This window comes from Gordonia sp. NPDC003425 (genome assembly GCF_053588635.1).
The window spans coordinates 1-56797 of record NZ_JBSFQI010000020.1 but is presented as its reverse complement, the minus strand read 5'-3'; the positions used below and the strand labels follow the sequence as shown (position 1 = coordinate 56797).

Here is a 56797-nt window from a genome sequence, read left to right as displayed (position 1 = left end):
GGAATTCGAGGAGAGCGTCCGATTCCGCCAAGAGGTCGCCGACACCATGGTCGTCGACCTGGTCGACAAGATCATCGCGCATCGCGGTGAGCCCATCCTGCTCGTCGGACTGACCCCGCAGTTGTACCGGGTGGTGGAGGTCGCGCGGGAACGTGGAATAGCCGACGGCTCTTTCCATCCCGACACACAGGTGATCAGCGGCGGCGGCATCAAGGGGCAGCGTGAGATCCCCGCCGACCATGTCCAGCAGATCATGACGTTCTTCGGAATCGGACTCGACAAGTTCACCCAGGGATACGGGATGCAGGAGGCGAGCAGCGGGGCACGCATGAACGAGTGGGGGCGTTACGAATTCCCCGGATGGATCGTGCCGCTGCTCCTCGACGACTCGGGCGAGAAACTCCAGCGCACAAGGGAAGGGCGCGCGACCGGGCGGATGGCACTGTTCGATGTGTCGATCGACGGTCGCTGGGGTGGGATCACCAGCGGAGACCGCGTGGTGATCGACTACGACCCCAGCCCTGCGGGGCGCTCGGTACCCGCGGTCGTCGACATCGCCCGCTACTCCGAACTCGAGGGCGGCGACGACAAACTGACCTGCGCCGGAACGATCGACTCCTTCGTCCGAGGCGCGGTCGGCGAGTCCTAGAAGCCAAGTCCCAGAAGACGAGTCCAGAAGCAAAGTCCCAGAAGCCGAGTCCGAGAAACGGGGACGACGATGACGGATACCGCGACGGCGGGCGCACCGGACAAGGTGCAGATCCCGCACGTGATCAAAGGCCGAACGGTCACCGGAGGACAGTACGATCACGGTCTGTTCGCGACACCCGAACTCGCCATCGACGAACTCGTCTGGGAACGAGCCGAACCCGGACCTGCTTTCGACACACCCATTCGCGACATCGTCGACTTCCTCGTCGAGGTGGGACACCGACTCGATCTGGACTCCAACGGGTATCTGGCTGAGGCACTGGAGCATTCACTCGAGTTCAACACTCTCGAACGACGAATACTCGAGAACACCTATCGGGCGATACCGTTCTTCTTCGACCGGGATGTCCTCGAGTTCCAGATCGCCAACGACGTGGGGTGGGACGCGATCGACGGGTGGGCGCCCATCGAACGTCCGCATTCCTTGCCACCGGCCCGTGTGCGGGCCTTTCCGCCCCGCCTGGCCCACATCATGGCCGGCAACACCCCGGCCGTCGCGGTCACCACCATCGCCCGTGGCGCACTGACCAAAGGCGTACACCTGCTGAAGGTCCCCGCCAACGATCCACTCACCGCCGGTGCGATCCTACGGACGATGGCCGACGTGGATCCCGACCATCCGACCACCCGGTCGTTCTCGGCCGTCTATTGGCGCGGCGGGGATGCCCGCGTCGAAAGTGCGGTGTTCCGCCCACAGTTCTTCGACAAGCTGGTCGTCTGGGGTGGCGGTTCGGCGATCGAGAATGCCTATCGATACGCCGGACCGGGTTTCGAGATCGTGGCGTTCGATCCCAAGGTCTCCATCTCGTTCCTGGGTGTCGAGGCCTACCGGTCGGAAGAGACGATACGCACCGCGGCCCGGCATGCGGCCGCCGACATCTCTCTGTTCAACCAAGATGCTTGTGCTGCCAGCCGTTTCGTCTACGCCGAAGGCGACACCGACGACATCGACCGGTTCTGTGAGGCCTTGGCCGACGAACTCAAGGCCGAACGGCCGCTGTCGTCGGCGAAGGCTGCACCCATCGGTGGTGAGGTACGCGACGAGGTGGAGGTACTGCGGGGACTTGAGCCGTGGTATCGGGTGTGGGGCGACTACTCGGGGGCCGGACTCGTCATCCGCTCCGAGGACCCGGTCGATTTCTACCCGACGTCGAAGACCGTCAACGTGGTCGCGGTGCCCTCGCTCGACGCCGCGATCAAGCATGCCAACATCGCGACCCAGACTGTCGGGGTGTATCCGGCAGAGCGGATCGCCGGGCTTCGAGATCGACTCGCTTCCATGGGTGTTCAGCGGGTGGTGGATCTCGGTGGGGTGGCGAGTGCGATCGAGGGGCTGCCCCACGACGGGTTCTATCCGTTACGCCGAGTGATGCGGTGGGTGCTCGATGACTCGCCGGAATCCCGCTGAACCAAGCCAAATCCGATGAACAGGAGATAGTTCCATGAAGTTCGGCCTCTTCTACGAGATGTTCGTCCCACCGACCGACCCGACCGCCGAAGCCAAGGTGGTGCGGCAGACCGTCGACCAGATCGTGCACGCCGACCGGCACGGCTTCGACTACGTCTGGCTGTCCGAACACCATTTCCTGAAGGGGTTCTCGCACATGTCGGCCCCCGAGGTGATCTTCGGCGCCGCGGCCTACCAGACCGAGAGAATCCGCTTCGGATTCGGCCTCGCCCTGACACCACCTGCCTACAATCACCCGGTGCGAGTGGCCGAGCGCGTGAACATGCTCGACTGTCTCAGTGGTGGCCGCGTCGACCTGGGTTCAGGCCGCTCGACCACACCGACGGAACTCTACGGGTTCGGACTCGACCCGGACGAGTCACGCAGCCAGTGGAGTGAGGGTCTCGACGCCGTGGTCCGATGCATCGCAGACGAGACCGTGAGCTTCGACGGCGAGTACGTGAACATACCGCCTCGTTCGGTGGTGCCGCGCTCGGTGCAGCGCCCGCACCCGCCGCTGTGGGTCGGCGGTGTCGGCCCGGGCAATGCCGAGCGTGCCGCCAAGAAGGGTCTGGGAATGCTGTTCTTTGCCCAGAAGGCCGACTACGAGATGCTTTCGGCGTCCACCGAGGCCTACTACGCCAACATCGACAAGGCGGAACCGATGGCCGGCGTGGTGAACCGGGCGACCGCGGGATTCGTCAACGGTCTGTGCGGTCAGGATCGCGACGAGGTTCGTCGGCTCGCCGTCGAGCGGACCGTGGAGCACACGTTGCACGGATCGGACTACATGCTTCACGGGTGGCCGGGCGGAACTCCGCCCAAGAGCTACGCGCACCTGACCCAGGGTGAGACGAAGATGGTCAACGACCTGATCAAGAGCGATCGGAAGATGGTGGAGGACTTGATGACCGAGGGCGGCTTCGTCATGGCCGGCACGCCCGAGGATTGTCAGCCGTTCCTCGACGCTTTCCAGAAGAGCGGCGTGGACCAGGTGATCATCCACATGCAGATGGGCGATATGCCACACGACCGCATCATGGAGTCGATAGAGATCATGGGGTCCGAGCTGATCCCCGCATACCACTAGGTGGGGGCGATGTCATCCGACACCGTCGCCGTGATCACCGGCGGCGCAAGCGGTATCGGTTTCGCTCTCGCCAAGGCGCTGCGTGAACGATGCACCGACGTGGTGATCGCCGACGTCGATGACGATGCGCTGGCGAGGGCGGCCGACCGACTTGCCGGGCCGTCGGCGCGAATCCACACGTGCAAGACCGACGTGTGTGATGAGGACGCGCTGGCCGACCTGGCGCGCTTGTCCGCCTCGCTGGGAACCATCTCGGTGGTGTGCCTGAATGCGGGTGTCACCAGCGCCGGCTCTCTGCTGTGGGAGACACCCACGGCCACTTATGATTTTGTCACTTCGATCAACCTCGGAGGGTTGTTCTCGTCGATCCGTGCGTTTGTGCCCGCCTTGATCGCACAGGGCACGCCCGCCGCCGTCGAGATCACCGCATCGATGGCCGGCCTGGTGGCCGGTGGTTACAGCGCCGCATATGCGGCCGGCAAGGCGGGTGCGATCTCACTGGCGAAATCGCTGCGCGCCGAGCTTGCCGGTGTCGCACCGTTCATCACCGTCAGCGTGCTCAACCCCGGCATGGTCAAGACGAATCTGATGCGAACCTCGGCCGCCCGGGTTCCCTCCGGAGTTGTCGCCGATGCGGCGATCGTGGAGGGTGCACACGCTGCACTCAATGAGGCGGGTGTGGATCCTGACGTGGTGGCCCGCTGGGTTCTCGACGCCTTCGACAACAAGCGGTTCTGGGTCCTTCCGCCGACCAGTGACCCCTTCATCGGAATGCTGCTCGCCGAGAACGCCGAACTGGGTGAAGCCCTCAACGGCTGATCGGACCCGTCAGGTCCACTGACTAGCCTTGTCGTGAAACTCCTCGAGCTTGATCAGAAAACGTTGGTAGGCAGCCACTTCCGCCGGGTCGCCGCCGAACACCTCGGCGACGAGCATCTTCGAGTACTCGTTGGCAACCGACGCGGCCTTTACCCCGCGATCGGTCAGATACAGTCTGCGGCGCTTGGCATCTCCGGGATGGGTGACATCGATGACGAAGCCCTTCTGCTTGAGCTTCGTGATCACCTGAGACGTCGCCGATCTGGTCACACCGAGCAACGCCGACAGTTCCGCGCCGGTGGTTCCCGGGTCACGGTCGATCATGGCGCACATCTCGGCTTCGACCAGCGTCATCGGCACGTCGCCCTCGACGAAGGTGTGCGATGTGCGACGTCCCTGCTGAATCTTGTTGAGTACGCGAAGCAGCGAGATGATGACGTTTTGGGTCAGTTCGCCCGGTGCCGGATCGACGGATGCGTCAGCATCGAGGTGACTGTGCGAACCGTCCATGAACATCGACTATACCCCCGGGTGAGTGGTCGCGGAGTTGACGGAGTGCCCAGTGCGGAACCGTAATTCGCACTGTCGGCGTGATGTCGGCGTTCCGATGTCACACAGGCTGCAGGCTGTCGATCAGCCAGCGATCGCCCGACTTGATGGCGGTCACGATCACCCTGCTTCCCGCTGTCGAGGGATTCTTCTCCGCCGCGCTCGACGTCGTCTGGTTGAGCAGGAGCAGTAGTTGGGCGCGGTCGGCGGTCAGGGAGACCACCGAGTTGCCGGCGACCGTCACCTTGGTGTCGACCTGCTTCTCCTTGGCGCCGGGAATCACCACCTGGTCGGCAAGTTTCGTGAAGTCGCTGCGGAAGGTGGGTGTGAGCCCCTCGGCGGCGGTGGACATCTGCTTGTCGATGGTCGCGTGGTCATAGGAGAGCATGTTCACCACCTGACGCGTCACCGCCGACTTCATGCCGTCCTCGGAATCGCGCACCTCGGCACGTCCGTGGTTGGACACACCGAGGACCACGCCGCCGGCCACCGCCGCGATCGTGAGGACCGCGGCGCCGGCGATCGCGGGCTTACGCCACCGTGAGCCGCCCTCTTCTGCGTCGAGCGTGCCCACTTCGGCGTCGGGCGTGCCCACTTCCGTGTCGAGCGTGCCCGCTTCGGCGTCGAGCGTGCCCACTTCGGTGTCGAGCGTGCCCGCTTCGGTGTCGAGCGTGCCCACATCCGCGTCGAGCGTGCCCGGTTCGGTGTCGAGCGTGCCCACTTCGGCGTCGGGCGTGCCCACTTCCGTGTCGAGCGTGTCCACATCGGCGTCCGCGGTGGGGCGGGTGAAGGTGATGCGGCCGAAACGGCCGAGATTCAGTGAGCTCACAGTACGAAGTCCACCTTCGAGATCGTCATCGGTTCGCCATTGGTGACCACCACCCGGAAGCGGTAGTCGCGGCCCTCGGGGTCGGTCGCATTCTCGTTGGTCACTTCCGCGTGCGCAGCAACGAGAATGGTGGCCGACGACGAGTCGATCTTCTCGATCCCGGCCGACAGGATCGTGCCCTTCGAACTGACCTGGGCCTCCTTGACGATCTGCGTGTAAGACCCCGACCTACTGGAGAAATCGGTCTTGAAGGTGCCGCTCGACTTGCTCAGTAGCCGCTTGATGTCGGCGTCCGCGGTCTTGGAGTTCACGGTGGTCAGCGACACCACGCCGTCTTTCGCCGTCTGCAGGTACTCGGCACGCATGCTGTCGTACGAGTCCATCTGGTGTCGCTCCCAGAGTTCGTGGCCGACGAAGGCCAACGAACCCGCGACGCAGACAGCCATCACGATCGCCGGCCACCGCGACGCCGCGCCGCGCGCCAGGCGAGCGACTCTCCCCGACCGTGAGGTGTCCGGAGCGCCGGCTGTGTCGGCTGTGTCGGTGTCGGTTGTTTCGACCTCCGACGCGGCGGCGCCGGTTGCGTCGACATCCGATGAGGTGTCGTTCTCCGGTTCGGCCGAGTCGGGGTCGGTCAGTTGATCGGGTTCGAGAGTAGCTCGTGCCATGAGGCTCCTCCTTGGATGGTGCGATGGTGATATGTGCTTCCGTCGGGTGCCGCGTAGTCGCCGGTGGCCGGGTCGTAAGCCGAGGGTTGTACGCCGGTGGTCAGTCCTTGGCGGTCCGGGCTACCCGATCCGTCGATGCTCGATGGCCACTGGCCCTTGGGCTGATAGCCGCGCGGGTCGCGGCACTGCTCGGGTGTGGGCGCCCGCTTTCCCGGCACCTCCATGCACGGCAGATTCCTTGCACCGCGCACGTTCATCGGCGCGTTCTGCGGAATCGAGCAATACTGGCCGACCGGAGAAGCGAGTTTGGTGAGATCCGCGGGGCTCCGGCGTTGGTCGGCGGGTAGAAATCCTGTGGTACACAACGGCGACGCCATCGTGTGGAACTGGGCGATCACCGACTCGTCGGGCATCCCGCGATTCACCATCGACTGGATACCGGCGATCAGCGGCGGCATCAGCACGAAGATTTGCTCGATCCCCGCGTTGTAGATTGCGGCCACCTGACCGAGACTGACCAGATTCGACAGCAGAATCGGCACCGTGGGGCGCACATCCTCGATGAGCCGTTGCGCACCGGCCGCTGCGACCGGACTGTTGTCGATGATGGCGCGCACGTGCAGATCCTGATCCTTCAGCACCGACGTGAACCGTGCGAGCTCATCCGACCAGGTGGCGATCGCCTCCCTCGACTCGCCGTGCGGCTCGAGGAACGGGCCGAGTTCGCGGATGAGTTCGTCTGTGCTGTCGGCATTGTGGTCCGCGATGTCGGCGACCTGTGTGAGCGACGCGACGAGTTTGATCAGGTCGTCACGGGTGCCGACGAAACTGCGGAAGGACGCGTCGATCAGGGTGTGGAGTTTGCCCGGCGGGATCGAGGCGAGCAGATCGTTGGCCTGTTGCAGAACAGGGCCGATCTGCGCGGGCAATGTGACCGTGTCGGCAGGCAGGACGTCACCGTCACCGAGGTCGGGTCCGGTGGCGCCCGGGGCGGGCACGAGGTCGATGTACTGTTCGCCGATCGCCGACATGCTGTGCACATTGACGCGCAGCCCTTCGCGCGGTATCCGGTATCCGTCGTCGATCTGCATCGTGGCCTTCACTCCGTCACGCTGCACCGCAACCGATTTCACGGTGCCGACGGTCACGCCGCGGTACGTCACGTTGGATTGCTCGTAGAGGCCGCCGCCGGCAGGGAGTTCGGCGGTGACCGTCATGCGGTTGACACCGACGAGCGCTGGGATCTGTAGGTATCCCACCACCATGACAGTCACCGCGATCACCGTGACCAGCGCGAGCACGACGAGTTGGAGTCGGATCACCGGGCGCATGTCAGTTACCCCCCACCGGGTGCCGCGGGTCGCCCGACACCGGCCCCCGCATCGGATCGGTCGCCTGGGCGCCGAGTCCGGGGTTCTTCGCGAGTGCGCCGGAAGGACCCGACACCGTGCGGCCCAATGGAGTGCCGCGTAGGAGATCCGACCGTAGGCGCGGAACCGAGAAGTCGAGCAGTGCAAACAGATTGGCGTAATCGCCGCGAACGATGCGATCGAGCCTGCTGAGCGGGAGCGGCAATGTGAACGCCATGTCGAGTGAGGCGGTGAGCGACTTCCCCGAATCGGCGAGTGACTTCAGGAACGGATGAATGTTGGCGACGTTCGCCTCGATGTCCGACGCACTCGTCGTGATGAGTTTCCGCGCGGTGTCACCGAACTGGTCGAGCGCGGTCAAGGCGTCGGTGAGCTTGAAGCGCCGGGCCGCCAGCGCTTCCAGTGCCGGTTGGATGCGCCGGATGGCGTCGTCGAGCATCGGTGCGTCACCGGCGAAGACGGTGGCGAGGTGGTCGAGTCCGTTCAGTGCCGTGACGATCGCGACTCGCCGCTGGTCGAGCGTGTTCTGCACGGTGGTCAGTTGACGAACGAGGTCGCGAACGGTGACCTCGCGGCCGGACAGAGCGTTGTCTGCGCCCTGGACGATGTCACCGAGCTGACCGAGCCCACCCCCGTTGACCACCGCCGACACCGCCGACAAGGTCTGCTCGGTGGTGGGATAGGCACTGGCACGTTCGATCGGGATCACCGCTCCGTCGGCCAGCCGTCCGGTGGGCGCAGTTTCGGTGGGCGCCGACAACTCGATGTGCTGTGAGCCCAGCAGGCTGGTCTGACCAATCGCGGCAACGGCATTGGCGGGCAGAACCACGTCGCCGTCGATGGCGAGATTCACTTGTGCATGCCATCCGACGAGGGAGATCGCAGTGATCCGGCCTACTTCGACGTCGTTGACCAGGACCGGCGAGTTGGGCGTGATGTTGGTGACATTCGGCATGTCGACGGTGACGTGGTAGGCGTCGTCGCCGCGTCCATGGCCGCCGGGTAGCCGTACCGACTCGATGCCGTGCCAGCCGCACGCGCTGACCGTCAGCGCGACCACCATCAGCATCACGGCACCCACGGTGCTCGACATGGAATGGCTGCGGGCCAAGATCACGCGAGTCACTGGCCACCCCTGGGTAACAGCAGCGCGGACAGGCTGCGGGGAGTCTTTCGTGGCTCCGACCCCGGCCCGGTCAGTCCCGGAACGGTCTGGGCGAGACCGGGTTCGGAGTACACCAATTGGCCGGGGTCGACGAATCCGGACCTGGTGGGCATTGTGAGGAAATTCGGGTAAGAGGTCTTGAGCATGCTGAGGTAGGCCCCCAGGTATTGCACGCACAGGTCCGCGGCGCGTCCGCTGTCCGGTTTGCCCACGGCCGCGAAACCGCCGCACACGGCCTGTACGGGGTTCTCGAAGTTCGCCGCCGAGAACACCCCGTTCATCCCGCCCACACCCGGCTTGTAGATGTTGAAGAAGTTCGAGAGCTGGGTGGGGGATTGGTGGAGGAGCCCTTCGATGTTGGCGCGCTGCAGGGCCAGCGTCGTCGTGACGTCGGTCGCCGAGACCATGTCGGAGGTGATGGCATCACGGTTCTGCGACACGAAGGTCTGCACGTCACCCATCAGTGTGTCGAGTGTGGCGAGCGCGTCGCGGGTGTCACCGCTGGTGTCGCCGAGGACCTGCGCAACCGTCGACAACCTCTGCTGCAGCGCGGCGACCTGATCGTTGCTGCCCGACATCGCATTGACGAAGACCTGGAGATTGCGCACCACCGCGAACAGATCGTCGCGGCCGTCGGAGATCACCGACATCGCACGGCTCAGCCCGGTGATCGTGTTGTTGACGTCGTCTGCGTTCGGCGACAACGTATCCGCCGCGCTGGACACGAGCTGCGCGGCCGAGCCGGGATCGTCGGGGCCCTTGCTCCCCACGGCCCGGGTGACGTCGTTGAGCGCGTTCTTGATGTCGTCCCACTCCATCGGGACCGTGGTGCGGGCGAGGGGGATGACGGCGCCGTCGGCGAGTGTTGCTCCGCCGGTGTATCCCGGCGTGAGCTGGATGGTGCGCCCTGCCACCAGACTTTGTGACACCACCGCGGCGCCCGCATTCGACGGCACCTCGACATCGTTGTTCACCGACAACCGGGCGATCACGTATCCGGGAGTGGGAGTGAGTGATTCCACTTTGCCCACCGGCACACCGAGAACCGTGACCTCATCACCGGGATAGAGTCCGGTTGCCGAGGCGAGCTGGACCGAGATCGTCTTGGAGTCCGGCCCGCGGGTGGTGAACCAGGCGACGGCGCCGACGACGGCGACCAGCACAACCGCCACCAGTGCGAGGAGACGTTTCATCGGGTCCCCTCCTTCGGAGGTTGTGCCGACGGTGGCGAATCGCGCACGATGGCGTCCACCAGTGGTTGTAGGTAGGCGACCGGAACCAGATTGCCGACGTAGGCGGTGAAAAACGGCCCGGTGGCGACGCTCTCGCCCAGGCCCATGGAGAAGTTGCGCAGCCCGGGGATCGCCTTCGAGATCGCGTCGCGGTTCTTCTCGAGCACCCCCAATACTGTGTGCAGCTTGGTGAGCGCGGGTGTGAGCCGGGCCTGGTTCTCCTGCAGAAGACCCGACAACTGCTGTGCCAGGAACCTGGTGCCGATGATCAGGCGCTCCAATTCCTGGCTGCGTGACTGCAATTGGCCCAGCAGGATGGCGGCGTCATTGACGAGTGTGTTGAGCTGGCCACTGCGTTGTGCGAGAAGTCCGGTCAGATCCCGGCTGCGGCTCAGCAGCGTACGGAGTTGATCATCGCGGGATCCGATTGTGGTCGACAGACGTTGAACCCCGGTCATGGCCGCCGACAACGACGGTGCGACCGCGTCGAGGGTGTCACTCGTCGCACGCAGGGCGCTGTCGAGTTGGGAGTCGTCGGTCCCCGACAGGGTGCCACCGGCGTCGTCGAGGGCGTTGCTCAGTGAGTAGGGCGCAACGGTCCGTTCGAGGGGGATCGGATCGTCGTGGGACATCTCGCCGATTCCGGCGGGCATCACACGAAGGGCGCGTTTACCCAGTGCCGACGTCGTCACGATTGCCACTCGCGTCGAATCACCTAGTCGTACCGGCGATTTGACGTCGAACGACACCAGAACCTTGTTACCCGACAACGTGATGTCGCCGACCTTGCCGACGTCCACGCCGGACAGTTCCACCCTGTCGCCCGAGCGTAGGTTACCCACCTCGGCGAAGTAGGCACGGTAACCGCCGTGCGCGAAGAGCGCCGGAATCCGGTCGAAACTCAGCGACAGCACGACGATCGCCACGGTCAGCGAGATACCGATCACCGCGACCCTCCGGCGCGGCATCTCCCGGAAGGTGGGCAGCGCACGTTTACGGCTCATCGACATCTCCCTTGCTGCACCGGCCCTCGGTTTGATCGAGCAGTGGGATATCAAGGTTCTTGCCGTCGGTTCCGGTCAGCCGCAGAATGCCTTGGCAGGCATACAGCTGGAAGCCGGCACCGTAGGCGCCCATCCGGCCGAGTCGGCGGTAGGCCTCCGGCAACGCGGCGAGCGTCCGATCGAGCATGTCCTGTCCGGCGACGAGCTGGCCTGCGGTTCGATCGAGCTGGACGACGGTGGCGAACGCGTCGGGCCGGACGTGATCGAGCAGGCCGCCGGCGGCCAGGGTCGCGGCCGAGAGGCGTTCGGTGATCTGATCCATCGGGTCCTGCTGGTGGGCGAATTGTGTTACCAGAAGCTGCAATTGGGAGACGGAGTCGGACACCTGTTGTCGCCGGTCGGCCGCGACCTTCAGGACGACGTTGAGGTTGTCGACCACTTCGCCGATCACCGCATCCTGGTCGGCGAGCATCCCGGTGGTCGAGGCGGTGGTGTCGAGCAAGGTCTGGATGTTTTCTCCCTGGCCCTGCATGATCCCCACCAGCGCCCCGGTCAGTTTGTTGAGATCTTCGGCCCGCACGGTTCGGAAAACGGGTTTCAGACCGCCGACCAGCGCGTCGATGTCGAGTGCTGGGGCGGTTCTGGCCGCCGGGATGGTGCCGCCGTCCGACAGCGGGCCGGGCGTCGATCCCGGCAGCATCTGTCCCTGTGCGATCTCCAGATACCTGTCGCCGGTGAGATTCTCGTACTTGACCTGTGCGTGCGTGGACGAGTCGAGCGAGCGGGCGCGGGTCACCGAGAAGGTGACCACCACACGGGAGTCGGGTTGCAGGTCGACCGCGGAGACCTTCCCCACCAGCACTCCGGCGATGCGCACGTTCTGGCCCGCCCGTAGCCCGGAGGCGTCGGTGAACACGGCGCGATAGGTGTTGGCCGAGTCCGAGCGGAAGTTCCCGAAGACGATGATCAATCCGCCGAGGATGGTGAGCATGACGGCGGTGTAGACGCCCACCTTGAGGAGCGTGGAGTGCTTGTGCAATTTGCGTGTCATCGGCCCCCCTTGACGGGTTGGCCCACAAGACTCGTGAGCAGGTCCTCGGGGTGCAGTTCGAGAGAACCCGGTTCGTTGCGGTACGGGTTGACGCCGGTATTGGTCACCACATATGGGGAGACGGTGCCGGGTGCGAGGACGGGCAGTCCGTAGCAGTGGGGTCCGCCGCTCGCCCCGACAACCGGCAGATTGGCGGGGTAACCGTAGAGCGGGACACCGGGAACGAAGCCGATGTTCAGGTGTATTCCGGGGTACTTCGCCGATCCGAGAGCGGGAAGTCCGCGCTCGAGCAACTTGTCCATTCCTTTGATGAGACAGGTGAATTGGGGTGAATACTCGCGCATGAGTCCGGTTGTGGGGGTGAACAGGCGCAGCGATTCGGTGAGCGTGGGTGTGTTGGTCTTGAGGAAGTCGGTGGCCGTCCCACTCAGTCCCATCACGGAGGTCAGCATCAGGTCGATCCCGTCGGTCTTGTCGGTGATCGTGGAGGCGGTGGTGCGTACCTGCGAGGCGATTGCCGCGAGCTGTGGTGCACTGGGCGCGTAGGCCATGATCGCATCGGCGGCGGCGTCGAGGGTGGTGCCCAGTCGGATGCCGGGCGAATTGATCTGCCGCAGCAGCGAGGTCGCCTTGTCGATGGTGTCGCCCAGGTCGGCGCCGCGGCCTTGACCGAGTGCGCCGTCGAGTGCGGCGAGTGTCGCGTTGAGCTTTTGCGGTTCGATCTGCCGCAGTACGTCGGTGAGGTTCTGGAAGGTGGTGTTGATCTCGACTTGCACGTCGTCGGTGTTGATGACCGAATGCGGCTGTAGGCCAGGGCCGTCCGTCGACTCCGGTGCGACGAAATTGACGTATTTGGCGCCGAACACGGTGGTGGAGGAGATCTCGACACGGGCGTCCGCGGGGATCTGATCGATCACGTCGGAATCGATCTGTGCCGAGATTCGGGCAGTGTGCCCGTCGGCCTGTAGCGCGGTCACGCGTCCGACCTCGACGCCGCGGTAGGTCACCTTGGCGCCCGCCGTCATCAGTAGCCCGGCGCGCTCGGCCACCACGGTCACGGGTTCGGTGCTGCTGAAGTTGCCCCGAAAAGCGTTGTAGGCCAGTGCAACGACAAGCGAGAGGGCGATGACGAGCCCGAGCGCGTAGATCTTGAGCCGGTATTTGCCAAGCATGTCAACTCGACAGGTGGAAGTTGCCGGTGGGCCCGTAGACCGCGAGCGAGATCAGTAGGGTGACGCTGACGACCACGATGAGCGAGGCGCGGACGGCGCGTCCCACGGCCCGCCCGACGCCGTCCGGACCGCCGGATGCCGTGTAGCCGTAGTAGGTGTGGATGAGCATCACCGCGAGACCCATTGCTATCGCCTGGGCAAACGACCAGAGGATGTCGACCGGTTGCAGAAACGTGCGGAAGTAGTGGTCGTAGAGTCCTGACGATTGACCGTTGAGCACGACGGTGGCGAACCGGCACGCGTAGAACGAGGCGATCATCGCCGCCGAGTACAGCGGGATCACCACGAGCGTGCCCGCGACCAGCCGCGTGCTCACCAGGTAGGGAAGTGGCCGAATCCCCATGGAGTCGAGTGCGTCGATCTCCTCACTGATCCGCATGGCACCCAATTGCGCTGTCGAGCCGGCGCCGATGGTGGCCGACAGTCCGATGCCGGCGACCACCGGCGCGGCCACCCGCACGTTGATGTACGCCGAGAGGAATCCGGTGAGGGATTCGATCCCGATGTTTCCCAGGGAGCTGTATCCCTGGATGGCGATGGTTCCCCCGGTGAACAGGGTGAGCGAGGCGACGATCACCACCGATCCGCCTATCACCGCGAGAGCACCTGTGCCCATTCCGATTTCGGCGATCAGACGCAGCACGCTGCCGTGGTAGTGCCGCACCGCGGCGGGTGCCTTGCGGATGGCCTCCACAAAGAACTCGACCTCGGCGCCGACCCGGTCGATGGATTTCGACGACGTGTCGGCCTGCCGCCTGCCACGGGTGATGAGATCGGATATAGCGAAGACCATCCCCTACCCCCCGGTTGCCTTCACACCGACCGCGGTGACGAGGATGTTCACCACGAACAGGCCGATGAATGCGTACACCACCGTCTCGTTGACGGCTTCTCCCACACCCTTGGGGCCGCCCTTGGCGGTCAGGCCGCGGTAGCAGCCCATCAGGCCGGCGATGAGGCCGAACAGGCCGGCCTTGATGACGGCGATGAGTAGTTCGCCGAAACCGGTCAGCAACGTCAGATTCCCCACGAACGCACCGGGATTGACGCCTTGGAAGAACACCGAGAACACGAAGCCGCCCAAGATGCCGATGGTGCACACCAGACCGTTGAGCAGCACCGCGACGAACGCCGACGCCCACACGCGTGGCACCACCAGTCGTGCCACCGGGTCGACGCCCATCACCTCCAGCGCCGCGATCTCGTCGTGGATGGTCCGCGATCCGAGGTCGGCGCACAGAGCGGTGGCGCCGGCGCCGGCGACGATCAGCACGGTCACCATGGGTCCGATCTGGGTGACCGTGCCGAACGCCGCACTGGCCCCGCTCAGATCCGCGGCGCCGAGTTCGCGCAGCAGGATGTTCAAGATGAAGGTGACGAGCACGGTGAACGGGATGGCGACGAGCACGGTGGGCAACGTCGAGACGCGGGCGATGAACCACGTCTGGTCGATGAACTCGTTGAACTGGACCGGACGCGCGAACGTGAAACGAAACGTGTCCAGCGTCATCGCGAAGAATCCGCCGATACCGTCGACGGCACTTGCGGCCTTGGCGCGTGCAGTGCCGGTCAGGACATGCACCCGCGCACTCTCACTCGTCACTGGTTACTCCGTTCGACGATCCCCGACGGCGCTGATCATACGCATTGTCCAGACATGTGTGATCAGAACTGGCAGAATTGCCGACAACAGTGTTCTGGGCGGCGCGAGTCCCCCGATCGTCCGAGGAGGTCGCAGGTGGCACGACGTCGAGGCTGGGGCGGATCGTTACCCGCGGACGACGACGATGCGGCGCGGAGGATTCTCGACGCAACCCTGAAACTTCTGCACAGCACAGGGGAACTGGTGTCGATCACCGATGTGACCCAGGAATTGCAGATCACCAGGCAGACCGTGTACCGCTACTATCCGAGCGTCGAGGCGTTGTTGCAGGCCGCGGCCAACGATATCGCCGAGCGTTTCTCGACCTACCTCGTCAACTCGGTCCGCGGGATCACCGATCCCGCCGAGGCGGTCGTCGAGTTCACTGCTCTGACCATCGAAGCGCTCCATGGCGACAACGCGGCCCTGGCGCTTCTTGCGACCACTCGCCGAACAGGGGTGGCCGCCGGAATCACCGACGACGTCTCGCGGGACTACGCGGTGAGCGTGCTGCGCTTGATGGACGCCGACTGGGAGAAGGCCGGATTCGACGATGCGACGCTTGACGAGCTCGCGGGCTGGCTACTACTCGTCGTCGACGCGTTCGTATCCGGCAATGGCAGGACACCGGTTCTGGGTCCGGAGCTCAGGCGCTACCTCGCCACCTGGCTGGCACCCTCGATAGCTGCACTGACACAACATGTTCGAGGTCGATGATCACACCGCCGCGTCGTCGAAGGTGGCCGGCTGGGGTACGGGCTGCGGTCCGCGCCGGGGAATCAGGAGGGTGATAGCGACACCGACGAAGGCGGCCACCGCCCCCACGAGGAAGCACAGGCGGAACGAGGTGTGCGAGGGCATCGACTGGCCACCCATCGAGACTGCGGCGGTGGTCAGCAGCACGGCCATCACCGCCGACGACACCGTGGTGCCGATCGACCGCATCAGGCCGTTGAGACCGACGGCCGCACCCGCCTCGGTCAGCGGCACCGAGCCCATGATCAGCGTCGGCATCGCGGCGTAGCCGATGCCCACGCCGGAGGCGGCGATGATGGAGGCCACCATGAGCTGCCAGGGCGAATTCATCAGGAAGAGCGCGATCAGGTAGCCGACGCCGAGAACCGTCGCACCGATGGCGAGCGTGTACTTCGCACCGATCTTGTTGATCAGCAAGCCCGACACCGGTGAGAACACCAGCATCATCAGACCGCCCGGTGCCATCCACAGTCCGGCGGCGAGGATGTCCTGGCCGAGACCGACGCCGGTCTCCTTCGGCATCTCGAGCAGGGTGGGGATCACCACCGACTGTGCCATCATGCCGAAGCCGATTGCGATCGCGGCGATATTGGTGAGCAGCACCGCAGGCCGGGCGGTGGTCCGCAGATCCACCAGCGGATCGCTGGTGCGCAGCTGGTAGAAACCCCAGCCGATCAGGACGACGATGCCCACGGCCAGCAGGCCCAGGGTGTCCGCTGACGCCCATCCCCAGTCGTTGCCCTTCGACACCGCGATGAGCGCGGCGCACAGGCCGATCGCCAGGCCGATGGCGCCGACGATGTCGAGCCGCCCGCCGACGGCGTCGGCCACATGTGGAACCACGACGATGGTCAGGACCAGGATCACCGCGGCCAGTGCTGCTGCCACCCAGAACAGTGCGTGCCAGTTCCATGACTGCGCGATCCACGCCGACAGCGGCAGCCCGATCGCGCCGCCCACACCGAGGGTGGCACTCATCGCGGCGATGGCCATCGACGTGATCCGCGGCGGGGTCACCTCCCGCATCAGGCTGATGCCGACCGGAATGAAGCCCATCGCCAGGCCCTGTACGGCACGGCCCACGATCATCGGGATCACCGAATCGCTCAGTGCACAGATCACCGATCCCACGACAAGGAGCACCGAACTGCCCACGAGTACCCGCTGCTTACCGAACATGTCGCCGAGCCGGCCTGCGATGGGCATCGCGACCGCGGCCGCGAGCAGGGTTGCGGTGATGACCCATGACGCGTTGGACCGTGACGTGCCCAGCAATTGCGGCAGTTCCGGCTGGATCGGGATCACCAGGGTCTGCATGAGGGCGGCCACCAGGCCGCCCATACACAACGTGATGACCGTGGCGATGACGCCGCCGTTCGTCTCGTTCTCCGCGTGCGGCAGCGCCGTCGTGGTGGTGAGGTCGGGTTCTGCGTCGGACATGGACACCTCCTGTGCTCGTCCAGGGCGCTTATGTAGAGTACATATGCACGGTACATATGCCTAGTCCGGTGGCAGTATTCGGACATACCGGACCCACGTTTCGTGCACTCGACGACGGGAGAAGGCCATCGTGGACAGCCAGGACAGCCAAGACGGCGACCGGGCGGGCGGCAATGACTTCGTGCCGTGGCCGTCGGCGTTGTATCGCGACCTGGCCGACGAACTCCTTCGAATGGCCCGACGCCGCGACCTCATCGCTCCGGGTTCGGTGCTGGAGCGCTCGGCGTTCAACCTGCTGTGGATTCTCTCCGACGGTCGACCGCGCACTCTTCGTGAGCTCAGCGAGCTGACCCACCTCGAACAATCAACCATCAACCGGCAGGTCAATGCCGCCATCACCCACGGCTACCTCGAACGCTTCGACGTGGCCGGATCGACGAGCAGACGTATCCGGCCCACGCAGAGGGGGGTCGAGGCATTCGAACACGATGGTCTGCTGCGGGCGCGGCGGCTCGAACGGGTGCTCTCCGACATGGCGCCGGGCACGCCGGAAGCACTGTTGCGGGAACTGCATGCGTTCAACGAGGCCTACGACCGCCTCGATGAGCCCGACAGGAACCTCCGCGACAGGGCCTTGCGCGAGGGGGACCTACGCGACGCCCGCGCGGCTCGTTCGGGCCGTGCTTAGGAAACGTCAGTCCTGATCGTGCGGCCAGTTGCCCTGCAGGAGTAGTTCCTCGAAGTTCTTGATCAGATGCGGGTTGAGGTCGGTCTCGACAGCCTTCTCGAGATCGCCGTTCCACTTCGCGTACCACTGCTCATCGCGATTCATCAGGTGGATCGGCCAGCCGTGCGTGATGTCGAGCTCATCGGAGTACAGATCCGTCGACCCGTCCTCACGCATGTACCAGTACTTCTTGCCCGAATCCCAGAACGCCTTGAGCTCGTCCGCGGTGACGTAGTACTCGCCGTCTGCCTGCTTCATGTGTTCGATCCTACGGAGCCGCGAACATGCCCGGTGTGTGGTGGTGATTTTCATGCCCGATGCAAACAGGGCACGATGGTGTCAGCGCGGCTGCGACGGGAGTCACCCATCTGACCCTGTCGCGCGATCCGAGGAGGTGTCGTGTCGCAGGTGCTGATCACTGTCGACGAACTCACCGAGGCGATGGTGTCGGACAATCCGCCGGTGATCCTGGACGTGCGCTGGCAACTCGGCGATCCGCACGGGCGCGACCACTACCGTGCCGGACACATTCTGGGCGCGATCTACGTCGACCTCGACACCGAACTGGCCGCACCGGCGTCACCCGAGCGAGGTCGCCATCCGCTTCCCGACCTCGCCGACCTCCAAACGGCGGCACGGCGCTGGGGCGTCGACGATCGTTCGCCCGTGGTGGTCTACGACGACATCGGCAATCTCGCCGCCGCCCGCGCGTGGTGGTTGCTGCGGTGGGGTGGTCACCGCGACGTTCGGCTGCTCGACGGCGGACTCGGTGCGTGGCGTACCGCCGGATTGCGAACATCCGCCGGAGACGTGACCCCACGTGCGGGCACCGTCACCCTGAGCCCCGGGCACCTGCCGGTCGCCACCATCGAAGAAGTGGCCGTGCCCGCGCCGGCCACGGTGCTCGTGGACGCCCGGGCCGTCGAACGCTACCGGGGTGAAGTGGAACCGGTGGACCCGCGCGCCGGCCACATACCCGGGGCGGTGAGTGTGCCCACCGCGGCCAACGTCGACGCCGACGGCCATTTCCTTCCCGCGGCCGCACTTCGCGAGCGTTTCGCGCGCGCGGGCATCGATGACGCGGCCGAGGTGATCGCCTACTGCGGGTCCGGGGTCAATGCGGCCCACGAGATCGCGGCGCTCGAGATCGCCGGACGCAGCGGCACACTCTTTCCGGGATCGTGGTCGCAGTGGTCCGCCGACCCGCAACGGCCCATCGACACCGGCGAGGTGTGACAACCCGCACAGTCGCGCGCCGTTGAGCGTCGTGTTCCGACTAGTACTTCGCGAAGACTTCCATTCCGACCCGTCCAAAACCCGAAGAGAGAAGAGTGAACACATGCGTGACTTTCATTGCCGCAACTGCGGTCAGCAACTGTCGTTCGAGAACACCGTCTGCCTCAACTGCGGTAAATCGCTGGGCTTCCACCTGCCCAGCCGCACCATGCAGGTCCTCGACGAGAACGAGGTGGGTGCTGTCGACGGCACCGCCGTGATCCGTTGCGCCAACAACCTTCCGGCCGCGTGCAACTGGCTGGTGGAGCAGGGCGGCGGGCTGCCCACGTTGTGTGAATCGTGCCGGCTGACCCGTACGCGGCCACCCGAATCCGAGACGCAGGCCATGCAGGACTTCGCCGAGGCCGAAATGGCCAAGCGCAGAGTGATTTTCGAACTCGACAATCTGAATCTGCCGATCTTCGGCAAGGATGTTGACCCGCAGAACGGACTTGCGTTCGATTTGCTTTCCAGCGCGCACGAGCCGGTCACCACCGGGCACGCGGACGGTGTGATCACCCTCGACCTCGCCGAGGGCAACGACGTGCACCGTGAGGAACTGCGGGTGTCGATGGACGAGCCGTACCGCACCCTGATCGGTCACTTCCGGCACGAGATCGGACACTTCTACCAGATGGTGCTGGTGGGCGACGGTCCCCGCCTCGCGCGTTACGAGGAACTCTTCGGCGATCCCAACACGAGCTACCAGGACGCGCTCGACCGGCACTACAACCAGGGCCCGCCGGAAGGATGGGAACAGGACTACGTGTCCTCGTACGCGACGATGCACCCGATGGAGGATTGGGCCGAGACGTTCGCGCACTATCTCCACATCCGCGACACCCTCGACACCGCAGCGGCATTCGCTGTTGCACCGGCCGGCGCCATCCTCGATGCCGACCTGCCCGGGCAGGTCGGGTTCGATCGCATCATCGACTGGTGGCTGCCGCTCACGTGGGCGTTGAACCAGATCAACCGGTCGATGGGGCACCAGGACCTCTACCCGTTCGTGCTACCGCCCAAGGTGCTCGAGAAGATGGAGTTCATCCACGAACTGATCACCGCGGAGCGGGAAGCGGGAGCCGCTGCCTGAACCGCCTCAGGATCGGCATGAATCGAAGTCTGTGACAATCGCACTCGCGGACATACGGTGCTCTGGAATCGACCGGCCGGCACAGTGTGGAGTGAAATGCGATGACCCAGACCATCACCCAGGATGAGGACACCGCGACACTGCCCGAGTCGGCGTTCCGGCTCGGATTCTTCACCCAGGTCCACGGGCGAGCGGGGCAGAGTGCGCGGGATACGTACGCCGAACTGATCGACACGGTGGTTGCGGCCGAGGAACTCGGCTACGAGAGCGTCTGGGTGGGCCAGCATCATTTCGGGAAGGACCGGCTGGCCTCCCCCCTCGTGCTGTTGGCCGCGCTCGCCGAGCGGACCTCGCGGATCGAACTGGGTACCGCGGTGGTGGTGCTGCCGCTCGAAGATCCGGTGAGGCTCGCCGAAGACGCCGCCACGCTCTACGAGATTTCTGGTGGGCGAATCAATCTCGGCATCGGCAGCGGTGGCGGGGACGCCGAGTCGTTTGCGGCGTTCGGCCACGACATCGAAGACCGGCGAGCATTGTTCGACTCCCATGTCGAGATTCTGCACACCCTCCTCGACGGAGGATCGGTCGGCGATGGCGAGGCCGCCCGCCGGCTGTATCCACCGGCGGTGGGGCTGCGCGAGCGGCTCTGGCAGTCGGTCGGTTCACCCGAGCGTGCCGCAGCCGCGGCGGCGTCGGGCGACGGACTGCTGCTCGGGACGTTTTCGGACCACGCGCTGTTCGACCAACGTCCCAAGATCGACGCCTACCGAGCGGAATGGGCACGCGCGCAGGCAGGTTCGGCGCGCAGCCCCCGCATCGCCGCCATGCGTTTCACCTACGTCGGGGACAGTCGCGAGAGCATCGAACGCCAGGTCGAGGACGAACTGGCCACGTTCCGAGAGTTCGCCGACACCTACAAACCCGACCTCGCACCGCTGGACACCCCGCAGTACCTGCGGCGGGTGACGCGCTACGGAACAGTGACCGACGTGATCGGGGACCTGCGCGCGGATCCGGCGCTGCTCGGCCAAGTGACGCACTTCCTACCCACCGTCGGGCTCTACCCCGCCGCCGGCGACGGCACACCGGGCGCCGACCTCGACATCCGGCGGCTCGAACTCTTCGCCCGCGAGATCGCGCCGGCGCTGGGGTGGGTGCCGCGACCATAGCCGCCGGTCACTGCCGGGCTCGGCTCCACGTCGATCAGTTGGATTGTCTCTCAACCACTATGAGACGAGTCGGTTGCGACGATGTTCTCGCGCACCACTCGGCGCTGAATCTTTCCGATCATCGACACCGGCAGCGCTTCGACCACACAGATGCGACGGGGGATCGCATAGGGTGGGAGTTTGCGGCTTGCGAACTCCCGCACGTGCTCGAGTTCGGGTGGGTCCGACCCCTCGGGCACGATCACCGCAACGACCGATTCGCCGCCGGCGTTCGAGTCGCGCGGGATGCCGACCACCGCGACGTCGGCAACCCCCGGCATCTCGCGGAGATGGGCCTCCACCTGGCTGGGGAACACCTTGAACCCGCCGACGTTGATCATCTCCTTGACGCGGTCCTCCATGGTGGCGTGGCCGACGGCGTCCACCCGGACGATGTCGCCGGTTCGCAGCCATCCGTCACGCAACACGTGCGCGGTCTCGGTGGGATCGTTCCAGTACCCGCGAAACACCTGCGGGCCGCGAACCAGCAATTCGCCTTCCACCGTGCCACTTTCGTCCGGCAGCGGCCCGGGTCCGGTGGGGTCCCCCGGGTTGATGAGCCGGATGTCGGTGTTGGGGAACGGCAGGCCGAGGGTGCCGGGCCGCCGGTCGGCGGTGCACGGATTCCCCAGCGCGATGGGCGAGCACTCGCTCATGCCATAACCTTCGATGAGCAAGCCCCCGGTGGCCGTTTCCCAGCGGCGGGAGACCTCCGGATCCAGCGGCATCGCCCCGGAGAATGCGACCCGGATGGTCGTCAACGACGTCGACGTCCCGGCGGCGTCGAGGAGACGCGGGAACATGGGCGCCACCCCGGGCACGAAGGTCGCCGGGCGCCGCCGTTGCGCCTTCATCACCGCGGCCGGGTCGAAGTTCGGGAAGGCCACGGTGGTTGCCCCGATCAGCGGCGGCAGCACCAGGCAGAAGATCATGCCGAACGCGTGGAAGAACGGCAGCATGCCGAACACCGTTTCGGCGCCGGGTGTGAACTGTGCCCAGGCCGCACCTTGAGTCGCGTTGGTGACCAGGTTGCGGTGGGTGATCTCGGCGCATTTGGGAACGCCCGTGGTGCCGCCGGTGAACAGTAGGAGGGCGGTATCGTCCGGGCGGGCAACCGGCCGGGCGGTTTCGGGCACCGCATCGGCGAGCAACTCGTGCCAGACCGGGGCGTCACCCGGGTCACCCGATGCGAGGGCGGTGCGGGTTCGGCGGGCCGCGGCCACCGGCAGGCGCAGCGCCAGCCGCGCCAGCCTCGGCAGGTCGTGGTCGACGTCCACGCGGATCACCGTGCGCAGGTCACTGCCCGCGGCATCGCGCACGTCCGACACCCGATTGCGCCACACGATGGCATGGGTCGAACCGGTGAGGGCGAATTGTTCGCGCAGCTCGGCGACGGTGTAGGTGGGATTGTGTTCCACGGCGATGGCGCCGAGGCGGAGTACGGCGTGAAACGCCACCACGTGGGTGGTGCAGTTGGGCAGGACCAGTGAGACGCGATCACCGGGTTGCACCCCGAGACTGCGCAGAACCGCTGCGCCGCGGGCCACCTCGTCGGCCAGGTCGGCGTAGGTCAGGGTCGCGCTTAAGAAGTCGACGGCATCGCGCGACGGCCACCGGACGGCGGCGTCGGCAAGGAGGTCGGCGACCGTCCGGTCGGGGATGTCGACGTCGGCGGGGACCCCGGGTGCATAGTGCGAAATCCAGGGTTTGTTCTCGAACATGGGGGTCCCTTCTGCAGCCAAGGCACGGAGAACATACACCGCGGAACCGACCGCGGGATGACGAACGACCGTTGCATCAGATCACTGCGTCCGAAACCCTTGGAAACCCCGAACGGCTCGACTGCAATCGAATGGTTACGCGCCACGCGCGCACACCTGTGTTGCCGACGGCGAGGTTGTCGATTGAGGAGAAAGCGAACGTGAGCTCTCTGAAGTTCCACTGGTTCCTGCCCACCAACGGCGGTGACAGCCGCAACGTCGTCGGCGGAGGTCACGGGGTGGCCGCCGAAGCGGCCGGCCGTCCGGCGTCGGTCCAGTACCTCGGACAGATAGCGCGCAGCGCCGAACAACTCGGTTTCGAGGCCGCGCTCACCCCGACCGGAGCGTGGTGTGAGGACGCGTGGATCACCACGTCGATGATCAGCAGCGTCTCCGAGCGACTGAAGTTCCTGGTGGCCTTTCGGCCCGGCGTCACCGCACCCTTTCTCGCGGCGCAGATGGTGGGCAGCTTCCAGAACCTGTCCGGCGGGCGGTTGCTGCTCAACGTCGTCACCGGCGGTGAGGACGCCGAACAGCGCATGTTCGGCGACTTCCTCGACAAGGCCGAGCGCTACGCCCGTGCCGACGAGTTCCTGGAAATCGTGCGACGGCTGTGGACCGGTCAACCCGTGACCTTCGACGGGCACTACCTCGCCGTCGAGGACGCGGTGCTGCATCAGATACCCGATCCGCTGCCGAAGATCTATTTCGGCGGTTCGTCGCCCGAGGGGATCGCCGTGGCGGCCCGGCATGCCGACGTGTACCTCACCTGGGGCGAGCCGCCCGAGGCCGTCGCCGAGAAGATCGCCCGGGTGCGCCGCGCCGCCGCCGAGGCGGGCCGCGAACTCACATACGGAATCCGCCTGCACACCATCGCACGCGACACGTCCGCGGCGGCGTGGGCCGAGGCCGACAGACTGCTCGCCCACATCTCCGACGACGACATCGCACGCATCCAGTCCGGTCTGAAGCGATCGGCATCCGAAGGGCAGCAACGGATGCTCGCCCTCAACAAGGGCACCAAGGACAAGTTGGAGATCTACCCCAATCTGTGGGCAGGTGTCGGATTGGTGCGCGGCGGGGCAGGCACGGCCATGGTGGGGTCCTACAGCGAGATCGCCGACCTCATCGAGGCGTACCACGCGGTGGGCATCGAGGAGTTCGTGCTGTCGGGCTACCCGCACCTCGAGGAGTCGTACTGGTTCGGTGAAGGTGTCCTCCCCGAATTGACCCGCCGCGGGCTCTGGGCGCACCCGGCACCGGTCACGGCAACGGCGTCGGTGCCCTTCGGTGCGCAGGGTTCGACGCCACTCAAACGGGTCTCGGCGTCGTGACCACCGCCGTCGTCGTCGGCAATCCCAAACCCGTCAGCCGCACGTTGGCTGCGGCAACCTACCTTTCGACCGAATTGACCGGTGCGGCACCGGATCTCACCGTTGATCTGGCGACCTTGGGTGCCGCACTGCTCGATTGGTCCGATCAGACCGTCGCCGACCTGGTGGCCCAGGTGGGCAAGTCCGATCTGGTGGTGTTCGCCAGCCCCACCTACAAGGGCGCCTATACCGGGCTGCTGAAACTGTTCCTCGACCGATTCGCCGGTGGTACAGGGCTTTCCGGTATCGCAGTGCCACTGATGCTGGGCGGCAGTCCGGCGCATTCACTGGCACCGGAACTCACCCTGCGTCCGGTGCTCACCGAGATCGGCGGAACCGTGCCGAGTCGGGGTCTGTTCGTGGTGGACGCACAGCACGACGATCCGCAGGCCTACGCCGAGTTTCTTGCGACCACCAGGCCGATCGTGGCCACACTGCTGAAAGCGGGCTCATGAGCGCACTGCGTACCAATCAGGATCTCGACCCCACACGACTGCGCAAGGCATTCGGCATCTTCCCGACCGGCGTCGTGGCCGTTGCCGCCGAGGTCGACGGCACTCTCACCGGCCTCGCCGCGAGCTCATTCACCAGCGTGAGCCTCGACCCGCCGCTGGTGTCCGTATCGGTGGCCGCGGCCTCCAAGACATGGCCCGACCTGCGCCGCGCCGCGCATCTGGGGGTCACCATCCTCGCCGACCACCAGGGCGCCGCGTGCCGGCAGCTCGCCGGGCCGGTGGCCCGTCGCTTCGACGGGATCGGCGTGAAGGCGTCCGACGACGGCGCGGTGACGCTCGACGAGGGATTGGCGCACTTCGACTGCACGATCTACCGGGAGGTGGAAGCCGGCGACCACATCATCGTCCTACTCGAACTCCATGGCGTCGACCATCCCGAGACCGGCGATCCACTCATCTTCCACCGCAGCACATTCGGCAGGCTCGTCGAGCCCGTGTGACGTTCGTGCGTCGCTCAGCGCCGGGTCCGACGGGGGCGGGCACGGCACCGGCACGAAAGTAGGGGAACGATGTCCTTCCCCTACTCTTCGACCTTTCCCCTAGTTGTTTCTGGGGAGGAGTGCAGACCTAGGGGAAGGATCTCACCCCAGTGACGCGAGGAAGGTGGCCGCGATGGCTTCGAGGCCGCGCTGGTCGTGTTCGGTGAACCGGTCGGTGACGGGACTGTCGAGATCGAACACCCCGATCAGCCGGTCGCGGTGAATGAGCGGCACCACGATCTCCGAGCGGCTGTCGGCGTCGCAGGCGATGTGGTCGGGTACGGCATGGACGTCAGCCACTAACTGGGTGGCTCGGGTGCGGGCGGCGGCCCCGCACACACCCTTGTCCAGCGGGATACGGACACACGCCGGCTTTCCCTGGAACGGCCCCACCACCAGTTCGGTGCCGTCGAAGAAGTAGAAGCCCACCCAGTTGACCTGTGGCAAGGCGTGATACACCAGCGACGAGAGATTGGCGGCATTCGCGATGCGATCGGGCTCGCCCTCGATCAGGCCGCGAGCGGCGTCGTCGAGCGCGGCATAGTCGGGTACTGGCCGGTCCGGTGGCACGTTGCCGGGATCGGGTGTCGGCACGACGTCGAAGGTCATGCCCTCAGCCTGCCATTCGTCCCGTCGGGATCGAAGTGACCGCCGCGCGATGGAGGGTCGAGATGCTTTGGGGCATGCCGAATAGAACCGGGTGCAACGACTGTGGCCGGACAGTCGGAACCAGGTCCGGCCGTCCGGCCACAAATGAGCCGCTCGGGCAATGAGCCGCTCGGGGTTACTGACGTACCGTGCGGCCCCTGATCGACAGGTAGGCGGCGATGAGTGCGATCGCCACCACGACGCCGACGATGAAGGGAATGACCTCCCAACCGCCGTTGCTGTTGCTGTAGCCGAACTGGTACGTGAGCCACGAGCCGAGCAACGAGCCGACGACACCGAGCACGATGGTCATGATGATGCCGATGTCCTGTTTGCCCGGCATGACGAGACGGGCCAGCGCGCCGATGATCAAGCCGACGACGATCGCGCTGATGATGGTTCCGATCACCCTGCAACTCCTCTGTTGTGGGGGCCCCGATCCTTGGCGGACGCATTCCACGGCTGCTTCATGGATGGACCGTCGACGAAAGCACTTCGCCGGGGGCCTAAAGCCACCGTAGGCTGCCGCCGTCGCGTCGCGTCCATCGCGGCGGGACCGTGACGCAACCGCAACGCGCGACGAGGGCGATGTGCGCGTCAGTGACCACCGCCTTCGTCCTGGTGAATCGGATCAGTGGCGATGACGCCGCAGGTGCACGAGGTGGGTGTCGCGCTCGTCGTTGACCCACGCGTAGTAGAAGCCGATGAGCACACCGCCGCCGACCAGGTTTCCCAGCAGGACGATGCCCAGATTTCCCAGCGCGGCACCGACATTGATGCCGTCCTGCAGTCCCACGATCATGAACAGGACCGTGTTGGCCACCGAATGCTCGAAGTCGAGGAATGCGAACACGAACACCGCGGTGATCATCGTCATGCACTTGGCGATGTCCTCGGTGAGGTAGCCGTTGTACACGAGCAACATCGCGAGGTTGATCATGAAGTTGCAGAGGATCGCGCGGATGAACAGGTCGAGCCACCCGCTGAACCCGGCGTCGAGATATCCGGTCTTCACGGCCACGGAATGGTTCATCGCCTCCAACACCGGGCCGCGGATCAGAGTGGTTCCGCGAAGCAGGGCCGCGATCAGCAGGCCGCCGAGGATGTTGCCCAGATAGCAGAATCCCAGGATGCGAAGGACCAGCATCGGAGTCACGCGCCGGTAGTAGGTTCCCACCGAGACGATCATCATGTTCGACGTCAGGAGTTCGGACTTCGAGTAGTAGATGAACACCAGCGCCCAGCCGAACGCCAACGCCCCGATGAGCTTGCCCACCGCGTGAAGCTGCGCTGTGGTGCTGCCCATCGCGTCAAAGGCGCCGACGATCGTGTAGTTGATCACGTAGAAGATCGCGATGATGATGCCGGCCATCGCGGCGCGCTGGATGAATCGGCGTCGCAGATGGCCGGTCATCTTCTTCTTCGACTCGAGCACGTCGAGCGTGGTGCTGATGAAGAACTTGCCGGGGAACAGCTTGTTCACATCGAACTCGGGGCTGCTCATGGGTAAACGGTCCCACAGCCTCCGGTGCGGCGCGCGTTTGCCGGATCTCGGTCGAGCGTGCCCGGATTTGGGTCGAGCGTGCCCACTTCCCCGTCGAGCGTGCCCGGATCCGGGTCGAGCGTGCCCTAGTTCAGCGTGGCGGCGTCGATCACGAAGCGGTAGCGCACGTCGCTGTCGACCACCCTGTCGTAGGCGGCGTTGATCTCGTCGGCGCTGATCTTCTCGATCTCGGCCCCGATCCCGTGTTCGGCGCAGAAGTCGAGCATGTCCTGGGTCGCGGGAATGCCGCCGACCATCGATCCCGCCAGTGAGCGTCGGTTACCCAGTAGCGAGAAGGCCTTGACCTGCAGCGGATGCTCGGGAACGCCGAGTTCGACGAGGGTGCCGTCGATCGCGAGCAGCGAGAGGTACTGGTCCAAATCGAGATTCACCGACACGGTGTTGATGATCAGGTCGAACTCGTTGCGCAGCGTCGTGAAGGTCTCCGGGTCACCGGTGGCGTAGTAGTGGTCGGCACCGAATCGTCGACCGTCGTCCTGCTTGCTCAGTGTCTGGCTGAGCACCGTCACCTCGGCGCCGAGCGCGTGGGCGATCTTGACCCCGATGTGTCCGAGTCCACCCATGCCGATGATCGCGACCTTCTTGCCCGGTCCGGCACGCCAATGGGTCAGCGGTGCATACAGCGTGATTCCCGCGCAGAGCAGCGGCGCGGCAACGTCGAGGTCGATGCCGTCGGGGATCTTGAGTACGAAGTCCTCGGTGACGACGATCTTCTCCGAATAGCCGCCGTGGGTGAACTCGCCGTCGTAGGTCTTGGAGTTGTAGGTCTGCACGACGCCCGCGAAGCAGTACTGCTGGTCACCGTTCTTGCAGGCTTCGCATTCGCCGCAGGAGTCGACAAAGCAGCCCACGCCGACGCGGTCGCCGACCTTGTGCCGGGTGACCTCCGAACCGACGTCGGCGACGAGGCCTGCGATCTCGTGGCCGGGCACCACCGGGTAGGTGGTGTTTCCCCACTCGTTGCGGGCGGTGTGGATGTCGGAATGGCAGATGCCCGCGAACGCCACATCGATGAGCACGTCGCGGGGGCCCAGCTCGCGTCGCTCGACGGTGGTCTTCGACAGTGGCTGATCGGCGGCGGTCGCCTGGTATGCGTTGACGGTTGTCGTCACGTCATCCTCTCCATGGGTCCGAGGAGCCGCGCGACGATCTGTCGGGGACTCGGACCCACCGTTATCGAGTCTGCCGACATGGCCGCAGTCGTGCATGAGCCGTGCATTTCGGACATTCCGCCGTCGAAGGACCTTGTTCCGGGCACGCTCGACGCGGATCCGGGCACGCTCGACGCGGATCTGGGCACGCTCGGCGCGGATGTGGGCACGCTCGACGCGGATCTGGGCACGCTCGACGCGGATGTGGGCACGCTCGACGGTTGGGGTGGTTTGGGATCGTCACAGGGTCGCTGACTAGCATTCGCGAGGTGAGCAGATCGGCGGACGCGACCACCCCGGGGCCGGTGCCCCCTCGATCCGACGATCCGACCACCCGCGCACAGCGCCTCTCACCTCGAACGACGGCGCTCGTCGCGGTGGTCGCCGGCATCACCGCGATCGTCGCCGCGGTCCTCACCCCGTTCCTGCCCGTCGTCACCACCACGGCCACCGTCACGTGGCCGCAGGGACAGCAACTGTCGTCGAGCACCCCCGACATCACCGCCCCCCTCGTCGCGCAGATCCCCCAGAACCTCGACGTCACCATCCCCTGCGACGTGCTGCGTGAGCTGGACACCGACACGACAAGCACCGTTCTGGCCACCATGCCGTCGGGTGCCAAGCAGCAGCGCGAATCGGCGCTGATCGTCACCGCCGACGCCAACACCGTCACCGTCTCCGCGCGGGGCGACACCATCGCCAGTGCCCCGCGCTCCGATCTGTCGCGCTGCCAGGAACTGCACATCTGGTCGTCGGCCGCGCAGACCGGCGCCCGTTTCGTCGGCGCCGGCCCCGCCCAGATCGCCGAACCGGGTCATCGCCCGCAGGTGTCGGGGCTGTTCACCGACCTCTCCACCTCCCAGGTCGCGGCCGCGCAAGGGTTGCAGGTGCGCATCGTGGTCGACGACCGGTTCGACTCATCACCGTCGATCATCAAGTGGATCGTCATGGTGGTCGGCGTGCTCGCGGCGATAGTCGCGCTGGCGGCACTCGCCGCGCTGGACTACCTCTACGGCTATCACCGCCGCATCGGACGGGTGCGGTGGCTGGCCCTGCTAAGGCCCCGCGTCACCGATGTCGCCGTCACCGCGGTTCTGCTGGTGTGGCACTTCCTGGGCGCCGGATCACCCGACGACGGCTACATCCTCAACATGGGCCGCAACGCCGCCCGGGCCGGCTACCTGGCCGACTATTACCGCTACTACGGCATCCCCGAGGCGCCGTTCGACTGGTACTACGACTTCCTGGCGCACTGGTCGACGGTGTCGGCGACCGGTGTGTGGATGCGGATCCCGTCGCTGATCATCGGTCTGGTCAGCTGGTTCGTACTCAGCCGCGTGCTGTTGCCCCGACTCGGACGGTCGGTGCGCACGTCCCGCTGGGCGATGCTCACCGCCGCAGCCGTCTTCCTCGCCTTCTGGCTACCGATGGCCTCGGGTCTGCGCAGCGAAGGCGTCGTGGTGCTGGGCAGCCTGCTCACCTGGTGGGGTGTGGAGCAGGCCATCGCAACGCGCCGCATGCTGCCCGCCGCCGGTGCGGCGTTCGCCGCCGCGCTCACCCTCGCCACCGCACCCACCGGCGTCATCGCCATCGCGCTGCTCATCACCGGCGCCCGCCCGATGCTGCGCATCCTGGTGCGACGACGCCGCGAATCGGGCCTCGCCTCCCTGCTGGCGCCGCTGCTGGCGGCACCGGCCATCGTGCTCATCATCGTGTTCCGCGACCAGACCCTCGCGTCGGTGTTCGAGGCGATCCGGGTGCGCTACACGGTGGGGCCCACCCTCGGCTGGTATCAGGAGTTGCTGCGGTACTACTTCCTGGCGGTCACCACCCGCGACGGCGCCCTCACCCGCCGGGTGCCGGTGCTGCTGCTCGCGGTGTCACTGTTCGTCGTGCTGGCCATCATGTTGCGCCGCAAGCGAATCAGCGGCGTCGACAGCGGCCCGGTGTGGCGGGTCACCGGTGCGGTGCTCATCACCATCGGCCTGCTCTCGCTGACACCCACCAAATGGACCATCCAGTTCGGCATCTGGGCCGGCTTGGCCGCAGCCCTCGCCGCGGTGGCTTGCGTGGGTATCGAGCAAGTGGCGCTTCGCAATACGCGCAATCTCTCGATCCTGGTGGCGGGACTGCTCGTCGCCTGTGCGGCCGCGGCAGCGGGCAAGAACGCCTGGCCGTGGTCATACGATTTCGGCATCTCCTGGTTCGACAAGGCCCCCGTGGTCGCGGGCGTCCAGGTGTCGTCGGTGCTGCTCGTCCTCGCCGCGATCGCGCTGGCCGTGGCGCTCTGGCAGCACCTGCGACTCGATTACGTCTCCGACACGGGCCTGCATCACGACGCCGGCAAACCGCCCAAGCGGTGGCGTATCGCCGTCGCGTCCTCGCCCATCGCGGTGATCGCGGTGATCGTGTTGATCGCCGAACTCGCCGTGTTCGCCAAAGCGGCCGCTGCACGAGCCGACACCTACTCCGTGTTCAAAGGCAACGTCAACGCCTTGACCGGTGGTTGCGGTATGGCCGATTACGTTCTGGCCGAAACGAATACCAACGACGGCACACTCGCCCCGGTGGGCGGCGCGAACATCTCGACCACGCTGGAGGGCCAATCGCGCGGATTCAGCCCGCAGGGTGTGGCCGCCGACCTGACGCCGAAGGCGGGATCGATGAAGCCGGGCACGCAGAACACCTCGGCGGATCTGTCGAAGACGTTCATCGTCTCCGGGGCCAGCCCCGGCACCACCGGTGGAACCGGCCCGAAGGGTGTCAACGGCAGCACCGCGGCGCTCCCGTTCGGATTGAACCCGGAGACCACACCGGTGATGGGGAGCTACGGAGCCACCGACGGTCAGGCGTCGCTGACCACCGGCTGGTATCAACTGCCCGCCCGCGAGACCTCACCGCTGATCGTGATCACCGCGGCCGGCGCGATCGCCTCGACCGATCCCGACGGGGTGGCCACCTACGGGCAGTCGCTGCGGGTGGAGTTCGGTGTGCAGCGCGGCAACGACTTCGACGAGGTGGGTGCGCCGGTGATCCCGATCGACGCCGACAACGACGCCAACCGTCCGTGGCGCAACCTCCGCATCCCGATGGCCTGGGTGCCCCCGCGGGCCACCGCCATGCGCATCGTCGCCAAGGACAACAACCTCGACCCCGACCAGTGGCTGGCCATCACCCCGCCGCGCGCGCCCCGGCTCGAGACACTTCAGCGCATGGTGGGTTCGACGTCACCGGTGCTGGTCGACTTCGCGGTGGGCGCGGCCTTCCCGTGCCAGCACCCCATGACCGCGGCCAACGGGATCAACCAGATCCCGCAGTGGCGCATCCTGCCCGAACCGTCGATCGCCAACTCGCAGTCCAAGACGTGGATGGCGACGGTCAACGGTGGCCTGCTCACCACCGCGGAGGCGCTCACGTCACCGGCGACGGTGGCCACCTACCTCGACAACGACTGGTACCGGGACTGGGGGAGCCTGCAGCAACTGACACCGCTGGTGCCCGACGCGGTTCCCGCAGCCGTGTCGACCGGCACGGTCACGCGGTGGGGTTGGGACAGGCCCGGAGCGATGCAGGTGGTGCCGCAAGGTGAGTGAGACGGTGGTGGACCAGAGCAAGCAACCCGAGCCGACGTCGACGACGGGCGGCACCGACCGGCGCATCCGGATCGCGAAACTCGTCGCAGTGGTCGCGGGACTGATCGGCATCGCACTCGCGGTGCTGACGCCGTTCCTGCCCGTCAACGTCACCAAGACCGAAGTGAACTGGCCGCAACAGAACTCGGTGGGCAGCGTCGCGGCGCCCAGCGTGTCGTTCGCGCCGGTATCGATGGACATCGCAGTGCCGTGCGCGCTCGGTGCAGACCTGCCGGCTGACGGCGGGGTGATCGTGTCGACGGTTCCGTGGAACGCGCCCGACGCGAACAAGGTGGGTCTCTTCGTCCGCGCCACGCGCGACTCGCTGCAGGTGACACAACGAAACATCGTGCTGCTCAGCGCACCTCGCGCGCCGGCACAAGCTGCCCCGGACTGTCGGATCGTCATCCACGCCGACGGACAGGGCGCGGCGGGCCGCTTCGAGAACCTCGCCGCCGGCGACAACACCCTTGAATCCTTCGACCTGCGCGATCCCACCGCCCGCCCGCAGATCATCGGCGTCTACTCCCAGCTCCCCGCCGGCACCGCCACCGACGGACTGAGCTTCCGCGCCACCCTCGACACCCGGTTCGTCTCCACGCCGACCACACTGAAGTTCTGGGTGATGGTGATCGGCATCCTGATGACGATCGCGTCGATGCTCGCCCTGGCGGTGCTCGACGCGCGCGACGGCCGCGGATTCCTGGCGCCGTTGCCGCGTCAGTGGTGGCGGCCCCGCTGGGTGGACGGGTTCGTCACCCTGATCCTGCTGATCTGGCTGTTCGTCGGCGGCAACACCGCCGACGACGGCTATCAGGTCACCGTCGGCCGGATCGCACGCAACGCCGGATACCTCGACAACTACTACCGCTATTACGGTGTGCCGCAAGATCCCTTCGGATGGCACTACCAGTATCTGTCGCTGTGGATGGAGGTCAGCACCGCCACGCCGTGGCTGCGTCTGCTGCCGTTCCTCTACGCGATGGTCGGCTGGTGGCTCATCAGCCGGGTGGCGATTCCCCGGCTCGGCGAGGCGGTACGGCGCTCCACGTCGGCCACCTGGGCGGCAGCGCTGGTGTTCCTCGCGGTGTGGATGCCGTTCAACAACGGTCTGCGGGTGGAACCGATCATTGCCGTGGGCACACTGCTGTCGTGGGTGCTGGTGGAGCGGGCCATCGCCAGCGGCCGGTTCTTCCCGCTCTCGGTGGCCGTGGTGGTGGCCGCATTCACGCTGACCATCCACCCGACCGGCGTGATCGCCGCCATCCCCCTGATCGCCGGAATCCGGCCGCTCCTCAAACGGCTGATGATCCGGCGACGCCGAGACGGTCTGTGGCCCATCCTGATACCGATCGGGGCCGCGGGCCTGGCGGTGTTGTACGAGATCTTCGCCGACCAGACCCCCGCCTCGATCATGGAGGCCATCAGGGTCAACTCGGCGGTCGGTCCCACCAACAAGTGGTGGGAAGAGGGCATGCGCTACTACATGCTGATGAACCCCACGGCCGACGGCGGCATCGCGCGGCGGTTCGGGGTACTCATCACCTTTGTCTGCCTGATTCTGGTGGTGGTGATGCTGCTGCACCGGCGGCGGCTGCCGGGCATCGCGTCGGCCCCCACCTGGCGGCTGGTGGCGACGGTCGCCGGTACCGCGGTGATGATGGCGTTCCTGCCCACCAAGTGGACACATCAGATGGGCGTGTACGCGTGCATCGCGGGTGCTCTCGCGGCGGTGGCCACGGCCTGCGTGGACCGATCGGTGATGCACCGGCGCCGCAACCGCACCTTGTTTGCCGCGGCGTGCTTCTACGTGCTGGCGCTTGCGTTCACCGGCCGCAACCAGTGGTGGTACGTGGGCAGTTACGGCATCCCGTGGGGCGATGCGGTGCCCGAGGTCCGCGGCATCCCGATCTGGTCGGTGCTTCTCGCGGTGGCGGTGGCGCTCACGCTGCTCGGGCTGTGGCAACACTTCCGCGACGACTACGTCTCCGAGGACGTGCGGCGTGGCGGCGGTGCGGCGCAGCGGCGTTCGTGGACGTCGGTCCTGCGGAGCCCGTCGATCATCGTGGTGTCGACCATCATGCTCGCGTTCACCTTGGTGTCCTTCGCCAAAGCCGATTGGACACAACGGCACTCGTGGTCGTGGCTGAGTTCGAACGTGGATGCGCTGCGCGGACATCCGTGTGCGCTGGCCGACGCGGTACTGGTGGAGGCCGACCCCAACGTCGGGTTGCTGCGGCCGGCTGCGGTTGCCGGACAGAACAATCCGAGCCCGGGGCAGGCGTTGGCCGGGCAGGGCATGACCGGATTCTCCCCGAACGGTGTGGGATCGGATCTGTCCGACGACGACACTGATTCACAGGAGACGGGCGGCTCGTCGTCGCCCGAGGTGGACCGCACCCAGAACGACCCCACCAAGGAGGACACCACTGGGTCGACGAGCCCGTCGTCGGACACCCAGGGCGGTACCACCGGGGTCACCGGGGTCAACGGATCGATGGTGAAGCTGCCCTTCGGTCTATCGCCGCAGCAGACGCCTGTGCTCGGCACCTACGGATCACCCACCGGTACAGGCACACTCACCTCCGACTGGTATCAGCTTCCGGCTCGCTCGGCCGACGCCCCGCTCATCACCATGTCGGTGGCCGGGCAGGTCACCTACGTCGATGATCTCGCCGTGACACGCAGCGGCCAGCCGGTGCGTCTGCAGTTCGGCCGGGTGCAACCCGACGGTGCCGTGGTGCCGGCCGGAATGATGACACCGCTCGACATCGGAGGTGCCCCCGCGTGGCGTAACCTGCGCTTCCCGCTCGACACGGCGCCGACCGGTGCCACCGTGGTGCGCGTGGTGGCCGAGGACACCTCCACCAACGCCGACCAGTGGCTGGCGGTGACGCCGCCGCGCGTCTCGAAGATGGTGACCCTCGACAGCCTCGTGGGTCGCGAGGCGCCGGTGATGATCGATTGGGAGGCCGGTCTGGCATTCCCGTGCCAGCGCCCCGCCGAGGTCCACAACGGTGTCCTCGAGACACCGCAGTGGCGAATCTCGCCGGACCGTGAGGGTGAACGCGTCAACTCGCAGCGCTGGATGGCCGGCGATGCCGGAGGTCCCTTGGGCATCGTCGACAACCTCGTGTCGCCGACGGTGCTGCCGTCGTACCTGCGCAATGACTGGGCCAAGGATTGGGGCATGCTGCAGAGCCTCACCCCGCTGGTGCCGCAGAAGACCGCGCAGCTGACCGTCACCACCGACGTGCACGGCGGGTTGTGGAATCCGGGACCGATCCGGGCCGTCAATTACTGATTACCCTTGTCTCAGAGGCCGAAACACGTGCCGGACAGGAGAAGCATGACATCCGCCTACGATTTCACCGCAACCGACATCGACGGCAACCCGGTGGACCTGAGTGTCTACAAGGGGCAGCCGTTGTTGATTGTCAACACGGCGTCGAAATGCGGATTCACACCGCAGTACACCGGACTCGAGGAACTCAGCCGCACCTACAAGGACAGCGGCCTGGTGGTGCTCGGCTTCCCGTGCGATCAGTTCGCCCACCAGGAACCCGGTGACGAGGAGGAGATCAAGAACTTCTGCTCCCTCAACTACGACGTCACCTTCCCGATGTTCGCGAAGGTCGATGTCAACGGTGATGACGCGCATCCGCTGTTCAGGTGGCTGCGCGAACAGAAGTCCGGCGTCCTCGGCAACCGGGTCAAGTGGAACTTCACCAAGTTCCTCGTCGACCGGTCCGGGCAGGTCGTCGACCGGTTCGCGCCGACGGTCAAACCGGAGAAGCTGACCGACGACATCGAGAAGGTGCTCTGACGCTGCAGGACTGAGTCTGACGCTGCAGGCCTGAGTCTCGGTCAGGAGCCAGAACTCACGAGGCAGTCGCCGCCACCGTATGCAGTGCCCGGAGCAGTGCATCGGTGTCGGTGACGTCGCCCACCGTGATCCGCACACCGTAGGGCCGGTACTGTTTGACGGCCACCCCGCACGCCGTCAAGACCTCGCCGAGGGCGATTCCGGCGGCACCCGGGACGAACAGGAAGTTGGCCTCGCTCGCGAGCGGACGAGCGCCCACCGCGCGCAGGCGATGTTCGAGTTCGGTTCGCTCCGCACGCATTCGCGCGATCCGCGCAGCCAGTGACGATTGCTGCGCGAGCGATACCGGTACCGCCGCGGCGGCCGGTGTCGCCACACCGAAGGGCATCTCGAACTGGCGCAGCGCGGTGATCGTCTCGGGCGAACCGATCCCGTAGCCGACGCGCAGCCCGGCCAGTCCGTACGCCTTGCTGAAGGTGCGCACCACGACGACTCGTGGGTGAGCGGCGAGCAGATGCTCGAGATCGGGTGCCGTGGAGGCGAACTCGATGTAGGCCTGATCGACGATCACCGTCACTCGGTGGGGCAGCGTCCCGAGGACACCGGCCAGTGCCCCCGAGTCGACGACGGCGCCGGTCGGGTTGTGCGGTGAGCAGATCGCCACCGCAACGGTGCGGGGTCCGACCGCAGCGGCCACCGCGTCGAGGTCGGGGCGTCCGAGCACGTCGAGCGGTACACCAGTCATCTGCAGGCCGAGCATGCGGGCGATGAGCGGGTACCCGCCGAACGTTGGTGTCGGCGTGACGAATTCGGGCGATTCGGTGGCGCCCGATGGCCTGTCCCGCAGACTCATCTGCAGCGCGGCCGCGATCACACCGGTCCCGCCGGCGCCGACCGTCACCCGTGCCTCCTCGACACCCATGTGGGCGGCGATCGTGCGCCGCGTCGTGTCGGGGAGGAACTCCGGATATCGGTTCGCCTCTTCGACTGCCCTGCTCAGCGCTGCCGCCACCTCGGGCAGCGGACCGTACGCCGACTCGTTGAGGTCGAGAATCACCCGGCCCGGACCGGCGGCGCGGTCCACCGCGTGCAGGAGGGGGGTCATGACGTTATCGCCGCCCGCCCCACCGGATGGCGGCAGCGGCGGCGAAGTCGCCAGCGTGCGCGAACGCCGACATCATCACCACGTCGTCGGGTGCGATCCTCCCGTCGGTGATCGCCGCATCCAGGGTGACCGGGATGCCCACCCCGAACAGGTTTCCGCACTCGTCGAAGGTGTCGGGGTGCCGCTCGCGGGGCAACTCCAGCGCATCTCGCCAGTTGCGCAGAAAGATCCGGTTGGGCTGATTGGTGATGAACCAGTCCAATTCCGGTGTCGGAACACCGATCGCGTCGGCCACCTCCATCGCGACCTCCGGCACCATCCTGTTACCGCGGGCGAGGACCTTGGTGATCTTGGCCTCGGTGAAGCCGATGTGGATCTCACCGGGGCCCGCCTCCCAGTACTTGCGCGACGGGTACGACACCGAGGTCATGTCTGCGGCGTACTCACCGTAGGAGTGGGAGGCCAGGCCGAGCACCGGCGAACCGGCGCCGTCGAGCGACACCACCGCCGCCGCAGCACCGTCTCCGGGTATCCCGGCCTGCGCTTTGCCGCGCACCTGAGGCTGCGTGAAGATCTGCGCGGCACTGTTCTGCGCGAGTGCCAACAGGGCCGTCCCGCCGCCGTCGGCGCGCAGGAGCGATCCGGCGAGATCGATCATGTGCATGAATGCGGCGCACCCGCCGTTGTGCACGTCGAGCACGGTCCGTGGCCGCAGTCCGAGCCGGTGGGCCACCTCACCACCGCAGCCGCGCACCGGCACTTCGGGGAGCTGGCTGTGGGTGAGGACCACCGACACGTCGTCGAGGTAGTCGGGACCGTGCCGCTCCACCAGGGTGCGCGTGGCGCAGAGCATCATGTCTGCCGACGATTCGCCGTCGGCGGCGTGGTGGCGGAACCGGGGCGCGGAGAACATCTGGTGCCCGGACAAGTCGTCGCCCTCGGCGAACTGCGCGAAATAGTCTGCTGGTACGCGGTTTTCGGGAAGATAGGTCGCGAGGTCGCGGAGCACCGTGGTGGTGTGCGTCGGTGTGGTCATCGCTTCATCCAATCGGGGGTCAGGGGGAGTCCGTGTGCGTGGCGGAACTCGGCGATTGCGGTGAGATTGTTCAGTTCGAGTTGGTGTCCGGCGGAGAACATGTCCCAGAAGTCCCCGACCCACACCGGGCGTCCGGCGGGCGCGGTCTCCGGATAGGGATTGCGGTCATAGAACGGATGGCGGCAATTGGTCCACAGGACAACCGATCCGGGTTTGTCGAGGACGATCTGTGCGTCCACCACCCGCATGAGATAGATCATCCAGAGGTGCGCGCCCTGATCCCAGGCGCAGTGATAGTCCACGGTCATCGACTCGGGATGGGCGATGGTGCGCGTGTAGATGTCGGTGTCGTCACCGAGCATGTCCTTGGCCACCCACAGTCCCGGTTCCTCGGTTTCGGCGAAGCCCCGCAGACTGTACGTCCACTCCTCGAGGGAGCGCGTGTCGGACAACCACTCGAAGAGTTCGGCCGGCGGTGCATCGACGTATCCCTGGACGGGGCAGAAGTCGCCGTAGATCCGGTCGTGCGGGTACACCGATCTGAGCATGTCGACGATGACCGGGGTGGCCACCGAGCGTGGATGGGTCTCGATCCGCATGAGGCCGTCGATGCCGGCGGCCTGCTCGCCGATATCGGCGAGCGGCGATGGATGAATGGTCATCATGATCCTTTCGGGAGGAATGGCAGGAACGGGGGTACCTCGTCGCTGTGGCATTCGACGACGAGGCAGTTGGGACCGGTTGCGGTGAACAGTTCGGCGCAGTCGGCGCCGAGTTCGTCCGCGTTGCTCGGGTGGCGCACGTCGAGGCCGGTGAACATCGACGCCATGCCGGCGGCGATATCGGTGTGCTGAAACCGGTTGACGTTGGCTGTGTCCGGGAAGTAGATGTTCTCGCGGGTGACGCACATGCCGTGCGCGTCGTTGTTCAGGACGATCATGGTCACCGGAGCGGAATGTTCTATGGCGGTGTGAAATTCCATGCCGTGCATGAAGAATGCGCCGTCGCCGGCGATGACCACACTGCGGTTCGAGGTGTCGGCCAATGCGGTGCCGATCGCGGCTGCGATGGCATATCCCATGCCGCCCATGCCCAGCGCGACACCGAAGCGGCCGCCGACGAAGGGTGTCAGGTGGTGAACCGCCGCAGCGCCGACGTTGCCGGCGTCGGCGAAAACCCGGGTCCCGGTGGGAAGGGCACCCCCGATCGCGGCCATGATGTCGGCAAGCGACGGATATGGGTTCCCCGGTACCGCGGGCGTGCGCAGGGTGTCGCGTCGCACCGCAATCGCCGGTCGGGTGATCTGAAGTCCCAGCGCAGAAAGCGCATCGTCGAGCCGGTGCACTGCTGCGGCCACCGAGCGCACCGGGATGGTCGGGGTCTTCCGGCGCGGCGGGAAGCGCCCGATGTGGTGGACGTCGACGTCGTCGAGCGCGTCGTCGACACCGGCCCGATCGGTGAGCGTCATGCGGCACCCGATCACCAAACAGACCGCCGACTCGGCGATTGCGCGCTGCGCGGAAGGGTGTCCCATCACCCCGGTGACACCGGCGTGACGATGCAGGCTGTCGGTGGCGTCGGCACCGCCGGGTGCGGCCACCACGGTGGCGTCCAGACGACTCGCGAGGTCGGCCAGCGCCGGGCCGATCCGTGTCCGGGATACCTCCTCGCCCAACCACATACACACGCGATCGCCGTGTCGCACCGCGTCCGCGAGCCGCTTCGCGAGTGCATCGATCGCCGACATGGCCGCCACATCCAACCCGGGAGGTGTTGTGCGCAAACCGATGTCACAATCACCGGCGGGGGCGGACTGGATGTCCTTGGGAATCACCAGTGCTGCGGGACGGTCGTCGTCGAGGCAGTCGAAAGCGCTGGTCAGGGCCGCATCGAGGTCGGTGGCCGAATCGACCAGGGCGCAGTGGCCCGTGACGCCGCGCAACACGCCGAGAAGATCGATGGTGTCGGGAGGCGCGAGCATGTCCTGGAATGCCCCGCGGCCGGTCAGTGTGGTGGGGGGTGCTCCGATCACGGCCAGCACGGGTACCCGGCTGTCGAACGATTCAGCCAGCGCAGCAACCACATTCATTGCTCCGCCCCCCGACGTGGTGACCACCATCCCGGTCTGCCCCCCGAGGCGGGCCGTCGCGTCCGCCATGGCACCGGCGGCGAACTCGTGTTTGGCCACCACCACGGGCAGCTGTGCCTCCGGCGCGGCGGCGTACACGTCCTCGATGTTTGCTCCGTGGACACCGAATGCCGTTGCGACGCCGTGCCGGCGTGCCTGTTCGAGTACGCGGTAGGCAACTGTGCGGTGGACTGTCACTCTGCCACCGTGCCCGCGGCAACCTGAAGGATCGCTGAAATGCCGTCCTGGTTGCATCTCGCGGCACGCGCATACACTCGGGCACACAAGCGCCTCGGCCGGTCGGCCATCGAGGTGTGGAACGGAACTGACTGTGAGCGAATCTCTCGATGCGTGCGAGCGGACCCCTCGATGGGGTGTGCGAACACAGTCGACACTGATCGCGGCCATCACGGTGACGGTGGCGCTCGTCCTCGGCGGCGTGCTCATGCTCGTGCTGCTGCATCGGGCGAACACCGAGTCGATGTACCGCGCCACCGGACGTCAGGCGTATCAGATCGCGACCGCGGTGCAGCGCGGAGGAGCGGCGGCGGTGGACCCCGACGATCTGGCGCCGGGCGCGGGCGTCGACATGGTGCAGGTGAGCAACGCCGACGGGGTGGTACTGACCGCGTCTCCGGGTGCACCGGGCAAGCACATCCATGTGAACGGGGCACACGCCGGTGCCGACGTCGCCCACCCGTACTACGCCGACGACGTGCGGATTCCCGGATACAGCGGGGTGTACTGTGCCACCGTCGTCGGCGCCGAGTATCAGGGGCAGTACTACGAGGTGGTCGCACTCGATCTCGCCTCGGGTATCCGCGACAGTGAGTGGACCGCAGCGACACTGATGGCGGTCGAATTGCCGGTGATCGTCGCGCTCGGCGCCGCCGCGGTGTATCTGCTTGTCGGCCGGTCGCTACGGTCGGTGTCGCGGATATCGCGGCGCGTCAACGAGATCACCGCGAGCCAACTCGAACAGCGGGTACCGGTGCCCCGTGCGAAAGACGAGATCCGCACCCTGGCGACCACGATGAATGGGATGCTGCAGCGACTCGATGCGAGTCATCAGGCGCAGCAGCGGTTTGTCGGGGACGCTTCGCACGAACTGCGCAGTCCGCTGACCACCGTCGTCGGGCTTCTCGACCTCGCCGACGACACCGGCGCCGCCCTCGATGTGACGACCGTCCGTAATGTCCTGCTCCCGGAGGCCCGCAGGATGCAACGGATCGTCGACGACCTGCTGCTGCTGGCCCGCGCGGACGAACGGGGCCTGCCGATCGCGTCGACTGCGGTCGACCTCGACGACATCGTGGGTGCCGAGGTTGCGCGACTGCGCCCACGAGTGCTGCTCGCCGTCCACTCGCACATCGAGGCGGCTCGTGTGTCCGGGGATCGCGAGATGCTGGCTCGTGCACTGCGCAACCTCACCGACAATGCGGTGCGTTATGCGCGCACGGCCATCTGGCTGCACCTGCGGGTGGTGGGCAGTGAGGCCGTGGTGACGGTGAGCGACGACGGCCCGGGTATACCGCGGCCACAGCGAGACCGTGTCTTCGAAAGGTTCGCTCGCCTCGACGCCGACCGCCGCGACGTGACCGGAAGCGGACTGGGGCTCGCGATCGTCCGCGAGATCGTCAATGCGCATGGGGGACAGGTGCGCATCGTGGACGGTGACAACAAAGGTGCCTGCATCGAGCTGCGACTGCCGATCAGCGATATCGGGTCGCAGCGGCGCAAGGCGGCATCGGTGGAACGTGAAAGTCGTTCGGCGTCATCAGATCTCGCGGAGTCGGTACCCGGCGCCGCGGATGGTCTCGATCGACGACACACCGAACGGCTCGTCGATCCGGCGCCGTAGATAACGGATGTAGACCTCGACGATGTTGTTGTCGCCGTCGTAGTTCTCATCCCAGATGGATTGGAGGATAGAGGTTTTGGACACCACTGTGCCCTTGTTCCGGATCAGGTACTCGAGTACGGAGAACTCCCGCGGGGTCAACTCGATGGTTTCCCCGTCACGCGCGACGCTTCGTTGCGCGGGATCGACCGATAGGCCGCCGGCCTCCAGGACCGCGGGGCGCTCACGCACTCCGCGGCGCACCACGGCGCGCAGATGTGCCTTGAGCACCACCACCGAGAACGGTTTGAGGAGGTAGTCGTCGGCACCGTAGTCGAGCGCCTCGGCCTGATCGTATTCGCCGTCCTTGGCCGAGAGCATCACCACCGGAACCCACACCGAACTCTTCCGCAGCTCACGCAGTACCTCGTAGCCGTTGAGGCCCGGCAGCACGATGTCGAGGACGATCGCATCGAAGTGTTCGTCGCGGGCGCGTCGCAATCCGTCGACGCCGTCGGACGAGACGGCCACATTCCATCCCTCGCTGGCCAGGACCCGCCGCACCGTCTCGGCGACATGCACGTCGTCGTCGACCACCAGCACCCGCACACCGATCTCCTCTGCGCTCGCCGCATTGCGCCCAGAGAAGGGCAGAAAGGGCATTATGCGTCACCGAATTCTCTCCGACCCCGACCCTGTCTCAACCCTACGCGCGGTGAGGGGCCCCGCGATCCTGCCGATCCGGGCGGCGATGCGGGTGCGGTCGGATCCGGCCGGATTCGCCCTTGAACTGCGGCAACGGTACGGTGATCTCTCGGTACTGAGGGTCATGGGGCGAGACATCGTCGTGGCGCAGGGGCCCGAACTGGCATCCGAACTGGTGCGCGACGCCGACCGCGCCTTCGCGAACGAACCCGTCTACGGGTTCGCTCTCGGCAGCCTGTTCGAGCGCGGCATCTTGCTGATGGACAACGACGAGCACCGGCGGCATCGCCGGATCATGCAGCAGGCTTTCACCTCCGATCGGCTCGACGACTATCAGTGTCGAATACATGGGCTCGCCGAGGCGGCGATGGAACGGTTTCCGCGGGGCTCGGTGGACATGCGCGCCGAGCTCAAGGCGCTGGCACTGGACATCGCGCTCGATGTGTTCGCCGGTGAGAACCTTTCCCGCGCCGACGCCAACCGGATCAACAAGGCATTCGTCGAACTCATCGAGGCCGGTGGTGCGTTGGTGCGGATGCCGATACCGGGAAGCAGGTGGCACCGCGGACACCGGGCCCGCCGGGTGGTCGACGACTTCTTCGGTGAGCTATTGCCGCAGCGTCGCCGCAATCCCGGATCCGACCTCATGTCCGCGCTTTGTGAGGCCCGTGATGCCGACGGCGAGCAGCTATCCGACGAACGCGTCGTCGACCACATGCGGTTCATGCTGTTCGCCGCGCATGACACCGCCACGATCGCCATGACATCGATGGCCTACCGGCTCGGACGCAACCCGCTCTGGCGCGATCGGCTGCGTGCTGAGGCCGAATCCGCCGGACGCGCACCGTCTCTCGCGCAGTTGCGGGACTCAGATGCGATGCAATGGGTGTTCAAGGAGTCGTTGCGGCTGCGTCCGCCCGTACCGGTGATCCCACGTGCCGCGATCAAGGACACGTCGTTGGGTGGGTACCACATTCCGGCGGGCACCTTCGTGATCGTCGTGACCGGCAGCAACCACCGCCTCGACGATGTCTGGGCCGAACCCGAGTCGTTTGTGCCCGAAAGGTTTTCCGCGGATGAGGAGAAGCGACGCCACCGTATGGCGTGGATGCCATTCGGGGGCGGGGCGCATCAGTGCATCGGCATGCACTTCTCCTTCATGGAGGCGGCCACCGTGCTCCATCACATGCTGCGGCACCTCGACTGGTCGGTACCGTCGGCGGACTATGAGCACACCGACACCGCGCTGACGACGAACCTCGGCTTCACCGCGGAGGTGCGTGGGCCGTGACACGACGGTAGATGGGGATGGTAAATACAGAAGATGCCGTTCTATTTCACCGCCGACGGGGAGACACTGACGCCGACCAACTACGCGGGTAGTCCGTGGTCGCCGAAACAACTGGGCGGGCCGGTCGTGTGCGGGGCGTTCGCCCGGGCGCTCGAGCGCTACATCCCCGAGGGATTCCAGCCGATCCGGCTCACCGTCGACATGTTCAGCCCGGTGCTGCGCCAGCCCTGCACCGTCGACACCGAAGTGATGCGCCAGGGCTCGCGGATCGTCGTGGTGGACGCGACCATCGTCCAGGAGGGAAAACCGCGTGCTCGGGCGGCGGCTGTGATAGCGGTGGAGGCCGACGATCCGCGCGGCGAGACGTGGCATGCGCCGGTGGACGCCTTGCTGACCGCTCCGGACCGTACCGCGGTGGCGGGCGGCAACATTCCGCTGTTCCGCAGTGGCGATCACGACTGGACCACCGACTACCTCTCCAATCAGAACGCACGACGCAAGAGCGTGTGGCAGGATCAGGCGCCGCTGGTCGAGGGCGAGGAGTCGTCGGGATTCGTGCGCGCGGCGATGGTCGCGGAGAACACCAGTCTCGTGTGCAACTGGGGAACCGACGGCGTCGGATTCATCAATTCCGATCTCACCGTTGCGCTTTCGCGAATGCCGCGGACCCCCGATTTCGGTCTGCTGGCGATCGACCAGCTGGTGGGTGCCGGCGTTGCGGTGGGCAGTGCGTACCTCTTCGACCGCGACGGCGCGTTCGGCATCGCGACGGTGACCGCCCTGTCGAACACCAGGCGCCAGCTCGACATCGCCGGACTGGCCGACGAGCACGGGTGGAGCGAGGGGCCCGACGCGCGGCGATTCCGGGTACCGTGACCGCGTCGCCGATGGAATTGGGTGCTTCTGGAGGATTTGGGAGACTCGTCACGCACGGTTGTAGGCGACGGCGGCACGTATCAGGTCACCGAAGGCGTCCGCGTCGAGGGTGTCTCCTTCTTTGAGGTCGACGGCGCGGCGCGTTCCGGCGGTGAGGCTGGCGTTGAAGACTTTGCCCGGATCGGGCAGCGCCGCACCCTGCGCGAAGGTGAGTTTGATCTTGTCCTTGTAGGTCTCCAAGGTGCAGACCAGGCCGTCGAGCGAGAACGTCGGCACCCCATCCGGATTGGACGGTTTGCGCCATTTGACCTCTTCGGTGATGTCCGGTTCGGCCGCCATGATCAGTGCCCGTACCTCGTCGGCGCGTGTCGCGCGCCAGTCGCTGCTCATGGCACCAGACTATGTTGTCTAGACGCGGCACAACGCGCGTTCCGGCGTGACCGGAGAACTGGCGATGGAGAAGGTCCATGCACTCACTGATCAGGCGGATTCTCGCCACCGCGGCCATCGTGGCCGCCGCGATGCTCGCGCCGACCGCTGCTTCGGCGCACGCCGCTCCGGCGACCGCCCCGTCGATCGTCACGGCCGACGATCACATCTCCCTCACCTGTCTTCAGCAGCGCGTCGACGTCTCCGCGCGTTGGTATTTTCCCTCGCATGAGGCCGTCGGCCTGGTGTGGCTTCAGCACGGGTTCTTGCGTTCGGGCGCCAATCTCGCCGGCATGGCCAAGGCCTATGCCGACCAGGGCCTGCTGGTGGTGGTGCCGACACTCGACTCGTTCAGTACGGCCGGTTGTTCGGTGGCCAACAATCTCGCCGACAACACACCGTTCATTTCGACGATGACCGATGTGTTTGCGCACAGCACCGATCCGAAGGGTGCGCTCGCGCAGAGTCTGGATCGGGCCGAGCGCCGAGCGCACGTCACCGGCGTGACGATGCCGGCGAAGATGCTGTTCTCCGGGCATTCGGCCGGCGGAGATTTCGTCCTGACCGCAGCGAACGAGCTGCGGCGCGACCACCCGGCGGCTTACCGCCGACTCACCGGACTGATGCTGTTCGATCCGGTGAATTCCTTCATCGGCAACAACTTTCACACCGCGGCCGTTGAACTCGGGCGGGCTGGACTGCCGATCAGGGTGCTCTCGTCGCCGCCGTCGCTCTCCAATGCCGGAGGCCAAGGTGTGCGGTGGCTGCAGGAAACCACCCGCCAGCACTTCCTCGGCGCGCAGCTGACCACCGGACTGCACATCGACGTCGAGGGCAGCGACACCGACGCCATCGGCATCGCCTCGGTGTTCGGGGTGCCACGCCCGGAGAACGTGCAGATCCTCCGCAGGTTGGCGCCGCACTGGGTGAGCGACATGGTGATCGGTGAGAAGTCTGCCGACTACTACCCGGGTGGGCGCTATTACGACATGCTCCTGCGCACGAATCAGATCTCCACGCTGCGCGTGGGGTAACCGGGTCACCGGTATTCTCGGATTCATGGCGCCACCAGCTCTGCCGCGCCGGGAGCCCAGCCGCGATACCCGGTTCTGCCGCAGCGCTGACGGCACCCGGATTGCCTATGCGATTCATGGCAGCGGTCCGCCATTGCTGCTCGCGTCGTGCTGGCTCAGCCATCTGGAGTTCGATTGGCAGAGTCCGGTGTGGCATCACTTTCTCCAGGACCTGGGAGGCATCGCCACGGTCATCCGCTACGACGAGCGCGGCTTCGGCATGTCCGACTGGGACGTCGACGATTTCGGACTCGAGGCACGCGTTGCGGACCTGTCCGCGGTGATCGACGCGGCCGGTCTCGACCGCTGCGCGATCGTGGGTATGTCGCAGGGTGGCCCGGTCGCGGTGGCGTATGCCGTGCAGCAGCCGACACGGGTCAGTCGGCTCATTCTGTACGGAGCCTATGCGGCCATCGTCCGTGACGCCGAAGCGATGGAACTCGAAGACATGCTGCAGCGATTGATCAGGGTGGGATGGGCTCGTCCGGACAGCACGTTCCGTCGTGTCTTCACCCAGCTGATGATTCCCGGTGCATCCGAGCAGCAGGCGTCGTGGCTCGACGATCTGCAGGTACGGGCCACCTCTGCCGACAACGCCGCGCGGTCGCGCGAGGCTCGCGCCCAGACCGATGTGACGTCCCTTCTCGCCGACATCGGGCAACCGACCCTGGTGATCCATGCCCGCGGTGACCGCTTCAACCCATTCGCCGAAGGCCGTCAGCTGGCCGCCGGAATTCCCCACGCGCGCTTGATGTCCCTGGACAGCGACAACCACATCACGCTCGCCGACGAGCCGGTGTGGCCCGAGGTGGTCAGGGAGATCGGGGCGTTCATCTCGGGCGACGCGGTGTCGACGCCCGACACACCGTCAGTGCTACGCAGTCTGACCGCCCGCGAACGCGACGTCCTGCAACTCGTCGGGCGCGGCTACGACAATGCGCGGATCGCGCAGGAACTGTCGCTGTCGGTGCGGACGGTCGAACGTCATCTCGGTGGGGTGTACGCGAAACTCGGGTTGAGCGGACGGTCGGCACGGGCCGCGGCGGTGGCCCGTCTCATGAGTGGTTGAGCGCAGCGTCGATCAGCCGACGGTGTCCGGGAGTACGTGGTAGCCGCCACCGTCGCTCGTCGACGTCGAACCAATTGTGGCGGCCGGCACGGATTCCCGCCGCGGGTTCGGATCGTAGCGTTCGTGGTGTCGAAATCTTCCAGACCCACGAAGGAGTAAACGTGAGTGACAACAAGGCTGCCATCAGTCTGACCACCGGCCTCGAAGACGCGGAGAAGGTGACTGTCGCGTTCCTCGTTGCCGTCGGTGCCGCCGAAAGTGGCCGTCCCACAGTAATGTTCTTGACGAAGGAGGCCGTTCGCCTCGCGGTGAAAGGTGTCGCGGTGGCCACCGCCTGTGTTGACTGCCCGTCGCTGCAATCCCTGATGGAACGCTACGAGACGGCAGGCGGTCGCTACCTGGTGTGCCCGATCTGCGTGAATTCCAAGCACATCGATCCGTCGACGTTCATCGCCGCGGCCGAGATGGGTGGCACCGTGCAACTGTGGGAGTGGATCGGTGACGGCGCAACCGCTTTCAGCTATTGAAGTGCGGACAACGGCGCGCTTCGATGGCCGCGGGCACCGTATTGCTGAACGCCGCTGAGCATCGAATCCGTCTCGGTCATCATGTCACCGTGATGACCGAGACGGTGTTGTCGTTGGCGTTGGCGACGTACACGGTGGTCCCGGTCTGACTCACCGCGATTCCGGTCGGCCAGCTTCCCACGGCGACGGTGTCGATGACGGCCAGCGTCGAGGTATCGATCACCGACACGGTGCCGTCACCCATGTTCGTCACGTAGAGCAGCGAGCCGTCGGGATTGGTTGCGGCGTCGACCGACCAGCGGCCCACTGGGATCGTCTGGGTGACCGCGTTGGTGGCCGCGTCGATCACGAAGACTGCGCCTCCGGTGTATTTCGCGGTGACCGTGTAGACCGTCAGGCCGTCCGGGGCGGTCGCGATCGCCGCCGGACCCTCCCCGTCGGGGGTCGTGCCGATCGTGATCGTCGTCGTCACGACGTTGTTGGCCGCGTCGATCACCGACACCGTTCCGCTGTTGATGTTAGTGACATAGGCACGCGAGCCGTCGGGCGTGAATGCGACGCGCTGGGGCGTCTGGCCGACACCGATCGTGGTGGTGGTGACGGTGTTCGACGTCGTGTCGATCACGGTGAGTGAGTCCTGTCCGACGATGACGTACGCGAAGAGGCCGTCGGGATCGGCGATCACCTGCTGCGGAGCGCTGGGGAAGCCGATCTGACCCGTGACGAGGTTGGTCGCCGTGTCGATCACCTGCACGGTGTTGTTGCCGTTGACCGCGAGGTAGGCCGACCCGTTGGGGGCGATTTCCGCGCATTGCAGGTAGGCGCCGATCGGGATGGCGCCGATCATCGTGGCGGTCGCGGTGTCGATCACGGAGATCGCGCCTCCCGCGCTGGTCTTGCCGTTGTCCGCGACGTAAGCGTGTGCGCCGTCGGCGGTCAGCGCGATGTCCACCGGATATTCGCCGACGGGGATGGTGGCGGTGACTGTGTGCATGGCTCTCGTCCTCGTAGCTCGTGCGCATCCTTGTGAAGCAAGGTTCGCAACGGCATGGCCTGCGGTCACGAGTAGCGCGCTACCTGTTCCGACAGCGGGTGCGGGCCGCTGACAGCACGACGCCAGTCGGTGACAGGTCCACGACAGCGGACCTTCTTACCGTGAGGTTCATCAAGCGTCCCTCTGACCGTGAGGAGGTCCCAGATGACCACCACCGTGAGCGCGACCGGCACACCGTCGCGCACCTATACGTCCCTCGCCGCGGCGGCGATCCCGCTGGCCGCGCTGTGTCTGGCCTTCTTCGTCGAGATGGTCGACAACACGCTGCTCTCGATCGCGTTGCCGACCATCGGCCGCGACCTGGGCAGCAGCACCACCGCCCTGCAATGGATCACCAGCGCCTACTCGCTGACCTTCGGCGGGTTGCTGCTGACCGCCGGGTCGGTGGCCGACAGGTTCGGTCGTCGCCGTGTGCTGATGATCGGCCTCGGCGCATTCGGCGCGCTGAGTCTGCTGGTGCTGGCGGTGACCACCACCGGCGAGCTCATCGCGTTGCGCGCCGCGCTCGGGGTCGCAGCGGCGATGATGGCCCCGATCACCAACTCACTGGTGTTCCGGCTCTTCGACGACAAGACCCTGCGCATGCGTGCGATGACCGTGATGATCGTCGTCGGCATGAGCGGGTTCATCCTCGGCCCCATTCTCGGCGGCACCGCCCTGGCACACGTGCGGTGGGAATGGCTGCTCGTGGTGAACGCGCCGATCGCGCTCATCGCCGCCATCGGAATTCGCTTCGGCGTGGCCGCCGACACCCGCGACGGACTGACCGACGACAGACTCGACATCCCCGGCGCGCTGCTGAGTATTGCCGCCATCGGTCTGGCGTGCTGGTCGCTGACAAGTGGAGTCGATCATGGCTGGCTGTCGGCGATGACGGTGGCCTCGATCATCGGATCCATCGCAGCCGCAGTGGCCTTCGTCTGGCGTGAACGTCGTACCGCCGCACCGATGCTCGACCTGACGATGTTCAAGCTCGGAACGGTGCGCGGTGCTGCGATCGCTCAGGTGGGATCGTCGGTTGCGATGGCCTCGGTGATGTTCGGGCTGATCCTGCACTTCCAGTACGCCTGGGGATGGAGCCCGATGAAGGCGGGCCTCGCCAACCTTCCGATGATCGTCACGATGCTGGTGGCCACCCCGCTCACCGAGTGGATGGTGAAGCGCTTCGGTCACCGGATCGCTTGTCTGATAGGAGCTCTGGCGCTGACCGTATCTCTGGTGGGTCTCGCCTGGGGCGTCAACCACGGGTACCTCGCCATCGCGGTCTGCATGGTGTTGCTGACGATCGGTCTGCGGACCGTGATGACGATCTGTGCGGTCGCACTGGTGGACGCGATGCCGGCCAACCGCACCTCGATCGGCACCGCACTCAATGACACCGCACAGGAAGTGGGCACCAGTGTCGGCACTGCTCTGGTCGGCACCATGATCGCGGCGCTGGTGGCCACGCACCTGCCTTCCGGGACATGGGGCAGCGATCTGGTGCACACCTTCTTCCACGGCGAGAGCGTCGCCTACGCGGTGCTCGCGGTGGTGGTCGGCGTGATCTCCGTCTTCGGTGCGCTCACTCTCACCAACTCGCACAGCACCGAGGAAGCGCACTGACATCGCTTTGGCCACCGCGAGGTACTACATTGGTACCCAATCCGGTGCCGATGGTTGCGACGTGAAGGGAAGAACTCAACGATGCCGTCACTCAACATCGAATTCACCGATGCGGAACACGCCCAACTGAAGGCGGCGGCCGAACGAGAGGGCACGTCGCTGAAGGCATTTGTCCACAATGCGGTGATTGATCGGTCGAGCAACTACCGCCAGCGCGTCGAGGACCTTGCCCGGGAGGGGGCCGAGTGGTCGGCTGAACTGAACCGCAGACTCAAGTGACGATCTACCTCGATCGAGACGCGGTTGTCACTGTTGGTTCGATCGCATGCGAGGAGCCCCTTGTCGTCCGCGACGAGGGGCTCCTTCAGTCTGCGGTGGCGCGACCCAAGGCGTCGGCGTTCGGTCTCGACGCCTACCCCGACGAATGGGGCAAGGCCGCCGCGCTGCTGCAATCGCTCACTGCGAACCACCCGTTCGTCGATGGGAACAAGCGGACCGCATGGCAATCCGCTTACGTCTTCCTGGGCCTCAACGACATTCACCCCGAGGTCGCGCTGGATAACGATGGCGCCGAGGACTTCATGAACGCGGTGGCCACCGGCGACCTGGTCGACTGGAGAGATATCGGCAGGACCCTTCACAGCCTCTACACGACGTAGCGCGGTCTATCCCTGGGAACCGACCTGCGAGCGAGCGCGTCCCGATGTGAACGCTGGCCGGCGGACTGTAGGCGCCAGTCGAAAGCGACCCGCATCACACCAGCTCGCGGTAGCGTCGTGACAGGCACGCAGCTGCAGGGACTGGGGGAGAAACATGTCTCGTCTGACCTCGTGGTATCGCTCCAGCGGCGCGGACCGTCCATTCGGCAATCTCCTTGCGGGGCACGGTGTGGCCATGGAGGGCTACTTCTGGCGGTTCACCCAACCCGACCAGGGACGCACGCTGATCGCATTGTGCGGGGTCAACACGGCTCCGGACGGCGAGCGTTGGGCCACACTGGGTATGGCCTCCCATCCGAATCGAATGCTGCGGACGTCTGCGCATCCAAATGCGTCGGACAATCCCCGCGTTCTCGAGGTCACCGCGAGTCCGGCCTTTCGCGCCGACACGGGCGAGGTCCACATGGATCTTGGCGCGGATTCGCGACTCGACGTCCGCGTCGACAATCCTGTGCCGTGGCCGCGACATTCGCACGGCGCCTCGGGTCTTTTCCACTCCGTGCCGGCGCTCAACCAGTACTGGCATCCGTGGCTCCTCGGTGGCCGAGCGAGCGGCACCGCCACCGTCGGCGACGCGACATGGGACCTCGACGGCGCCCAGGTGTACGCCGAAAAGAATTGGGGTCGTGAAGGATTCCCGGAGACTTGGTGGTGGGGACAGGCTCAGGGATTCGCCGAGCCGGATGCGTGTGTGGCCTTCGCGGGCGGGACCGTCCGTGCCGGACCACTCAAGACCGAGGTCACCGTCATCGTGGTGCGCCTGCCGGGTGGACGTCTGGTGCGGGTCGGCGACCCACTGATCTCTCCCGTTCGCGCACGGGTGACCGACGAATCATGGTTGCTGCAGTCCGCCGGACGCCGTTACAGCGTACGAGTCGAAGGCACCGGCCGATTGGGCGATGCACATGTGCTGCCGGTGCCGATTCCCAGCCAGCGACGCAACATCCCGGGCGCGATCGAACATCTCGGGGCACGCATGACCGTCGAAGTTCGGTGCCGCGGCGGCGAGATTGTGTGGGCCGGGGAGTCGGTTCTCGCAGCGTTGGAGCACGGTGGCATCGATCGTGCCCGGGCTGAAATACTGCGCCGTGGAGGCGATCCGGACGACACCGACGCACCTCCGATCGCCTGAGCTCTGAGTTATCCAACCACCGCTGCACCGCACTTGCAGTGTGGCCCGCGGGATTTCCAGGTCACGTGTCTTGGTCGTTGCGCACCTCGGACAGGATGGCCCATCCGCTTGCCGAAGTCCCGGAATGCCTGACGCGCAATGTCGCCTTGCGCCTTGTCGGTATCCACCACGTCGACCCCGTTGACATCGAGGATGCGATCGAGTCTCCGGCCGGCCGCGGGAATCTTCTTCGCATCAACTTCGATGCCAGCTGACAACGAGGGCGGCGGCCGCTGCCTCTGGATGCATCGACGAGGTCATCATTACGCGCGGTAGATCTCCACGTGAGCTCCGGTCACGACGCCGACATTGAACGACGGCGCGCCCCAACTCGAACTACAGTTGCCCGACGCTCGACCGGTGGGCACAAACCATCGACTGGATTGTCTGTAGGGGCCGAACTCATAGAGCGGGAATTTGTTGGGAACACCGTGGAGACCCCAACACTCCACGATCAACACATACTCTCTGCTCTGGGGAGCGCCGGTGTCGTGACATGCCACCGACGCACCGAGGGGATCCCACCGGACGTCGCACTTGTTCGTGTCTGCGCGAGCATCGCCGGCACCGGCCAACACCAGGCCGGTCGCGAGGAGTGCTGCGATTGCCGCACCTATCCGTTTCGTCGAAATGCGTGTTGCTGACATGACGGACCTTTCAGTGATCTATATCACAGTAGTCGTCGTGGCGGTCCGCATCGTTACGGCCGCTGTTGCGGATTCGAGGAAGTGACTTTGGGCATGCTCGTCTGAGGGCACGAAACTGTCGGCGCGGTCTGGTACCAACTCGCGTGGGCCAGCCACCCGATGGATACGTTTGATGGGACGGACGGACAAAGCGAGCGTGGGAGACGATGGCGCGACCTGATCCGGAACATCGCCGAATAGCCACGAGGGCCGTTCCAGCCCAATGAGTACGGCGACGTCATTCTCCGGTTGCAATTCTGGGTCGTCTGGACTGCATTCTTGAGCCGACAAAGGATGAGGTGCTCGCCGAGCACAAGAAGCTCACGAAGTCGAAGGTCGATCCGGACATCGTCCTCAAATCCAAGTTCAAGCTGCCGTTTTACAACACCTCGCGCTGGGACTTCTGTGCCCTGACTCGGACGCCGAAGATGTTGCAGAAACAACTCACAGGCGCAGTTCGAAGCCAGCCCGGACATCGACATCGAGTTCAATGGCGCTGTGATCGAGGCGATGGATGCCCATTCAGATCTGTCTGCACAGATCCTGAACAACTCGGTGATCAGAGACAAGTTGGCGTCGGAACTGGTGCCAGCTATCTACCGAAAACTGAGGGAAGAGCCAGCGTCGTGAGACCGCTGCCGACTAACCTTTGCTGCAACGAAAGCGAGTTTCCCTAATGGGATTTCAGACCCCGCTCTACGAGCTCACAGACTATTTGAAGTGGGCGGAATCAGGAAAGATCCAGCTCCCCGACTTCCAGCGCGGCTACAAGTGGGAGGACGAGCGAATCCGTCAGCTCCTCGTGACCGTACTGCGTGAACCCACCGGCCCGCAAACCTTCCACATCACCATCACCGACGGCACCTACACCGCCACCGACAACTGTTGGGTCCCCACCAGCGGAACCTAGACGTGGAACGATGGCGGCACCGTCCAGATCACCGCGAGAAAGCCTAGCGTCGCCACCGGCGTCCACGACACCATCACCGAGTCCACACAGTTGGCATGGCAATACGGCAACGACCGCTTCGCGGTCCAAGCTTCCTGGGACAGCAACACCAAAACCCTCACACTTATCGGCACCGACGGCGACGGCAACCCACTACCGATCAGCGCAGTCAGACAATAGATTGGGTGCACATCGAATCGCGACGAGCCGCTGGGCGTAAGCCAAGAAGCATGTGACTGTAGTGCGGTGACGAAGATGTTCCTGCCTTCATTTCGCGGGCGAGCGACCACACGACAGCAGACCCGCGATCGGGGTCAGTGATCGGCGCTGATGGCGTGGTCAGAGGCCTGGGTGAGCAATCTGCCAGGCACCGAGAATCCGCGACGTTCGCTCATCTGTTCTGACTTACGGACGCTCCTCAAGATCAGCGATGCGATCGATGTACTGGTCACGCAGTTCGCCGAGCCGTTTGGCACGCTCCGCAGTCACGGATGCGACCAGCATCATGCTGGCCGCGAGGGCTACGCGGATCATCAAGAACACTCCCGAGTTGCACGGCGGAAACACGCTGAGCAAAGGGATCGTAGCCAGTGCCATGGCGTTGGCTGTATAGATGTTGGATCGTTGTTGCGAGGCCATCGATGCATAAGCTCGCGCGACAGATACAGTCTGCAGCTGTGCCGGGTCGTACCAATACGACCCGTACTTTTTCACGATGCGCGAGTTCGCGAAGTACCTATCACCGACTGCACGGTCCGCCAGCGGAGGTCGGTTAACGTGCGGCTGTGCCGCCTGGAGACTGCCCAATAGCCCGCGCAACGCAACCAATGAAGCAATCAGTGGGATGACAGCGCCGGTCAGGATCGCCACGTTCGGAGCATGCTTGAGAATGAATACGCCCGAGCACAGGCCAACGAGCGCTACGCCCGTCAACTGAAAGTCTCTCGTCGCGGCAAGCGAACTGAGCTGCTTGCGCCATCCAACCCGGTTGCCATTGCCATCGCGCACCGGGGCACAGGTGACGATCATGCTTGAGTAGGCGATTTGCAGGGCGAGCATCGACACCTGGACCAGCAGTCCCGCCAAGGCCATTGGAAGCCAAATGCCCCACTCTGCAATGACTTTCGGTAAGGCGTAGGGGCTAATGCACCACAATGCGGTGGCGGCCGTACCGACGACGAACACCCATACGGCTCCTACCAGGGAGCGCACCGCGTGCTTGGCCGCTAGCCATTGCCATCGCATCGGGTAAAGCTCGATCCCCACTGACTCGAACATCGCCATCTCCATCTGTCGGGGCCACCCCACTATGTGGTAGCCGTGCCGACATGTTGCCCGATGCCACTGACATGGTCATCGACGTTCCGCCAGAAATGAGTTGCGCGAGAAGGCTCGACAGCGACGCACATCGCACATGTCCGAGCACATATGTCCGGCTACGACGAGGGCGAGCTCGTGTGAACTACGCCAACCTCGGTGGATCGTCACCGCGGGAAACGCCTCCACCATTGACCTCAATGATGGAATTGGCACCAGATCCGTCACCACTGACCGCACCCCAGCGCCGACGATGCCGGTTGGTGCCCGGCAGGGCTGCTTGAGAGACCCCGCCATCAAGATCGGTAAACTGAATACTTGTGACTCTTCCACGACTATTCATCGGGTCGTCTGCCGAAGGGCGAGTGGTCGCACACAATCTGCAGGCAGTGTTGGAAGACCGCAAGGTGTGCGAGGTCGAGGTGTGGGACCAGGGCGTGTTCGAACCTGGCGGATACGCGCTCGACTCGCTACTCGAGGTCGCGGCACGCTCGGACTATGCGGTTCTCGTCGCGTCTCCGGATGATGTGACGACGAGTAGAGACAATACCTCAGCCTCGGTGCGGGACAACATCATCCTGGAGTTTGGCCTCTTCCTTGGGGTCCTCGGTCGCAGCCGGACCTACCTCCTGGCTACAGGTGACGTAAAACTGCCCACCGACACCTTGGGACTGACGCGACTCCCTTACTCCGATCGCGCAGATGGGAATGTCGGTGCTGCGGTGAACGCTGCAGCTCTCCAGATCGCTGGCCAGGTTGATCGACAAGGCCCGCGAGAAGGCGGCGGGGTGACAGCCATAAATCCGGACGAGACTCGACTTCTTGAACTTGAACTCGCCCTATTGTGCGCGAATGCCGAAGCCCAAGAGATATTGTCAAGACCTGTGGATGAGCGGTTTTCAGGCGGCCTCCTGGGTGCCTGAGGTGGCGTCGGGTTCGACGAGTTTGCCTTTCTCGAAGG

The 56797-nt window shown here is 65.7% G+C and carries 55 protein-coding genes (1 of these 55 cut by a window edge); 29 read left to right on the top strand and 26 right to left on the bottom strand.

Translation table 11 applies throughout. From position 1 onward, the window contains the following. The 4 genes from ACWDTD_RS18775 to ACWDTD_RS18760 form a co-directional block, all read left to right on the top strand. On the top strand, nucleotides 1-649 hold the 3' portion of the coding sequence (locus ACWDTD_RS18775) for a hypothetical protein (protein ID WP_449748650.1). It extends 698 nt beyond the left edge of the window; the window shows 649 of its 1347 coding nt (coding positions 699-1347); its start codon lies off the left edge, out of view; its stop codon occupies nucleotides 647-649. A gap of 69 nt (nucleotides 650-718) precedes the next feature. Further along, nucleotides 719-2119, top strand: coding sequence for an acyl-CoA reductase (locus tag ACWDTD_RS18770; RefSeq protein WP_449748649.1), 1401 nt, complete (start codon nucleotides 719-721; stop codon nucleotides 2117-2119). A gap of 34 nt (nucleotides 2120-2153) precedes the next feature. Next, the gene (locus tag ACWDTD_RS18765; protein WP_449748648.1) at nucleotides 2154-3248 is read left to right on the top strand and encodes an LLM class flavin-dependent oxidoreductase; all 1095 of its coding nucleotides are present in this window, start codon (nucleotides 2154-2156) and stop codon (nucleotides 3246-3248) included. Between the two features lie 9 nt (nucleotides 3249-3257). Further along, entirely contained in the window at nucleotides 3258-4067 is an 810-nt protein-coding gene (locus ACWDTD_RS18760) for an SDR family NAD(P)-dependent oxidoreductase (protein WP_449748647.1), read from the top strand. Between the two features lie 9 nt (nucleotides 4068-4076). Here the strand turns inward: ACWDTD_RS18760 and ACWDTD_RS18755 are convergent, their stop codons facing one another. The 11 genes from ACWDTD_RS18755 to ACWDTD_RS18705 all read right to left on the bottom strand — a co-directional run bounded on the left by ACWDTD_RS18755 (nucleotide 4077) and on the right by ACWDTD_RS18705 (nucleotide 14677). Next, nucleotides 4077-4577, bottom strand: a complete 501-nt coding sequence (locus tag ACWDTD_RS18755; protein WP_449748646.1) for a MarR family winged helix-turn-helix transcriptional regulator — start codon at nucleotides 4575-4577, stop codon at nucleotides 4077-4079. Nucleotides 4578-4677: 100 nt separating this feature from the next. Next, nucleotides 4678-5445, bottom strand: a complete 768-nt coding sequence (locus tag ACWDTD_RS18750) for a hypothetical protein (protein WP_449748645.1) — start codon at nucleotides 5443-5445, stop codon at nucleotides 4678-4680. After that, nucleotides 5442-6113, bottom strand: a complete 672-nt coding sequence (locus tag ACWDTD_RS18745; RefSeq protein WP_449748644.1) for a hypothetical protein — start codon at nucleotides 6111-6113, stop codon at nucleotides 5442-5444. The genes ACWDTD_RS18750 and ACWDTD_RS18745 overlap by 4 nt, the downstream gene beginning before the upstream one ends. Continuing rightward, on the bottom strand, nucleotides 6080-7444 hold the full coding sequence (locus tag ACWDTD_RS18740) for an MCE family protein (RefSeq protein WP_449748643.1): 1365 nt from the start codon (nucleotides 7442-7444) through the stop codon (nucleotides 6080-6082). The genes ACWDTD_RS18745 and ACWDTD_RS18740 overlap by 34 nt, the downstream gene beginning before the upstream one ends. A gap of 1 nt (nucleotide 7445) precedes the next feature. Further along, nucleotides 7446-8576, bottom strand: a complete 1131-nt coding sequence (locus ACWDTD_RS18735; RefSeq protein WP_449748642.1) for an MCE family protein — start codon at nucleotides 8574-8576, stop codon at nucleotides 7446-7448. 29 nt (nucleotides 8577-8605) lie between these two features. After that, complete coding sequence (locus ACWDTD_RS18730; protein WP_449748641.1) at nucleotides 8606-9841, bottom strand: MCE family protein; 1236 nt, start codon at nucleotides 9839-9841, stop codon at nucleotides 8606-8608. Next, nucleotides 9838-10884, bottom strand: coding sequence for an MCE family protein (locus ACWDTD_RS18725; RefSeq protein ID WP_449748640.1), 1047 nt, complete (start codon nucleotides 10882-10884; stop codon nucleotides 9838-9840). Before ACWDTD_RS18725 ends, ACWDTD_RS18730 begins: the two co-directional genes overlap by 4 nt. Beyond that, nucleotides 10874-11935 carry an MCE family protein gene (locus ACWDTD_RS18720; protein WP_449748639.1) on the bottom strand — a complete coding sequence of 354 codons (1062 nt, stop codon included), beginning with the start codon at nucleotides 11933-11935 and terminating at the stop codon, nucleotides 10874-10876. Before ACWDTD_RS18720 ends, ACWDTD_RS18725 begins: the two co-directional genes overlap by 11 nt. After that, complete coding sequence (locus ACWDTD_RS18715; RefSeq protein WP_449748638.1) at nucleotides 11932-13107, bottom strand: MCE family protein; 1176 nt, start codon at nucleotides 13105-13107, stop codon at nucleotides 11932-11934. The genes ACWDTD_RS18720 and ACWDTD_RS18715 overlap by 4 nt, the downstream gene beginning before the upstream one ends. Before the next feature lies 1 nt (nucleotide 13108). Next, a complete protein-coding gene (locus ACWDTD_RS18710) occupies nucleotides 13109-13960 on the bottom strand; it encodes an ABC transporter permease (RefSeq protein WP_449748637.1) in 852 nt (283 codons plus the stop codon). A gap of 3 nt (nucleotides 13961-13963) precedes the next feature. Beyond that, the gene (locus ACWDTD_RS18705; protein WP_449748666.1) at nucleotides 13964-14677 is read right to left on the bottom strand and encodes an MlaE family ABC transporter permease; all 714 of its coding nucleotides are present in this window, start codon (nucleotides 14675-14677) and stop codon (nucleotides 13964-13966) included. A 228-nt stretch (nucleotides 14678-14905) separates the two neighbouring features. Here ACWDTD_RS18705 and ACWDTD_RS18700 point away from each other — a divergent pair, with 228 nt between their 5' ends. Continuing rightward, nucleotides 14906-15526: a TetR/AcrR family transcriptional regulator gene (locus ACWDTD_RS18700; RefSeq protein ID WP_449748636.1), complete on the top strand. Its 621-nt coding sequence runs from the start codon at nucleotides 14906-14908 to the stop codon at nucleotides 15524-15526. Here the strand turns inward: ACWDTD_RS18700 and ACWDTD_RS18695 are convergent, their stop codons facing one another. After that, the gene (locus ACWDTD_RS18695) at nucleotides 15527-17005 is read right to left on the bottom strand and encodes an MFS transporter (RefSeq protein ID WP_449748635.1); all 1479 of its coding nucleotides are present in this window, start codon (nucleotides 17003-17005) and stop codon (nucleotides 15527-15529) included. A gap of 130 nt (nucleotides 17006-17135) precedes the next feature. Here ACWDTD_RS18695 and ACWDTD_RS18690 point away from each other — a divergent pair, with 130 nt between their 5' ends. Further along, the gene (locus tag ACWDTD_RS18690) at nucleotides 17136-17693 is read left to right on the top strand and encodes a MarR family transcriptional regulator (protein WP_449748634.1); all 558 of its coding nucleotides are present in this window, start codon (nucleotides 17136-17138) and stop codon (nucleotides 17691-17693) included. 6 nt (nucleotides 17694-17699) lie between these two features. On the opposite strand, the gene ACWDTD_RS18685 is transcribed toward ACWDTD_RS18690, so the two are convergent. Further along, nucleotides 17700-17990: a hypothetical protein gene (locus ACWDTD_RS18685; RefSeq protein WP_449748633.1), complete on the bottom strand. Its 291-nt coding sequence runs from the start codon at nucleotides 17988-17990 to the stop codon at nucleotides 17700-17702. Between the two features lie 141 nt (nucleotides 17991-18131). Here ACWDTD_RS18685 and ACWDTD_RS18680 point away from each other — a divergent pair, with 141 nt between their 5' ends. The 3 genes from ACWDTD_RS18680 (at nucleotide 18132) to ACWDTD_RS18670 (ending at nucleotide 21269) form a co-directional block, all read left to right on the top strand. After that, nucleotides 18132-18968, top strand: coding sequence for a sulfurtransferase (locus tag ACWDTD_RS18680; RefSeq protein WP_449748632.1), 837 nt, complete (start codon nucleotides 18132-18134; stop codon nucleotides 18966-18968). 103 nt (nucleotides 18969-19071) lie between these two features. After that, complete coding sequence (locus tag ACWDTD_RS18675) at nucleotides 19072-20100, top strand: zinc-binding metallopeptidase family protein (protein ID WP_449748631.1); 1029 nt, start codon at nucleotides 19072-19074, stop codon at nucleotides 20098-20100. Nucleotides 20101-20201: 101 nt separating this feature from the next. Continuing rightward, nucleotides 20202-21269 carry an LLM class flavin-dependent oxidoreductase gene (locus tag ACWDTD_RS18670; protein ID WP_449748630.1) on the top strand — a complete coding sequence of 356 codons (1068 nt, stop codon included), beginning with the start codon at nucleotides 20202-20204 and terminating at the stop codon, nucleotides 21267-21269. A 50-nt stretch (nucleotides 21270-21319) separates the two neighbouring features. Here the strand turns inward: ACWDTD_RS18670 and ACWDTD_RS18665 are convergent, their stop codons facing one another. Continuing rightward, nucleotides 21320-23029, bottom strand: a complete 1710-nt coding sequence (locus tag ACWDTD_RS18665; protein WP_449748629.1) for an AMP-binding protein — start codon at nucleotides 23027-23029, stop codon at nucleotides 21320-21322. Between the two features lie 200 nt (nucleotides 23030-23229). Here ACWDTD_RS18665 and ACWDTD_RS18660 point away from each other — a divergent pair, with 200 nt between their 5' ends. From ACWDTD_RS18660 to ACWDTD_RS18650, 3 genes are read left to right on the top strand one after another with little or no spacing between them, the layout of a single operon-like run. Next, nucleotides 23230-24402 (top strand): LLM class flavin-dependent oxidoreductase, encoded by a 1173-nt coding sequence (locus ACWDTD_RS18660; RefSeq protein WP_449748628.1) that lies wholly within the window; start codon nucleotides 23230-23232, stop codon nucleotides 24400-24402. Next, nucleotides 24399-24896: an NADPH-dependent FMN reductase gene (locus tag ACWDTD_RS18655; protein ID WP_449748627.1), complete on the top strand. Its 498-nt coding sequence runs from the start codon at nucleotides 24399-24401 to the stop codon at nucleotides 24894-24896. The genes ACWDTD_RS18660 and ACWDTD_RS18655 overlap by 4 nt, the downstream gene beginning before the upstream one ends. Next, nucleotides 24893-25396: a flavin reductase family protein gene (locus ACWDTD_RS18650; RefSeq protein WP_449748626.1), complete on the top strand. Its 504-nt coding sequence runs from the start codon at nucleotides 24893-24895 to the stop codon at nucleotides 25394-25396. The genes ACWDTD_RS18655 and ACWDTD_RS18650 overlap by 4 nt, the downstream gene beginning before the upstream one ends. Nucleotides 25397-25537: 141 nt before the next feature. On the opposite strand, the gene ACWDTD_RS18645 is transcribed toward ACWDTD_RS18650, so the two are convergent. The 4 genes from ACWDTD_RS18645 to ACWDTD_RS18630 form a co-directional block, all read right to left on the bottom strand. Next, on the bottom strand, nucleotides 25538-26044 hold the full coding sequence (locus tag ACWDTD_RS18645) for a GAF domain-containing protein (protein ID WP_449748625.1): 507 nt from the start codon (nucleotides 26042-26044) through the stop codon (nucleotides 25538-25540). Between the two features lie 175 nt (nucleotides 26045-26219). After that, a complete protein-coding gene (locus ACWDTD_RS18640; RefSeq protein WP_449748624.1) occupies nucleotides 26220-26492 on the bottom strand; it encodes a GlsB/YeaQ/YmgE family stress response membrane protein in 273 nt (90 codons plus the stop codon). Nucleotides 26493-26714: 222 nt separating this feature from the next. Beyond that, complete coding sequence (locus ACWDTD_RS18635) at nucleotides 26715-27587, bottom strand: formate/nitrite transporter family protein (RefSeq protein ID WP_449748623.1); 873 nt, start codon at nucleotides 27585-27587, stop codon at nucleotides 26715-26717. Between the two features lie 125 nt (nucleotides 27588-27712). Beyond that, on the bottom strand, nucleotides 27713-28759 hold the full coding sequence (locus ACWDTD_RS18630; protein WP_449748622.1) for an NAD(P)-dependent alcohol dehydrogenase: 1047 nt from the start codon (nucleotides 28757-28759) through the stop codon (nucleotides 27713-27715). 78 nt (nucleotides 28760-28837) lie between these two features. On the opposite strand from ACWDTD_RS18630, the gene ACWDTD_RS18625 reads away from it, so the two are divergent. The 4 genes from ACWDTD_RS18625 to ACWDTD_RS18610 are packed head-to-tail and all read left to right on the top strand — an operon-like array spanning nucleotide 28838 to nucleotide 36256. After that, nucleotides 28838-29053, top strand: a complete 216-nt coding sequence (locus ACWDTD_RS18625; protein ID WP_449748621.1) for a hypothetical protein — start codon at nucleotides 28838-28840, stop codon at nucleotides 29051-29053. 50 nt (nucleotides 29054-29103) lie between these two features. Next, a complete protein-coding gene (locus ACWDTD_RS18620) occupies nucleotides 29104-32391 on the top strand; it encodes an arabinosyltransferase domain-containing protein (RefSeq protein WP_449748665.1) in 3288 nt (1095 codons plus the stop codon). Further along, nucleotides 32384-35734 (top strand): arabinosyltransferase domain-containing protein, encoded by a 3351-nt coding sequence (locus ACWDTD_RS18615; RefSeq protein ID WP_449748620.1) that lies wholly within the window; start codon nucleotides 32384-32386, stop codon nucleotides 35732-35734. Before ACWDTD_RS18620 ends, ACWDTD_RS18615 begins: the two co-directional genes overlap by 8 nt. A 45-nt stretch (nucleotides 35735-35779) precedes the next feature. Next, the gene (locus tag ACWDTD_RS18610; RefSeq protein WP_449748619.1) at nucleotides 35780-36256 is read left to right on the top strand and encodes a glutathione peroxidase; all 477 of its coding nucleotides are present in this window, start codon (nucleotides 35780-35782) and stop codon (nucleotides 36254-36256) included. Between the two features lie 55 nt (nucleotides 36257-36311). On the opposite strand, the gene ACWDTD_RS18605 is transcribed toward ACWDTD_RS18610, so the two are convergent. From ACWDTD_RS18605 to ACWDTD_RS18590, 4 genes are read right to left on the bottom strand one after another with little or no spacing between them, the layout of a single operon-like run. Beyond that, on the bottom strand, nucleotides 36312-37361 hold the full coding sequence (locus tag ACWDTD_RS18605) for a pyridoxal phosphate-dependent aminotransferase (RefSeq protein ID WP_449748618.1): 1050 nt from the start codon (nucleotides 37359-37361) through the stop codon (nucleotides 36312-36314). Nucleotides 37362-37365: 4 nt separating this feature from the next. Next, the gene (locus tag ACWDTD_RS18600; RefSeq protein WP_449748617.1) at nucleotides 37366-38397 is read right to left on the bottom strand and encodes a 3-oxoacyl-ACP synthase III family protein; all 1032 of its coding nucleotides are present in this window, start codon (nucleotides 38395-38397) and stop codon (nucleotides 37366-37368) included. Beyond that, nucleotides 38394-39059, bottom strand: a complete 666-nt coding sequence (locus tag ACWDTD_RS18595) for an SRPBCC family protein (protein WP_449748616.1) — start codon at nucleotides 39057-39059, stop codon at nucleotides 38394-38396. Before ACWDTD_RS18595 ends, ACWDTD_RS18600 begins: the two co-directional genes overlap by 4 nt. Beyond that, nucleotides 39059-40723 (bottom strand): thiamine pyrophosphate-binding protein, encoded by a 1665-nt coding sequence (locus ACWDTD_RS18590; protein WP_449748615.1) that lies wholly within the window; start codon nucleotides 40721-40723, stop codon nucleotides 39059-39061. Before ACWDTD_RS18590 ends, ACWDTD_RS18595 begins: the two co-directional genes overlap by 1 nt. Before the next feature lie 133 nt (nucleotides 40724-40856). Between ACWDTD_RS18590 and ACWDTD_RS18585 the strand changes: the two genes are divergently transcribed. Further along, nucleotides 40857-42386: an ATP-binding protein gene (locus tag ACWDTD_RS18585; protein ID WP_449748614.1), complete on the top strand. Its 1530-nt coding sequence runs from the start codon at nucleotides 40857-40859 to the stop codon at nucleotides 42384-42386. Here ACWDTD_RS18585 and ACWDTD_RS18580 read toward each other — a convergent pair. Continuing rightward, the gene (locus ACWDTD_RS18580) at nucleotides 42303-42974 is read right to left on the bottom strand and encodes a response regulator transcription factor (protein WP_449748664.1); all 672 of its coding nucleotides are present in this window, start codon (nucleotides 42972-42974) and stop codon (nucleotides 42303-42305) included. The two genes, ACWDTD_RS18585 and ACWDTD_RS18580, sit on opposite strands and share 84 nt — an antisense overlap. Before the next feature lie 106 nt (nucleotides 42975-43080). On the opposite strand from ACWDTD_RS18580, the gene ACWDTD_RS18575 reads away from it, so the two are divergent. Together ACWDTD_RS18575 and ACWDTD_RS18570 are read left to right on the top strand one after the other, a co-directional pair. Continuing rightward, nucleotides 43081-44361 carry a cytochrome P450 gene (locus tag ACWDTD_RS18575; RefSeq protein ID WP_449748613.1) on the top strand — a complete coding sequence of 427 codons (1281 nt, stop codon included), beginning with the start codon at nucleotides 43081-43083 and terminating at the stop codon, nucleotides 44359-44361. 33 nt (nucleotides 44362-44394) lie between these two features. Further along, on the top strand, nucleotides 44395-45237 hold the full coding sequence (locus ACWDTD_RS18570) for an acyl-CoA thioesterase domain-containing protein (RefSeq protein WP_449748612.1): 843 nt from the start codon (nucleotides 44395-44397) through the stop codon (nucleotides 45235-45237). A gap of 48 nt (nucleotides 45238-45285) precedes the next feature. Here ACWDTD_RS18570 and ACWDTD_RS18565 read toward each other — a convergent pair whose 3' ends face one another. After that, nucleotides 45286-45627, bottom strand: a complete 342-nt coding sequence (locus tag ACWDTD_RS18565; RefSeq protein ID WP_449748611.1) for a DUF1801 domain-containing protein — start codon at nucleotides 45625-45627, stop codon at nucleotides 45286-45288. A gap of 77 nt (nucleotides 45628-45704) precedes the next feature. On the opposite strand from ACWDTD_RS18565, the gene ACWDTD_RS18560 reads away from it, so the two are divergent. From ACWDTD_RS18560 to ACWDTD_RS18550, 3 genes are all read left to right on the top strand, one after another. After that, a complete protein-coding gene (locus ACWDTD_RS18560) occupies nucleotides 45705-46700 on the top strand; it encodes an alpha/beta hydrolase (protein WP_449748610.1) in 996 nt (331 codons plus the stop codon). Nucleotides 46701-46725: 25 nt separating this feature from the next. Beyond that, nucleotides 46726-47808, top strand: a complete 1083-nt coding sequence (locus ACWDTD_RS18555) for an alpha/beta fold hydrolase (protein ID WP_449748609.1) — start codon at nucleotides 46726-46728, stop codon at nucleotides 47806-47808. Between the two features lie 161 nt (nucleotides 47809-47969). After that, nucleotides 47970-48335, top strand: coding sequence for a DsrE family protein (locus tag ACWDTD_RS18550; protein WP_449748608.1), 366 nt, complete (start codon nucleotides 47970-47972; stop codon nucleotides 48333-48335). 79 nt (nucleotides 48336-48414) lie between these two features. Here the strand turns inward: ACWDTD_RS18550 and ACWDTD_RS18545 are convergent, their stop codons facing one another. After that, nucleotides 48415-49329 carry a beta-propeller fold lactonase family protein gene (locus ACWDTD_RS18545; RefSeq protein ID WP_449748607.1) on the bottom strand — a complete coding sequence of 305 codons (915 nt, stop codon included), beginning with the start codon at nucleotides 49327-49329 and terminating at the stop codon, nucleotides 48415-48417. Nucleotides 49330-49533: 204 nt separating this feature from the next. Between ACWDTD_RS18545 and ACWDTD_RS18540 the strand changes: the two genes are divergently transcribed. From ACWDTD_RS18540 to ACWDTD_RS18515, 6 genes are all read left to right on the top strand, one after another. Continuing rightward, nucleotides 49534-50994 carry an MFS transporter gene (locus ACWDTD_RS18540; RefSeq protein WP_449748606.1) on the top strand — a complete coding sequence of 487 codons (1461 nt, stop codon included), beginning with the start codon at nucleotides 49534-49536 and terminating at the stop codon, nucleotides 50992-50994. Between the two features lie 81 nt (nucleotides 50995-51075). Beyond that, complete coding sequence (locus tag ACWDTD_RS18535) at nucleotides 51076-51273, top strand: antitoxin Phd (RefSeq protein WP_449748605.1); 198 nt, start codon at nucleotides 51076-51078, stop codon at nucleotides 51271-51273. Further along, nucleotides 51270-51653: a type II toxin-antitoxin system death-on-curing family toxin gene (locus ACWDTD_RS18530; RefSeq protein WP_449748604.1), complete on the top strand. Its 384-nt coding sequence runs from the start codon at nucleotides 51270-51272 to the stop codon at nucleotides 51651-51653. Before ACWDTD_RS18535 ends, ACWDTD_RS18530 begins: the two co-directional genes overlap by 4 nt. A 154-nt stretch (nucleotides 51654-51807) precedes the next feature. Continuing rightward, nucleotides 51808-52845, top strand: a complete 1038-nt coding sequence (locus ACWDTD_RS18525) for a tocopherol cyclase family protein (protein WP_449748603.1) — start codon at nucleotides 51808-51810, stop codon at nucleotides 52843-52845. Nucleotides 52846-52940: 95 nt separating this feature from the next. After that, nucleotides 52941-53099, top strand: a complete 159-nt coding sequence (locus ACWDTD_RS18520) for a hypothetical protein (RefSeq protein ID WP_449748602.1) — start codon at nucleotides 52941-52943, stop codon at nucleotides 53097-53099. A gap of 1147 nt (nucleotides 53100-54246) precedes the next feature. After that, nucleotides 54247-54480 carry a hypothetical protein gene (locus tag ACWDTD_RS18515; RefSeq protein ID WP_449748601.1) on the top strand — a complete coding sequence of 78 codons (234 nt, stop codon included), beginning with the start codon at nucleotides 54247-54249 and terminating at the stop codon, nucleotides 54478-54480. Nucleotides 54481-54924: 444 nt separating this feature from the next. On the opposite strand, the gene ACWDTD_RS18510 is transcribed toward ACWDTD_RS18515, so the two are convergent. Then, nucleotides 54925-55797, bottom strand: coding sequence for a hypothetical protein (locus tag ACWDTD_RS18510; protein ID WP_449748600.1), 873 nt, complete (start codon nucleotides 55795-55797; stop codon nucleotides 54925-54927). A 359-nt stretch (nucleotides 55798-56156) separates the two neighbouring features. On the opposite strand from ACWDTD_RS18510, the gene ACWDTD_RS18505 reads away from it, so the two are divergent. After that, on the top strand, nucleotides 56157-56759 hold the full coding sequence (locus ACWDTD_RS18505; protein ID WP_449748599.1) for a nucleotide-binding protein: 603 nt from the start codon (nucleotides 56157-56159) through the stop codon (nucleotides 56757-56759). Nucleotides 56760-56797 lie beyond the last annotated feature (38 nt).

What these genes read in the sequence shown, in the direction of transcription:
- ACWDTD_RS18715 (WP_449748638.1), bottom strand. Translation starts at nt 13,107, where the DNA reads ATGCTTGGCAAATACCGGCTCAAGATCTACGCGCTCGGGCTCGTCATC.
- ACWDTD_RS18720 (WP_449748639.1), bottom strand. Translation starts at nt 11,935, where the DNA reads ATGACACGCAAATTGCACAAGCACTCCACGCTCCTCAAGGTGGGCGTC.
- ACWDTD_RS18710 (WP_449748637.1), bottom strand. Translation starts at nt 13,960, where the DNA reads ATGGTCTTCGCTATATCCGATCTCATCACCCGTGGCAGGCGGCAGGCC.
- ACWDTD_RS18705 (WP_449748666.1), bottom strand. Translation starts at nt 14,677, where the DNA reads ATGACGCTGGACACGTTTCGTTTCACGTTCGCGCGTCCGGTCCAGTTC.
- ACWDTD_RS18520 (WP_449748602.1), top strand. Translation starts at nt 52,941, where the DNA reads ATGGCCCATCCGCTTGCCGAAGTCCCGGAATGCCTGACGCGCAATGTC.
- ACWDTD_RS18600 (WP_449748617.1), bottom strand. Translation starts at nt 38,397, where the DNA reads ATGACCACACCGACGCACACCACCACGGTGCTCCGCGACCTCGCGACC.
- ACWDTD_RS18560 (WP_449748610.1), top strand. Translation starts at nt 45,705, where the DNA reads ATGCACTCACTGATCAGGCGGATTCTCGCCACCGCGGCCATCGTGGCC.
- ACWDTD_RS18525 (WP_449748603.1), top strand. Translation starts at nt 51,808, where the DNA reads ATGTCTCGTCTGACCTCGTGGTATCGCTCCAGCGGCGCGGACCGTCCA.
- ACWDTD_RS18555 (WP_449748609.1), top strand. Translation starts at nt 46,726, where the DNA reads ATGGCGCCACCAGCTCTGCCGCGCCGGGAGCCCAGCCGCGATACCCGG.
- ACWDTD_RS18610 (WP_449748619.1), top strand. Translation starts at nt 35,780, where the DNA reads ATGACATCCGCCTACGATTTCACCGCAACCGACATCGACGGCAACCCG.
- ACWDTD_RS18665 (WP_449748629.1), bottom strand. Translation starts at nt 23,029, where the DNA reads ATGTTCGAGAACAAACCCTGGATTTCGCACTATGCACCCGGGGTCCCC.
- ACWDTD_RS18745 (WP_449748644.1), bottom strand. Translation starts at nt 6,113, where the DNA reads ATGGCACGAGCTACTCTCGAACCCGATCAACTGACCGACCCCGACTCG.
- ACWDTD_RS18765 (WP_449748648.1), top strand. Translation starts at nt 2,154, where the DNA reads ATGAAGTTCGGCCTCTTCTACGAGATGTTCGTCCCACCGACCGACCCG.
- ACWDTD_RS18510 (WP_449748600.1), bottom strand. Translation starts at nt 55,797, where the DNA reads ATGTTCGAGTCAGTGGGGATCGAGCTTTACCCGATGCGATGGCAATGG.
- ACWDTD_RS18645 (WP_449748625.1), bottom strand. Translation starts at nt 26,044, where the DNA reads ATGACCTTCGACGTCGTGCCGACACCCGATCCCGGCAACGTGCCACCG.
- ACWDTD_RS18605 (WP_449748618.1), bottom strand. Translation starts at nt 37,361, where the DNA reads ATGACCCCCCTCCTGCACGCGGTGGACCGCGCCGCCGGTCCGGGCCGG.
- ACWDTD_RS18740 (WP_449748643.1), bottom strand. Translation starts at nt 7,444, where the DNA reads ATGCGCCCGGTGATCCGACTCCAACTCGTCGTGCTCGCGCTGGTCACG.
- ACWDTD_RS18755 (WP_449748646.1), bottom strand. Translation starts at nt 4,577, where the DNA reads ATGGACGGTTCGCACAGTCACCTCGATGCTGACGCATCCGTCGATCCG.
- ACWDTD_RS18565 (WP_449748611.1), bottom strand. Translation starts at nt 45,627, where the DNA reads ATGAGCAGCGACTGGCGCGCGACACGCGCCGACGAGGTACGGGCACTG.
- ACWDTD_RS18625 (WP_449748621.1), top strand. Translation starts at nt 28,838, where the DNA reads ATGGCCGCAGTCGTGCATGAGCCGTGCATTTCGGACATTCCGCCGTCG.
- ACWDTD_RS18635 (WP_449748623.1), bottom strand. Translation starts at nt 27,587, where the DNA reads ATGAGCAGCCCCGAGTTCGATGTGAACAAGCTGTTCCCCGGCAAGTTC.
- ACWDTD_RS18725 (WP_449748640.1), bottom strand. Translation starts at nt 10,884, where the DNA reads ATGAGCCGTAAACGTGCGCTGCCCACCTTCCGGGAGATGCCGCGCCGG.
- ACWDTD_RS18685 (WP_449748633.1), bottom strand. Translation starts at nt 17,990, where the DNA reads ATGAAGCAGGCAGACGGCGAGTACTACGTCACCGCGGACGAGCTCAAG.
- ACWDTD_RS18540 (WP_449748606.1), top strand. Translation starts at nt 49,534, where the DNA reads ATGACCACCACCGTGAGCGCGACCGGCACACCGTCGCGCACCTATACG.
- ACWDTD_RS18770 (WP_449748649.1), top strand. Translation starts at nt 719, where the DNA reads ATGACGGATACCGCGACGGCGGGCGCACCGGACAAGGTGCAGATCCCG.
- ACWDTD_RS18670 (WP_449748630.1), top strand. Translation starts at nt 20,202, where the DNA reads ATGACCCAGACCATCACCCAGGATGAGGACACCGCGACACTGCCCGAG.
- ACWDTD_RS18515 (WP_449748601.1), top strand. Translation starts at nt 54,247, where the DNA reads ATGGGATTTCAGACCCCGCTCTACGAGCTCACAGACTATTTGAAGTGG.
- ACWDTD_RS18650 (WP_449748626.1), top strand. Translation starts at nt 24,893, where the DNA reads ATGAGCGCACTGCGTACCAATCAGGATCTCGACCCCACACGACTGCGC.
- ACWDTD_RS18545 (WP_449748607.1), bottom strand. Translation starts at nt 49,329, where the DNA reads ATGCACACAGTCACCGCCACCATCCCCGTCGGCGAATATCCGGTGGAC.
- ACWDTD_RS18735 (WP_449748642.1), bottom strand. Translation starts at nt 8,576, where the DNA reads ATGTCGAGCACCGTGGGTGCCGTGATGCTGATGGTGGTCGCGCTGACG.
- ACWDTD_RS18535 (WP_449748605.1), top strand. Translation starts at nt 51,076, where the DNA reads ATGCCGTCACTCAACATCGAATTCACCGATGCGGAACACGCCCAACTG.
- ACWDTD_RS18595 (WP_449748616.1), bottom strand. Translation starts at nt 39,059, where the DNA reads ATGACCATTCATCCATCGCCGCTCGCCGATATCGGCGAGCAGGCCGCC.
- ACWDTD_RS18730 (WP_449748641.1), bottom strand. Translation starts at nt 9,841, where the DNA reads ATGAAACGTCTCCTCGCACTGGTGGCGGTTGTGCTGGTCGCCGTCGTC.
- ACWDTD_RS18760 (WP_449748647.1), top strand. Translation starts at nt 3,258, where the DNA reads ATGTCATCCGACACCGTCGCCGTGATCACCGGCGGCGCAAGCGGTATC.
- ACWDTD_RS18570 (WP_449748612.1), top strand. Translation starts at nt 44,395, where the DNA reads ATGCCGTTCTATTTCACCGCCGACGGGGAGACACTGACGCCGACCAAC.
- ACWDTD_RS18695 (WP_449748635.1), bottom strand. Translation starts at nt 17,005, where the DNA reads ATGTCCGACGCAGAACCCGACCTCACCACCACGACGGCGCTGCCGCAC.
- ACWDTD_RS18675 (WP_449748631.1), top strand. Translation starts at nt 19,072, where the DNA reads ATGCGTGACTTTCATTGCCGCAACTGCGGTCAGCAACTGTCGTTCGAG.